The following is a 56,738-nucleotide window of genomic DNA, read 5'->3' as shown; positions in this document are numbered from 1 at the left end:
AGGTTCCACATGCCCCATGGCAGGCTGAACGGCATGCGCTCACCATTACGGTTCAGCGCCACAGCATCTTCAACCGTTGCGCCGACCTCTTTGGTCATATCCACAAAATCGCGGATCGTGCAGAAGTGAATATTCGGCGTATCATACCAGCTGAACGGCAGTTCTTTGGTCACCGGCATTCTGCCGCGAAACAATAGTGAGCCACGCACCCGCCAGTAACCGAAATTCGGAATGGAAACGATCGCACGCTCACCGATGCGTAGTAATTCGCTCAGAACCTTTTTCGGATTGAGCGTGGCCTGCAAAGTCTGCGACAGGATCACATAATCGAAGCTGGAATCGGGGTAATAGACCAGATCACGGTCTGCATCGCCTTGTATCACCGACAATCCGCGCATCAGACACTGGTTCACACCGCTTTGCGACAATTCCACGCCGCGTCCGTCTACATTGCGGCTGTCGCGCAGCAATTGCAGCAATTCACCATCACTGCAGCCCACATCCAGAACCCGTGTTCCGGGGCGCACCAGCGAGGCGATAATATCAAAATCAACGCGGTTATGGATATGCAGGTTTTCGGTATTTTCAGCTGTGAAAAACGTCGCGTCGCCTGAACCGGCTTTGGTATCAGTCATCGGATTACAGACCTTTCGCGCGGGCTGCGGAGCGGATGAAACCGTCAATGGTTGAGAAAAGAACCGGTTCATCCAGCAGGAAAGCATCGTGCCCGCGGTCGGTTTCGATTTCAACGAATGAAACAGACGCCCCTGCCGCATTCAGCGCATGGACAACGAGACGGCTTTCGGATGTCGGGAACAGCCAGTCGCTGGAGAAGGATGCAACGAAAAAGCGGGTTTTGGTGCCGGAAAAAGCCGAAGCCAGCAAGCCGTTATGTTCTGCTGCCATGTCGAAATAATCCATGGCACGGGTCAGATAGAGATAGGAATTGGCGTCAAAACGGTCAACGAAGCTGTTACCCTGATGGCGCAGATAGCTCTCAATCTGGAAATCAGCTTCAAAACCGAAGGTAATATTGGTGCGATCCTGCAGATTGCGCCCGAATTTACGGTGCAGTGCGGCTTCCGACAAATAGGTGATATGCGCTGCCATACGCGCAACCGACAGGCCTTTACGTGGCACTGAGTCCGATTGGGTGAGATATTGACCGTTGAGCCACAGCGGGTCGGCCATGACCGCCTGACGGCCAACCTCGTTAAAAGCGATATTCTGCGCTGACAAACGCGCGCCGCTGGCCAGAACCACAGCCGAGAAAACCTTGTCCGGATAGCTTGATGCCCATTGCAGCACCTGCATACCACCAACGGAGCCGCCGACAACAGCCAGCAGTTGCTCAATACCGAAATGATCGACCAGCATCGCCTGTGCCCGCACCATATCGCCGATCGTTATGATTGGCAGATCAAGTGCGTAAGGTTTGCCGGTTGCCGGATTAATGGATGCAGGGCCGGTTGAGCCCATGCAGCTGCCGATAACATTGGAACAGAGCACAAAATAACGGTCAGTATCAATCGGCTTGCCGGAGCCGACAAGTGAAGTCCACCAGCCGTCTTTACCGGTGAGCGGATTGGTGCTGGCAACATGCTGATCGCCGGTCAGGGCATGGCAGATCAGGATGGCATTGCTCTTATCGGCATTGAGTGTGCCATAGGACTGATAAGCGAGCTGAAACGGGCTCAGAACGGAACCGCTGTCGAGTTGAAGCGGTTTGTCTTCACCAAAATACACCACAGGACTGTTCGGCTGAACAGCTTCCTGATTGCGGTTGTCTGATAGGGCGGCAGTTTCAGCTGATATCGTCATAAAACATGTCTGCGTCAGAGCATTTTCAGGTCTGTTTGCAACAAACCCAATGCCCTAATTCCCTGATTTTACGCATAATCCTCTCCGAAAGCCGATTTGTTTTTCGGGATTCTGCGTTAGAATTTGTCCGGTGACCGGAACTGGATGCGGATATGCAGGCAATTTCTGCCTGTTTTGCGCATTTTTGACTAGCCGGCCGCGTTGGTGATTTCAGATATTTTTATCTGAAACTACTGCGATCTAGGGGCTAGAGGGGTTTAAAGTCAAGGTTTCTCTCGACTTGTTCTGCGATGCGGTTTATGCCGCTAAAGTCATTCGGTTTCAGCGGGAATATTTCGCTGGTCACAGACCGGCAAATGTTTCTGCAATGCTGTTTCCGTACATAATCTCTATCAACAATACAGGCTCTTAATATTGGATAAGAATGATGAACGATTTCGCGAAAGCTCAACGCCCGACACCTAAAGCCGGCGTCATGGATATTGCTGCTTATGTTCCTGGCAAAGCCACCGTTCACGGTGTTGCCAAAGTGCACAAGCTGTCTGCCAATGAAAGCCCGCTGGGTGCAAGCCCGCATGCTGTTGAAGCCTATCGTGCAACCGATCATTATCTGAGCTCTTATCCGGACGGCGAAGTCATTGCGCTGCGTCAGGCCATTGCGGAAACGCAAGGCCTGAATATTGAGAATATTCTCTGCGGCAACGGTTCGGATGAATTGCTCGGCCTGTTGTGCCAGACCTATCTGGCACCGGGCGATGAAGCGATTTTTACCGATCACGGCTTTCTGGTCTATAAAATCCAGACATTGGCGGCTGGTGCAAAACCGGTGATCGTGAAAGAAAATGATACGGTGATTGATGTGGACGCGGTGCTTGCCGCTGTCACAGACAAGACCAAGGTTGTTTTCATCACCAATCCGGGCAATCCGACCGGCACTTATGTCCCGTTTGAGGAAGTGAAGCGCCTGCATGCCGGCCTGCCGCCGCATGTTCTGCTGGTGCTGGATGCGGCCTATGCGGAATATGTGCGCAAGAATGATTATGATGCCGGTGTGGCGCTGGTCTCTGCGAGCGACAATGTGGTGATGACCCGCACATTCTCGAAGATTCACGGCCTGCCTGCGCTGCGTATCGGCTGGATGTATGCACCATTACATGTCACAGACGCGGTGAACCGTGTGCGCGGACCTTTCAACATGAACAGCGCGGCAATTGCTGCCGGTACTGCGGCGATCCGCGACCGCGATCATGTGCAGAAAGCCTGTGCGTTCAATGCGGAATGGGCGCAATGGCTGACAGACGAGTTCACCAAGCTCGGCCTGAAAGTTACGCCATCGGTCACCAATTTCCTGCTGGTGCACTTCCCTGACACACAGAACAAGTCTGCTGCCAAAGCTGACGAATATCTGCAGTCTAAGGGATATATTCTGCGTCGCGTGACATCCTATGGCTTCCCTGAAGCCCTGCGGATGAGCATCGGCTCGGAAGAAGCCAATCGCGGCGTGATTGCCGCTCTCACAGAATTTTTGAAGTCCTGATATGTCTGATATTCATTTTAATAAAATTGCGCTGATCGGTATTGGTCTGATCGGTTCGTCGCTGGCTCGTGTCATCCGCCGTGAAGGTCTGGCCGGTCACATCGCTATTGCTACCCGCAGTGCAGAAACGCTGAAACGCGCGGAAGAACTGGGGCTGGGCGACAGCTACACAACGGATAATGCTGAAGTTGTCCGCGATGCCGATCTGGTGATTGTCTCCGTGCCTGTGGGCTCGTCTGGTCTGGTTGCCAGCCAGATTGCCGGCAGCCTCAAAGCCGGTGCGATTGTCACCGATGTGGGCTCCACTAAAGGCTCGGTGATTGCGCAGATGCAGCCGGAATTGCCGGATCATGTGCATTTCATTCCGGGACACCCGATTGCCGGTACCGAATATTCGGGGCCGGATGCGGGGTTTGCTGATCTGTTTATCAATCGCTGGTGCATTCTCACACCGCTGCCCGATACGGATGCAGACGCGCTGGCAAAGCTCAATGCGTTCTGGGAAGCCTGTGGCTCCAAGACAGATCAGATGGATCCGCAGCATCATGATCTGGTGCTGGCGATTGTTTCGCATCTGCCGCATATCATTGCCTATAATATTGTCGGCACGGCCAATGATCTGGAGAAGGTAACGGAGTCGGAAGTGATTAAATATTCCGCTTCCGGTTTCCGTGACTTTACCCGTCTTGCGGCATCTGATCCGACAATGTGGCGCGATGTTTGCCTGCATAATAAGGATGCTATTCTGGAAATGCTGGGACGTTTCTCGGAAGATCTGGCCTCATTACAGCGGGCAATCCGCTGGAGTGACGGCGATGCCTTGTTTGACCTGTTTACGCGTACCCGCGCAATCCGCCGTGGCATTATTGATGCCGGTCAGGAAGTGGATGCACCGAACTTTGGCCGCGAAGCTGCAAGCAAGCCTAAAGTCTGATCTAAAAGTCGTTATACTTGGCTGCAAATGGCAATTTCTGCGCTTCCGGTGCTCATGTACATTTAAGTACACTGCGCTCCGGTTCTCGAAATCACCATTTTCGCTGTGGTATAACGCTTTTTGCTTCAGACTTTGCGTTGGAGTTTATGAAAATAAAAACCCGCCATTTCGGCGGGTTTTTTATTAAAGCATTTCACAGTCAAGTTGGATCAACTTGACGTCGGGATAATGCGACAGGCTAAGGAATCTAGAGCGAACACTGCGATCCAACATGAACGTAAACCGCTCTAGAGCAGTGGCAACCGTCCCAGCGGGATAAAGCCTGCGCTGATTTTGCCTTCTTTAATAACAACAGGAACAATTGTTGCCCCCGTTTCATCTTTCGGCATGGAGCCGAGAGCAAAAACAACTGTATTTATATTTTTAGCCTGATCGGGAAAGGCGGCCTGCAATGTCTGGCCGATTGCCGGAGCATTTGTCAGGCGGATTTTCAGATCCGCATTGGCCAGCCCTTCGCTGTCGACAGCAAGCGGGCCGCTGATGCTGATGCTGGCGCCGGAAGGCAGCAGAAACAGCATCTGATTAAGCTGCAGGGATTTTCCGCGCAGCAGGCTGCCGCTTTCATCCGGCTCTTTGAAGGCCGCGAGGCTTGCCGGAGAGGTGATGTCGATCAGACCGTCGAGCTCCGGCAGGGCAGCCAGAGATTTGTCGCCGGTAAGGCGCAGATCATCAAAGGTCATTTTAGCCTGAAGCGGCTCTTCAAGACTGTTGAGATCAAATTGCAGGCCGAGGAGGGAAAGCGTTGTCGGTGCAGCCGCATTTTCAGCGGTCACAGTCTGCACGCGCAAATTATCGGCACTGAGGCTGATATTCTGTGGCGAACGACCGTCAATGCGCGCAGATGCTTTGAGATTATCCCAATCTGCTTTCAACGGGTCAGCGCCGGACATGGCAAGTGCTGCAGGGCCGGTGAGCTGTGTCTGCACCGTGCGGAAAGAGAACAGGGAAGCGCCGACATTTACAGTACTGGTTGCTGCATTCAGCGTCTGATCTTTGTCACGGAAGTTAAAGCCGGAACAGCTGATATACATGGAGAAGGGGTAGCCGCGTGCCGAGAGGGACTGACATTCCAGCGTTTCGCCCTGACCGGCAGTATTAGCTAGCTCAGTGCGAACGCGGTCTTTGGCCATGGAAGCGAGATAAAACCAGCCCGCCGTGTATAAAATGACGATGACCAGAGCAAAGAGAATGCCCCATGTCATGCGTTTTGAGCTTTGCGGGTTAGGACGCGATTTAGCTACCATAGCTATGCCTCTCAGATTTCAAAGGGCATTCTGCTGACAGGGCAGAAGAACTCTTCTATAATCTTTTTATTCACAATGCCGCGCTGACAACACATCATGCGGTATTGTTTTGCAGATAAAAGTCATTCGGCGGTACATTTTTCTACACAAAATCATGCCGGAAAAATGTTTGCCTGTTGGGAAATGCGGGACACAGGGTGTAAACTATATGCCTGTGTATTCTATGCATTATATGAATTTAGCGAGACAAGCAAAAGCAAACAAATGACCCCAATGGATAGTTCACACACGGATTTTGTGTTCCAGAATAATGTGGCTGATTCCGGTTCTGACTTCTGGGTCTTCGGTTACGGGTCACTGATGTGGCGGCCGGGTTTTGACAGTGCCGAGAATATTCCGGCGCTGCTGACAGGCTTCAGCCGGTCTTTATGCATCTATTCTCATGTTTATCGCGGTACGCCTGAATTGCCGGGGCTGGTGCTGGGTCTGAACAGCGGCGGTTTCTGCCACGGACAGGCATTTCGCGTGACGGCAGACAACAGACTGCCGGTGATGAACTATCTGCGTGAACGTGAACAGATCAGCGGTGTTTATGTGGAAAAATGGCTGACGGTTGAACTGGCAGACGGCCGTGATGTCGAAGCATTGGTCTATGTGGCCGATCCCTTGCATAAACAATATGCAGGCGGTCTCAGCGCTGAGGATATGGCTTTGCTTGTTCGGCGCGCCAGTGGTCAGGCCGGACCAAACCGCGATTATGTTGCCAATACTGCCCGTCATTTGCAGGCAATGGATATCTGGGATGAGCGGCTGGAAGCTGTTTTAAAGCTGCTGGATAATCATACAGACTGACAGGATTGGCAGTTTTACCCGATCTTTTTCTGGTCTGTGATCTTGTGAATAGCAAGAGCGCTGTTTAAATGTGTCTCAACCTTTGCCCGTGCTGATTGAAGTACCGGTGCAATGAACAGTCCGACTGAGTAGGAGACATTTATGCTCGCAATTTTGCGCACCGTTGATCTGGCGCTGGATATTTATACCTGGATCATCATTGCCAGTGCGGTGTTTTCCTGGCTGTATGCTTTTAACGTGGTCAATTCCCGCAACCGCTTTGTCGCTTCGATCGGCGAGTTTCTCTACAAGGTGACAGAACCGGCACTGCGTCCGATCCGCAAGATTTTGCCGGATCTCGGCGGTATTGATATTTCGCCGATTGTTCTGCTGCTGGCGATCTTCTTTATTCGCCAGTTCATGTGGACGACATTGGCTCCGATGCTCTTAAGCTAATCAATAAAAAACCCGCTTGAAAGCGGGTTTTTTATTATCTGTGATTGAAAATCCGGCCACTTGGGAGACTGGCCAGTTTTGCAATTATTTCGCGTTTTTAGCGCGTTCGATCGCTTCAACGATGAATTTACGTGCGTAATCTTCATCGCCCCAGTCACCGATCTTTACCCATTTGCCTGGCTCCAGATCTTTGTAATGTTCAAAGAAATGAGCAATCTGCTGCAGAGTGATTTCCGGCAGATCGGTGTAGTTATGAACTTTTTCATAACGACGGGTCAGCTTTGGTGACGGTACGGCGATGATTTTTTCATCTTTACCGGCATTGTCTTCCATCACGAGAACGCCGATCGGGCGAACATTGATGACGCAGCCCGGAATCAGCGGACGGGTGTTGCAAACCAGAACGTCAATCGGGTCGCCATCTTCCGACAGAGTGTGCGGAACAAAGCCGTAATTGCCCGGATAGGTCATTGGTGTGTAGAGAAAACGGTCGACGATCAGAGCGCCGGCGCTTTTGTCCATCTCGTATTTGATCGGATGACCACCGACCGGTACTTCGATAATGACGTTAACGTCTTCAGGAGGGTTGGAGCCGATGGAAATGGCATCGATATTCATGGGCGTGTCCTTTCATTTGGCGTTCTGATATCGGTTTTCGTGAAACCGTGCAACAAAAACGCAATTTCAGATAAAGCGGCTTATTGTCATGTTCGTGAAATTCTGAGCGCTGTTATGCCTTTGTTTCAGCCTCATTGCGCTGCGCCTGCAATTCCGCGAGGCGGGCTTTGGCTGTCGGCGGCATAGGCGGCGCATTTTTATCCTGTGAGGCCTGTACCAGAAATTCGTCACAAGCTGTTTCTGTGGCTTCAATCAGGCGCTGCAAAAAGACTTCCTTGTCCAGACCCGCTTCAATCGGCGGCAGAATGCGGCAACGGATGGTGCCGGGATAGCGAAGGAACTTACGGCGCGGCCAGTACAGACCGGCATTATGGGCAATCGGCACGACCGGCAGACCGAGATTGGCATAGAGATGGACGACACCATATTTATAGGCCGGCGGCGCACCGGGTGCGCGGCGTGTGCCCTCCGGATAGATCATGATCTGGCGCCCGTCAGCAATGGCTTCCTGCGTGCCGCCGGAAATGGAATGCAAAGCCTTGATCCCCGTACCGCGATCAACAGGGATCATTTTCATTTTCTTCAGATACCAGCCGAATAGCGGAATACGCATCAGGTCGCGTTTGAGAATATAAACCGGATCGGGCGTGTAAGACAAAAACGCATAAACATCCCAGAAAGACTGGTGTTTTGGTGCGCAAATATAGGCGCCTTCCGGCAGGTTTTCCGCTCCTTCGACCACAAAATCAGTGCCGACAATATATTTTTGCAGAAACAGATTGGAGCGTGCCCAGAATTTAGGGACGATCCATGCTTTTTTGCGCGGCAAAATCAGCGTGAGCGGTAAAAACAGGATCATCTGTATGATCAGACTGATATAGAAAGCCAGATTAAACAGCACTGACCGGATGACTATGATCATATCTTGTATCAGCCTTTTAATACGTGCATGACAGGTAAAATAGCTCGGTATTAAACAGAGCGGTTCTTCAAATAGAAGAAAAATCAGCGCTTATCAATTCCGGACATCATTGCGCATCGATCAGCAACTTGTGTTTTAATCATTTTGGCTGAGACTGATATGCGCAAGAGCGCCAATATATTTGACATATTCGGTAAATAACACGCGCAGCGTATCGCCCTGACGCATCCAGTTATTGTTTTTCAGATCGCTGTTAATGACCGGATAGGGCAGGAGTTCGACATTACCGACCTGCCGTGACAATTCCAGAATTGAGCGCGGAATGTGGTAATTATTGGTTACAATGAATATGCGCTTGTAATTATGCTGTTTAATCCATTTGGCGCTTTCAACCGCATTGCCGATTGTGTTGAGTGCCGTACGATCGAGATCTACGCAGCAGGCAAATAAGGCCGGATCTGTTCTGGTAACACGCTGCAAGGCCTCGCGTTTGGTAGACGGATGAACACCGCTGATCAGCAGCCGTTCGCCGCGTTTCTCTGCCAGCAGTTCCAGTGCGACTTCAATACGGGATTTCCCGCCGGTCAGAACGATAATCGCATCGGCTTTCTGATCGGCAGGTGGTGCCTGCAAATTGCTGACATGCTCGCTGAAAATGACAAATCCGATGCCAAGAGCGACGATCAGCGAGAACAGGACAACGGCGACCGGCGGAATGCGTCTGCGCAGGCGCTTCAGCCAATGGCGAATAAAGCCGTCTTTAGAGACATGCACGGATGCTTCGCGGCCGGTTGCTTCTGCCGGTCGTTCGTCATTCTGCCGGTTTTGTTCCGCAGTGTCTGAAGCATTGTTTTGCACATGCATTGCCGTTTGGCCTGTTCATTTTCTCGTATCAGCGCAGATTGCTGTAACCTGCGCAAATCAGTCTTATAGTATAGAGCAGACAGGACAGCGGAGGAAACTGCTTTGTCCGCTGACTGTCCTAATCTTTGCTGCCGCTGATACTGTCCATATCTTTGAGCTGCCGGATCACGGTCAGACGGCTGGTCAGCATTGTGAGAATGCTGACGATGATGATTGTTGCGGCAATACCGATATAGCCTTCGCGTCCGATGGCAAAACTGCCAAACAAAGCTGCCGCCTGATCGCCTTCCGGCGTTGCCAGATTGCGGCTGGTCCACCAGGAAACAATCAAAAATACCAGCAAGGCCGCCGCGCCGCCGTAACAGGCACCTTTGAGTGCTGTACGGAAGAAATGCCACTCAAATTCACGGGCAACAAAGCGGGCTTCAGCACCGATAAAATGCAGCACTTCAATAATATGGCTGTTTCCGGCCATCGCGCCACGCGTGGCAAAAATCACGGTCAGCACTGTGGCAGACAGCATCAGAAACAAGACGCCCATACCGATCAGTACGGTTGTGTGTGCCATGGAGACCAGACGATCTACCCATGTGCGGTGATCGTCAAAACTGGCACCGGGAATATTTTTCTGCAATTCCGAGCGCAGAGTTTCAAAATCCGGCGGATTTTGCTCGTCAATTGTCACCACCACGAGGCGTGGTACCGGCAATTCGTCAATATCCAGACCTGTACCGAGCCATGGCTCCAGCAGGCGTGCTGTGGCTGCACGGTCAACGATATTGGTGCCTGAAACACCGGCAAAACCGGAAGCGATCTGACTGGCTTGTGCGAGGGCCGCTTCCATATCCTGACCATCAACCGGCCGGATCTGAATTGTTGCTTCCCGTGAAATCTGGCTCTGCCACTGGGCAGCCGATGCGCGCACCAGACTAACCCCGCCAATGGTAAGACAGGCGAGGAAGGTCATAATCGCGATAACGGTAATCAGCGTGGTGCCGGAAACACTGACCGGCGGAACGATCGGCGTTGGTCCGCGTTTTTCCCGTTTGCGCTTGCCAAGCAGTTCGAGAAAAATCCCGTGATAATGATCAATCGTTGCACGCAGGTCAGCCATAAATATCCAGCCTTCCCTGATCGAGAATCATACGGCGTGCATCTACCTGATCCATCAATGTCAGATCATGGGTGGCGATAATCACAGCGGTGCCGGAACGGTTAAGTTCCGCGAATAAGCGCAGCAGGCGGCGCGCCAGCGGCGGGTCCACATTACCGGTCGGCTCATCGGCCAGCAGAATTTCCGGCTGGTCAATCAGCGCTCGGGCAATGGCGGCACGTTGTTTTTCACCACCGGACAGAACCGGCGGCAACACATGCATACGGTCACCGAGACCAACCCACTGCATCAGTTCCTGCACTTCATGGCGGTAGGTTGCTTCTTCCTTGCCGCGAACACGCAATGGCAATGAAACATTCTCATAGGTCGTCATATGGTCGAGCAGGCGAAAATCCTGAAAGACGATGCCGATGCGGCGGCGCAGCAACGGAATTTCACTGCGCTGCATTGTGGAGATGTCTTTGCCGAAAATGGTAATCAGGCCGCGTGTCGGTTTCAGCGCCATGAAAAGCAGGCGCATCAGCGATGTTTTACCGGCACCCGACGGACCGGTCAGAAACTGAAAGGAGCGCGGCGGAATATGAAAGGAGACATCCCGCAGGATTTCCGATCCCATGCCGTACCGTAATCCTACATTTTCAAAGCGAATCACTGATTATTTTCCCGATGTTTTTTGCCGGTTTGCTTATGGTTGCCGAACATTGACCCTTGTGGTTAATCTCGCGTTAATCTGCATGCAAGTTTGGCATTTTGAGGTTGAAAAAAGAATAGAAATTTTACGGCTCTTTGTGCACAGACCTGTTGTGTGTAACCGGATAAAACGCAGATTTGATGCGGAACAGGCGTAAATAATGTAAAACTGCCCTTTCAGCAAAAGGCGTAGTACTGTAACAGCTACTTTTTTCTTGCCGGAGATATTTCGGTTCAAGCAGTTTTAGGAAAAGTGGGAACCGGTTTTCCGTCAGAAACTGCGTAATATAAAATCCTAGTGCGGATTAAGACCGGAGACGTGTTTATGCCTTATGTAGGTGGCAGAAATCTTGAAGTTCTGTTCAGTGCGGAGCAGATTGCAGAACGCAATCGTGAACTGGCACAAAAAATTGCCGAGCGTAAGCTGGAACGGCCGCTGGCAGTTTCTATCCTCAAAGGCTCATTCATTTTTGCGGCAGACCTGATCCGCGCCATGCATGATGCCGGTGTTGAGCCGGATGTGGAATTCATTACTGTCTCCAGCTATGGCGCAGGCACAAAGGGCGGCGAAATCCGTCTGGTGCGCGATATCGACAGCGATGTTGAAGGCCGCGATATTCTGCTGATTGATGATATTCTTGAATCCGGCAAGACACTGAATTTTGTGCGTGAACTGATGATGTCACGCGGTGCACGCAGTGTGAGCATTGCCGTGCTGCTAGACAAGCCGGGTCACCGTAAACTTGATCTTTATGCGGATTTCACAGCTTTTGAATGTCCGGATTATTTCGTTGTCGGCTATGGCATGGATGTGGCGCATTCTTTCCGCCAGCTGCCTTATGTCGGCCGCGTTATGGATGAGCAGGAATAAGTTTCCGACCATTCGCTGAATTTAAAAAGCCGCTCATGATTCTGAGCGGCCTTTTTATGAAATAGAGTAGTTCCAGTTAAGTCTGAATTTTTGGAACCGCTCTATCCTTTTGTTTTGCGCATTATCCAACGCAAAACCGCTTCGCACTTTTTCTGGAAATGCTTTATTGATCGCGTTTCAGCAGACGTTCCAGATAGTCTTTTTCCTGCTGGGGACTGAGTGCATCGCCGAGTTTTTTGCGGATTTCATCAAGAATGCGGCGTGCTTTCTGAATATCAATCTGGTTCGGCAGCTGATTGCCTGTGCCCTCCGAGCTGCCCTGACCGGTTTGACGCCCTAACGGGTCCTGACCTTCGCCGGTCTGCTGCCCCTGACCTTCACCCTGCGCCTGCTGCAATTGCTGCATCATGGAGCGGGCACCGCGGCGCAAGGCATCAAGCGCTTCGGCCTGCTGATCTGTGGCCTGTCCGCTTTCGCCATTGCCCAGCGAGCGGCCTGCACGCCCCATGGAATTCAGCGCCTGATCCATTTCTTTCGAGGATTCCAACCCTTGTTGTTTCAGCTGGTCTGTCAGCGCATTCAGCTCATTTTGCAAGTCGCGCTGCTGCTGCTGTAAATCTTTCAGAGCCTGTTCTGTTTCCTGACGGGACTGGCCGTTTTGCGGGCGCTGCTCTCCTTCGCCGTCATAATTGAAATCATCAGACTGTTCCTGCAATTGCTGATCCAGTTTGAAAGTTTCATTCATCAGCTCCTGCTGACGGCGCATCAGATCACCGAGCTTATTCAGCTGTTGCTGTGCGCCGCTGCCTTGTCCCTGACCTTGGCCTTGACCGCTACCCTGACCTTGCTGAGCACTCTGACCAGGCTGGAGATTGTTGAGCATTTCCTGCAATTGCGACAGCATCTGCTGAGCTTCCGCATGATTGCCGGAACGGGCAAGATCTTCAATCTGCTGCATCATCCGGTCAATATCGCGCTGGCTGAGCACGCGGGTATTGGGATTATTCTGGGCGTTTTTATTCGGATTAGTTTGCTGACGGCGCGCCATTTCGTTTAAGTATCGGTTCATGGCTTCGCGCAATTCTTTCGTCAGACGGGCAATTTCCTCAGGACTGGCATTATTCTGCAATGCCTGACTTAACGCCTCCTGCGCTGCACGCAGGGCTTTTTCCGCATCGGAAAGCTGACCATCTTCAATGCCGCGCGCGACATTCCACATATAGCTGACAATCTCGCGCAGATCCCCATCATTGCGCGCCAGTTTCAGACGTTCTCGCACAGACCGCAGACCCAGAAAATGGCTGACATTGGCAATGGTGGTCTGCGGATGCATGGTCAGCGCATCCAGCATTTGCACAACAGGTGTTTTCTGATTGCTGTCGAGCGCCAGCACCTGACGCTGCTCGGCAACGGCGCGTGCCAGCGGATTGATAAACGGGCGCTGCGGCAGCACAAAACGGATTTCTTTGCTTGTGCCTGTCTGGCCTGCATCATCAATCGCCTGCAATTGCAGGGAAACATATTTGCCAGCCCACGGATGCATAGTCAGATCCTGAAGGGCTGTGGTCTCGTCTGTGCTGTTTTTGCCGCGCTTAGGTATAGTCAGCCGCAGTTCCGGCGCGTCTGTCAGCGATTGCGCGCCTTCTTCAGGTTGTTCCAGCAGTTTGATGACAGGTTGTAATTTAGTCACGCCATAGTCATCGCCAGCTTTATAGTGCAGTTCCAATGTGCCATTCAGCGCATAGGTCGGATTACGGGTAAAATCGACGACGGGCGGCGTATCCGGCGTGATGTTAAACTGCCACGCCTGACGGCGTGAACCGGCCTGCAGACTGGCAGCGACCGTTTTATTCAGAAGCAGTTCAAAATTAGTGCTGTCTTGTGTTTTCGCTGTGCCGGAAACCGGTTTGGCCTCAACTGAATAGGCTTTGCCGTCCTGACCGGTCATGGTCAGCTGATTGCGTGTACTGCCGCTGATCTGAACGCTGAGAATACTGCCCTGAGGCACATCCAGCGGTTTTACATCTGTATTGGCACTCAAAAAGACCGGTGCTTTGCCCGTATAGGCAGGTGGCGTAATCCATGCATCAATGCGCCCTTCCGGCCCTGCAAAGCCTTCTGGCGGGTTCCACAGATCACTGATTTTACCGGAAGACGGGCTGAAAGAATAAGCAGCTGTTGAGGCAAACAGCAGAATGACAAATGTGCGCAGGGCATAAGGATCGCGCTGCGGAATATCGGGATGGGGCAGAAATCCGTGCAGCCTGTCCGTCAGCGCGGCCATACGCTTGCGGTGTTCCTGCCAGAGCGCCTGTGCCAGCGGATCGTTACTCTGTCCGGCAAGCTGGTCGTCGCTCAGTTGCAACGGACTATGTTGCAAGCCGTTTTCACGCTCAATCCGACTATTGACTGTCTGATCATCCGGCAATTGAAAATGCCGGAAACGGAAAAGCGCATAGGCATAGGCAAGTATAAAAGCGGCAGACAGCATGAAATGCAGCCAGCGCGGCATGGCCTGAAACAGGCTGAGCCAGGCCAGACTGGCCAATAATGCGGTTAAAAGCAGAACCGGTAATATCAGCGGCCATAAACGCTCAAAGCACAAGACCAATGCCGCTTTGATCCGCAGACGGTAAAGCCTGCGGTCTGCGTTTTCAAAAGATCTGGTGTCCGGTTCAGGCATTCAATATCCGGTTCTGTATCTTAGCGCAGTTAAATTGACTGAATTTAACCTCAGCGAACATGCGGCTGCTCAAAAAATCTGAAGCGGACGCAGTGGATAGGTTGAAATGCGACCCGCTTTAAATCAGCTTATCCAGAATAAATGGTTTTTCTTCGACAGCTTTTTTATCCGGTTTGCGCCAGTCATCATGCACTGTCGCATTTGGCGGGGCTTCCAGCGCGCCGCGACGGCCGCAGCCGGATACAATGCTGCCAACGGCAACAAGCATAATCACAGAGGTCATGAATACGCGGCTATTCATCAAAAAATATCCTGAAACTGGTGGTTGGCCGCAAAGCCGTGAGTAATTTTCGCTGACAGTTTTAGCTGAATTACGGGACAACGCAAACTGTTCGGAGACAAACACAAATCTTTGAAGGGATGCAGACCGAAGGCATAAACCGCCTCCGGTCTGTTGTATAGCGGGGCGGATCAGGCCTTAATAAGGCGTTTTTTCCAGTATTTGATCTGACGACGCACTTCCTGCGGCGCGGTGCCACCGAAAGACTGGCGGCTTTTTACCGATTTATCCACAGTCAGGAAACCGAACACGGCATCGGTAATCTGCGGATGGATCGACTGCATGTCTTCCAGTGTCAGTTTGGACAGATCGACTTTCTTCGATTCTGCCAGTGCAACGGCACGGCCTGTCACATGATGCGCTTCACGGAATGGCAGGCCGAGTTCACGCACCAGCCAGTCGGCGAGGTCAGTTGCCGTGGAGTAACCGGAACCGGCAGCCTTTTTCATCGAGGCTTCAATCACGGTGAGGTCGGAAACCATGCCGCTCATGGCTGCCAGTGCCAGTTCGATGGATTCGGCAGCATCAAAAACCGCTTCTTTGTCTTCCTGCATATCTTTGGAATAGGCCAGCGGCAGACCTTTCATCACCATCAGCAGGCCGACAAGCGAGCCGGTGATACGGCCGGTCTTGGCACGCACCAGTTCTGCGGCATCCGGATTTTTCTTCTGCGGCATGATGGATGAGCCGGTGGAGAAAGCGTCGGACAGGCGGATGAAATTGAACTGCGAGGTTGACCAGATCACAATTTCTTCGGCCAGACGCGACAGATGGGTTGCGCAGATCGAAGCAATCGACAGGAATTCCAGCGCATAGTCGCGGTCGGAAACGCTGTCGATCGAATTACGGGTCGGTTCGCGGAAGCCAAGCGCTTCGGCAGTCATGTGGCGGTCAATCGGGAAGCCGGTACCGGCCAGTGCTGCGGCACCGAGCGGAGATTCATTCATACGCTCAATCGCATCGCGCACGCGGGAGAGATCACGGCCGAACATTTCCACATAGGCCATGCAATGATGACCGAAAGTCACCGGCTGTGCTGTTTGCAAATGCGTAAAGCCCGGCATCACAGTTGCCGCGTGCTCTTCCGCGCGGATCAGGAAGGCTTCGATCAGGATTTTCAGCGAAGCAGCAGTTTTTTCCAGCTCATTTTTGACCCAGAGACGGAAATCAAGCGCAACCTGATCGTTACGCGAACGGGCAGTGTGCAGACGACCGGCCGGAGCGCCGATCAGATCAGCCAGACGGGCTTCCACATTCATATGAATATCTTCAAGCTTGCGCGAGAAGGTAAATTTGCCATTTTCGATCTCGGCTAATATGGTATTGAGACCATCGGAGATCTGTTTGTGATCATCTGCAGAGATGATGCCGGTCTTGGCAAGCATGGCAGCATGCGCCAGCGATCCGGCAATGTCCTGAGCATAGAGTTTGCGGTCATAACCGATCGAAGCATTAATCTCTTCCATGATGGCAGAGGGTCCTGAGGCGAAACGGCCACCCCACATCTGGTTACTGGATTTTTCTGTCGTCATGCGCTTATGCCCTGAGCCGGAACTGTGAAGTAAAAGAACGATATTATGGCCGAAGATAATAAAGAGACAAAACCGAAAAGCGCAATCAGCCCGAAGATGATTTTGTTCGCCGGTATTGCCGGACTTCTGGCCGGTGCCCTTGCGGTATACGTGATGGAACCGCCTTCTGGCAATGTTGTTCCGACAGAGAATACGGCCAGTAATGCCGCAGCAGGCGGCGCAGAGGATGCAAAATGTGCGTTGAAACAGGAGCAGTTAGCTAAACTTTCCGCTGCTGCAACCGGTGAAGTTGCCGGAATGCAGCCATCGGATAAGCCTGCTTTGCTGACACATCTGCAATTTGATGCCCCAGACGGATCAAAAACCACCATCGACGATATGAAGGGCAAGACCCTGCTGGTTAATCTCTGGGCGAGCTGGTGCGCGCCGTGCCGTGAGGAAATGCCAGCTTTGGATAAATTGCAGGCCGAGCAGGGCAGTGATGATTTCGAGGTCGTAGCGCTGAATATCGATACCGGTGATATTTCCAAGCCTAAGAACTTCCTCAACGAGATCGGCGTTGAGAAGCTCGGTTTTTATCGCGATGCCAGTCTGACTGTTTTTAATGATCTGAAACGCAGAGGTTTGGCTTTTGGCTTGCCTGTAACTTTGCTGATTGATGAAACCGGTTGTCAGATTGCGGCAATGAACGGACCAGCACACTGGGCGGGGCAGGATGCTGTTAAGCTGATTACAACGGCCAAGACTCTACGCAACTGATTGGTCGCTATATCCTGTATAATGTGATTTTACAGGATTTGGATTTTCTGCTCTGCTGATTATCTTAAGGGAGATTTTCTATGGGGCTGGATGTCTGGCTTGCCTTCACGGCTGCATCAATTGTTTTGCTGGTGATACCGGGGCCAACAATTTTATTGGTGGTTTCCTATGCCTTGGGGCAGGGCTGGCGCACTGCCATGCCGATGGCGGCCGGTGTAGCGCTTGGTGACTTTACGGCTATGACATTGTCGATGCTCGGCATCGGTGCGTTGCTTGCGGCCTCTGCCACAATATTTACAATCGTGAAATGGCTTGGTGCTGCCTATCTGATCTGGCTTGGTATCAAATTATTCCGCTCCGGTGCCTCAATGCAGGCAGAAGCGCGGGATGCCGATGTATCACCTGTGAAAATGCTGGCGCATGCATGGCTGGTGACATCTCTCAACCCGAAAAGCATCACGTTTTTCGTGGCTTTCCTGCCGCAGTTTCTCGACCGGCATGGCGATTTCTGGACGCAGATGCTGATTTTTGAAGCCACATTTCTGGTGCTGTCTTTCAGCAATGCGTTTCTCTACGCTTTTGCAGCGCATCGTGCGCGCACACTGTTTAAAAGTCCGCGGATTTTGCGCGCTTTCAACCGTACCGGCGGCACATTGCTGATCGGTGCCGGTGTGGCAACGGCAACAATGCGTTCTTCGTAATTTTTTTGTTATGCGGTGAAACCGTCACGCTTCAACCGCACAATTGCGAGATCAAGTGCCGAGAGAAATGCGGAGCGGTCGCGGGCTGAAAACGGCTTTGAACCGCCGAATTGGCCTGATGAAACCGGATTGGCGGAGCGCAGCTCATCCATCAGATTGCGGGTGGCAAGAATATTGCCGATATTGGCCGCACTGAACAGGCGGCCATCCGGTGCAAGCGCAACAGCTCCGGCAGTGACAGCACGATGCGCCAGCGGAATATCCGCCGTGATAACAATCGCACCGGCACGCGACCGCTCGGCAATCCAATCATCAGCGACATCAAGACCGGCAGGGACGATCACACGTTCAATCAGTGGTTCATCGCGCGGAATAGCGATGAAGCTGTTGGCGACCACAAAGGTTCTGATGCGGTGGCGCTCAGCAACTTTATAAGTCTCGTTTTTAACCGGACAGGCATCGGCATCGACATAAATGCAGATGGTTTTGTTTTCATCGGAGTGTGTCATTCATGCTTCATGACAAAGCCAAATGTGAATGGCAAGCGTTTATCGCTTGGCGAGGCAGGGCGGCAGGGATAAGCCGGTTGTATAGTTCGTGGAACAGATCATGCCAGTCAAATATTTCCCTGCTTTATTCGTCTTTCTCTGGGCAACCGGTTTTATAGGTGCGGGGCTTGCTATGCCCTATGCCGAGCCGTTCTGGTTTATGACCGCACGGTTTTTCATTGCTGCGATTATTCTGGCGGTCTGGGCACTGGTAACCGGTGCCCGCTGGCCGGACAAACGCGGGCTTGTGAACGCCGCGATTGTCGGCTGTCTCATTCACGGGATTTATCTCTCCGGTGTATTCTGGGCAGTGCGTCATGGTTTGCCTGCGGGGATGACGGCGCTGGTTTCCGGCTTGCAGCCGCTGATTACTACGCTGATTGCCGCACTCTTCCTGCGAGAGACTGTGTTGCCACGGCAATGGTTAGGCCTGCTGATCGGCTTCTGTGGTGTGGCGCTGGTGGTTGCGCCGAAATTTTCACTCAGTTCCGGTGGGATTAATCCGGCAACATTAAGTGCGGCACTGGCAGCGGTTATGGCGATCAGTATCGGTACAGTCTGGCAAAAACGCTTTGCGGTGAAAATTGATCTGAAAACCGGCACGACCGTGCAATATATCGCTGCAGGTATTCTGACCGGCCTGTTGTCGCTGACTTTTGAAACGAAGACGGTGATCTGGTCGCCGGAATTGCTGTTTGCAATGCTCTGGCTGGTGCTGGTTCTGTCAATCGGTGCGATCTTGCTGCTGCTGATCCTGATCGGGCAGGGTGAAGTATCAAAGGTCGCGTCGTTCTTCTATCTGGTGCCGGGAACCGCCGCGATTATGGCCTATTTGCTGTTTGGAGAAACGCTGACGCTGGTGCAGATTGCCGGTATGGTGCTGACCACATTCGGTGTGGCGCTGGCAACTTTACAAAAGAAAAAACCGGCAACTTAAAGCCGCCGGTCTGATCATTATTCTGATGTGATTAGCGGCGTGGCAGCAGCTTTTTCACTTCATCGGCCGCATCGGCAAGGGCTTCTTCCGGCGTGGCTTTCTGCTCAACAACGCGGGACAGATTATCAACGATAGTCTGGGTTACTTTCACGCCGTTCGAACCGGGGAAAGCATACCAAGGGATCATGATATTCATCTGGCTGAGACCGGCTTTGAACAGCGGGTTTTCGTCATAGAATTTACCGAGATATTCGTCAGATTTTGCGGCCAGCTCATTGTTAGGCACATAGCCGGTACCCGGTACGACGACCGATGCGCCGTAAGGACCGGCAGCAAATTTGGCAAATTTCCATGCGGCTTCAATTTTCGCGTCGTCCGATGTCAGGATAACAACCGCATTGCCACCTGTTGGCAGGCGGCCTTTTTCCGGATTAAGCAGCGGGATTTTAGCGGTGCGCATGTCGAATTTGTCGCCGACATTTTTGATTGTATTGCGCAGGCCGCCGGTGGTCTGGAAAGCAAAGCCGACATTGCCTGCAGCAAAGGCCTGTTCACCGGCTTCTTTGGTAAAGACCGGCAGGCCGCCTTCTTTCACCATGCGGTCGAGCAGTTTGAAAGCCGCTTCACCTTCAGCACCGCTGAATGCGACCTGTTTTTCATCCTCTGAAAGCATCCGGCCACCGGCACCGAACAACAGGGCTGAGAACATCCAGTCATCACCCTGCCAGCGGAAATCGATACCCTGAACGCCGTTGCCGAGCGCTTTGATTTTACCGCCGATGCGGATGACATCATCCCATGTTGCCGGAGGCGTATCCGGGTTTTCGCCGACTTTTTTAAACAGATCCGCATTGTAATACATGATCGGATTGGAGGTTGCGAAAGCCAGACCAACCTGACGGTCACCGATTTTGGCAAGATTCAGAATGGTCGGAGTGAAACCCTGCGCTTCAAAATCAGTTTCTTTCTCGACCAGCGGTTTCAGATCAAGGCCGATATTGCGTTCACTTAAAATGCGCAGGCGGTTCAGGCCGGTAAAGGTGATGTCCGGCAGCTCAGCGGTGCCGTTCTGGCGCATAATCAGCTGAATGCCGTCTTCATAGGTCGCGGAAGGATTGACGAAATGGATTTTGATATCCGGATTTTCTTCCGTGAATTTCTTGGAAATATTGGCCATCACGTCCTGAAAAAAGCCCGGCATAGGATAATGCACATTGAGCGTGGTTTCAGCCAGAGCTGTGCTGCACAGACCGGAAAAGAGGGCAGCAGCAGTCAGAGTACGGGAGAAGAATGTCATTACAGGCTCCGTAAATGTTTGGGAGGAAGAGCGTTACAGACGTGAGGTTGCGATCAGCCTTTGAGGCCGGTCATGGTAATGCCCTCAATGAAGCGGCGTTGCGCTGCAAGAAAAGCAAGAACGAGGGGAAGGGTGATAATCAGCGTGGCAGCCATCAGCGCGCCATAGTCATCACCGGCTTCGGCAGCGCGGAAATACAGCAGCCCCAGAGGCGGTGTGGCCATGTCCATATTGGTGACAACGATCAGCGGCCAGAACAAATCATTCCAGTGTGCAACCACGGAAAAGATCGAAAAAGCAGTAATCGCAGGCCATGCATTCGGCACAATAACACGGGCGACAATGCCGGTTTCCGACATGCCGTCAAGGCGGGCGGCATTAATCAGATCATCCGGCATCGAGCGGAAAAACTGCAGAAACAGGAAGATGCCGAATACCGAGATGAAGAATGGTGCGCTGATGGCAAAATAGGTGTTCAGCAGGCCTGTGCGCTCAAAACCTAAGTAGAACGGCAAAGCCGTAGCGTGGATCGGCACCAGCAGGCCGAGCATCACCGCGCTCATCATCACCTGTGCTGCACGAAAGCGCAGCTTGGCCATGGCATAGGCGCAAGGGATAGCGATAATGACCTGCACGACCAGAATGAGTGCGCAGACCAGAACGCCGTTGAGCAGCAATTGCCCCATCGGTACACGGGAAAAGGCCTTGGTGATATTTTCGATCAGCGCCCAGTTTTGCGGAATGAGGCTGAGCGATGAGGAGAAAATATCCGATTGCGATTTAGCGGCCGTGGAGAGCATCCAGATATAGGGTGCAAGGAACAGCAGCGCACCGAGAGACAAAATCCCGAGGCGGGTAAAACGTAAGACTGACATGATTTCCGCCTCTTAATAATGCACGCGGCGGTCAAGCACGCGATATTGCAACAACATCATCACGATCAGCACCATGAGGAAAATCACGGTCATAGCGGAGGCATAGCCGACGCGCAGGAACACGAAACCCTCCTGATAGATCGTATGCAGCAGCACTTCCGAGGCTTTGTTTGGCCCGCCCTGTGTGAGGGTTTTGACCGATTCAAAGACTTTGACGGAGTTGATGACGCTGATGGTAAGGACAAAGAGTGTAGTGGGGCCGAGCAGTGGCCATGTCACCAGCCGGAAACGCTCCCATGCGCTTTTAGCGCCATCCATTTCGGCAGCAGCATATAGTTCGCGCGGAATGGCGGTAAGACCAGCCAGAAACAGCACCATATTGAAGCCGACAGATTGCCAGATGCCGATCATGGCAAGACTTGGCAGCACGGTTGAAGAACTGCCGAGCCAGTTCGGCCCGTCGATCCCTAACAGGCCGAGCATGGCATTAACCGGCCCCATTGTCGGGTGCAGAAGATATTGCCAGACGGTGGCCATAGCCACGAGTAGCGAGGCAACGGGCAGGAAATAGACGGTGCGGAAAAAGGCTTTGCCGCGTGTTTCACTCTCAATCAGCAGAGCTGCACCTAATCCGAGAAAAACGGAAAGCGGGGTGACGATCAGCGTATAGAGTGCGGTATTTTGCAGGGAAATGCGGAAGGTGCGGTCTTTGAAAAGTTCAATATAATTTTCTAAGCCGACGAACTGATAATCCGTATATCCCAGTTCAAAATTGGTGAAACTGAGATAAAACACCGCCAAGGTCGGCAGTAAAATGAACAGAAGTACCAGCGACACAGCCGGTGCCATCAGCTTCCATGCCAGACGCTCTTCACGCTTGCGTGCGGCATTGGCAGCCTCACGCGCCGTCATCACCGGAGAGAAGGTTTGTGCAATATCAGACATGGCTGTCTGCCTTGATGCGGCTTGAAACTGTATGAGAAAGTTTGCGCAGGCGTTGGCCTTCTGTATCAAACAGCAGTGCTTTATGCGGATCAAAAGTCAGAAAAACCGGCATATCCGGTTGCAGATCCGCTGCCATGGCCGGACTGCATCGTGCAGTCAGCAATTCCTGAGCACCCGGAGCATTGAGATAGACCAGAGCTTCAGAGCCAAGAAATTCAATACGCGCTACTGCGGCTGAGATCGTCCTGTCCGCAGGTTTTTCATGGGCACGGCGGATTTGCAGGTCTTCAGGCCGGATTGCTACACTGAGTGCAGAGCCGGCATGAATGTCAATTTCGCTTAAAATTGCTTTGCCGGCAAAGTGAATAATACCCTGATCGCTGGCGCGGGCGCTCAGCACATTGATTTTCGGGCTGCCGATGAAGCGGGCAACTTCGATATGGCGCGGATTGTTATAAATCTCGGACGGTGTATCGATTTGCAGCAGGTGACCACCGATCATCACGGCAACGCGGTCGGCCATGCTGAGCGCTTCGGACTGGTCATGGGTCACATAGAGGCTTGGCACACCGGCACGGCGATGCAGATCGACAATTTCAGCACGGGTATGCACACGCAAATTGGCATCGAGATTGGAGAGCGGCTCATCCATCAGGAATACTTGCGGCTGGCGCACCATGGCACGGGCAAGCGCGACACGCTGGCGCTGACCGCCGGACATTTGCGCAGGTTTTCGATCCAGCAGATGGTCGATTTTCAGGCTCTGTGCAGTTGCCTGCACCTGTTGCTGAATGGCGGCACGTTTCGCCGCCTGACCCGGCATCCAGTTGCCGATCAGCGGCAGACGTTCTGTCATGGTCAGATCGCGCATGGCGAGCGGTACGGCAATATTCTCCCGCGTGGTCAAATGCGGATAGAGCGCATAGGACTGGAACACCATTGCGATATTACGGTCTGAAGGATGAGCGGCGGTAATATTGCGCCCGCCCAGCCAGATATTGCCGTCATCGGCATGTTCCAGACCGGCGGCAATCCGCAGGATGGTGCTTTTTCCGCAACCGGAAGGCCCGACCAGTGCAATGAATTCACTGTCTTCGGCTTCAATCGTTACATCTTTGAGAATGTGCTGATCGCCGAAAGATTTGGAGATATTTTTCAGTGCGAAATGCGCCATTATGCCCGCTCCGTTGCATCGGCGCTGGTAATGGCGGCAGTGTGGCTCGACGGGTAAACTTCATGCACCACATCATCAAGCAGATAAGGACGCAGCTGTGTGAGTTCAGTGATTTCGCTATGCACATTATCGGTCAGAGTGTGAATAACAGCGCCGACAATACGCTCGCCCGGCAAATCCCGTTCCATTGGTCCGACGATAAAGCCTGATGAAGGCCCCCAGATCAGCGAAATACCCTGATGATGACCGGCCCATGCGCGGTGCAGATGGCCGCTGGCATAAAGACGAACATCATGTGCGCTGAATAAATCCATCAGACGTTTGCGGTCTTCCGGCGAAGCGCCCCAGTAGCCACTGTCGCCCTCATCAGGGCTATCGACGAAAAGCGGTTTATGGGCAAAAATCGCAACGGGCTTGCCTTCGGCACCTTTTAACGCTTCTTCCAACCACAGATATTGCTGTTCTTCTTCCTTATGGCCGCTGCCGATCAGCAGACTGTTGAGGCCGATCAAACGCCAGCCGGACTGGTCATGCACCCAACGATCAGGGCCGACCAGATCGCGCCAGCGCTCAAGGCGCTCATCATTCACCGGTTGCAGGGAGGAAGGCAGATGGCCGACATCGTGATTACCCGGAACGCAAAGCACCGGCAGGTTCAGCTCACTGAAAAGATCGACGCAATAAGTGAGATCGTCATCATAGTCCGCACCATCCACGGCCAGATCGCCGGTATGGATAACGAGATCAGGCTGAACCTCTTCCAGCCATTCGGCGAGAGGCTGCCAGTTTTTAGTAAAATGTGTTTTGGACGGGCTGAAATGGGTGTCGGTAATCTGAACAATCCGCATGGATCTGCTCCCTCATTAAGATTTGAAAAACGCGGATGTGTATTTCAAATCGGGGAACACAGGCCGCTAATGCGCGTTTCTTACACTGTGTTGGTGACAGGCAGACCTCAGAGCAATGACAAAATTGTAACATCGGTCGCTGCCTATATTTTCTTCAGGCTCACCAGAATGTCGATTTTGGTAATCGCATAACCGGCCGGTGCTTGCGGTGGCGGTGAGAGCGTAAGCTGTGCTCCGCCGATATCAATCATGCGATCTTTATCTTCCAGATAAAAATGCTGATGATTATGCGCATTGGTATCAAAAAATGTGCGCTGGCCGCTGACAGAGATTTTGCGGATCAGACCAGCCTCAGCAAATTGATTGAGCGTATTATAGACGGTCGCCAGTGACATGCTGAAGCCACACTGTATGGTGAGCAGATGCAGCTCATCGGCCGAAATATGCTGATGCTGGCCGCTGAGCAGGAATTGCCCGAGTATCAGGCGCTGACGGGTAGGGCGCAGACCAGCCTTTTGCAGAATTGGCCGGATAAGAGACGTATCCTGCATTTGCATCAGGCGTTGCATACGCATTTGCGCACGTAATTTTTCAGGCACTTCCAGCATGACATGACCTATTCTTCTGTTGCGAATGATTTTCACTTGCAAAACTATTACAGACTCATTACGAAGAGTGCAATTGACAATCATTTGCAAGTAGGATTTTCTATTTGCAATAAACAAAATTGGTAGGGATTGAGGAGTTGAGAATGTTCAGCAAAATGAGGCGCGTGCTGCTGGCCGGTATTATTGGTACAGCTTTTTCTGCCGCGCTGGTGGTGGTGCCTGCTGCGGCACAAGAAAAATTCAAAGCAGTGACGACGTTTACGGTTATTGCGGATATTGCCCGTAATGTGGCCGGTGATGCTGCGATTGTTGAATCCATTACCAAGCCGAATGCCGAAATTCATGATTATCAGCCGACGCCGGGCGATATTATGAAGGCGCAAGGTGCACAGCTGATTTTCTGGAATGGCCTTAATCTGGAGCGCTGGTTTGAAAAATTCTTCCAGCATCTGAAAGATGTGCCAAGCGTTGTTGTCTCGGATGGTGTTGAGCCGATGGGTATTGCCGAAGGCCCGTATAGCGGCAAGCCTAATCCGCATGCCTGGATGTCTCCGTCTGCAGGTATGATTTATGTCGATAATATTCGCGATGCTTTCGTGAAACATGATCCGAAAAACGCCGAAACCTATAAGGCCAATGCTGAAGCCTATAAGGCCAAGCTCAAGGCGCTGATTGATCCGATCAAGGATGAGCTGAAGGATATTCCGGATGACAAGCGCTGGCTGGTGACGAGTGAAGGTGCTTTCAGCTATCTGGCACGCGATCTTAATCTGAAAGAGCTGTATCTGTGGCCGATTAATGCCGATCAGCAAGGCACGCCGCAGCAGGTTCGTAAAGTGATTGATGCCGTTCGCAAGAACAATATCAATGTGGTTTTCTCTGAAAGCACGATTTCTCCTGCTCCTGCTCAGCAGGTGGCTTCTGAAACCGGCGCGAATTATGGCGGTGTTCTGTATGTGGACTCGCTTTCAGTGCCGGACGGTGCCGTGCCGACCTATCTCGACCTGCTTCGTGTGACAACTGACACGATTGCGAAGGGTCTTAAATCCGGAGATGCAAAATAATGAATGCCCCGCTTAATGTCCTCCCAAAGGCATCTCTGTCTCCCGCATCATCCGATGCGGGAGCAGGTCTTATGGTCAGTGGGGCGACAGTAACCTATCGCAATGGCCATACGGCTCTGCGTGATGCGAGTTTTGAAATTCCGACCGGTACAATCACCGCGCTGGTGGGTGTGAATGGTTCCGGTAAATCCACCTTGTTTAAGGCCCTGATGGGCTTTGTACGGCTGGCAAAAGGCGATATCCGCATTCTCGGCCTTCCGGTGAAGCAGGCACTTAAGAGCAATCTCGTTGCCTATGTTCCGCAGTCGGAAGATGTGGACTGGAATTTTCCGGTTCTCGTTGAAGATGTGGTGATGATGGGGCGCTACGGCCATATGGGTATGATGCGCCGTGCTAAGCCTGCCGATTATCAGGCGGTGACGGATGCACTGGCACGTGTTGGCATGAGTGACTTCCGCAAGCGCCAGATTGGTGAATTATCCGGTGGTCAAAAGAAGCGCGTATTCTTGGCGCGTGCACTGGCACAGGATGGCAAAGTCATTCTGCTGGATGAGCCTTTTACCGGTGTGGATGTTAAAACCGAAGAAGCCATTATCAAGCTGTTGCGTGATCTGCGTGATGAAGGGCGGGTGATGTTTGTCTCGACCCATAATCTCGGCAGTGTGCCGGAATTCTGTGATCGTACAGTGCTGCTGAACCGCACGGTTCTGGCCTATGGCGCTACGGAAACAATCTTCACGCAGGCCAATCTTGAGAAAACTTTCGGCGGTGTTCTGCGCCATTTCGTGCTCAATGATACCGATAAAGGCAAAGCGCATCCGGTGAATATTTTGACCGATGATGAGCGGCCTCTGGTCTTGTATCAGGATGGTCACGTTGAGGGAGCAGAGTAATGGAACTGCTGCTTGAGCCGTTCTCCTATCAATATATGATCAATGCCATGTGGGTTTCGGCGCTGGTTGGCGGTGTGTGCGCATTCCTGTCCGGCTATCTGATGCTCAAAGGCTGGTCGCTGATCGGCGATGCTCTGTCTCACTCTATCGTTCCGGGTGTGGCGGGTGCTTATATGCTCGGACTGCCTTTTGCGATCGGTGCTTTCTTCTCCGGTGGCTTGGCTGCGGCAGCGATGCTGTTTCTCAATGAACGTACCAAGCTAAAAGAAGATGCGATTATCGGTCTGATTTTCACATCTTTCTTTGGTCTCGGACTGTTTATGGTATCGCTGAAGCCAACGGCAGTCAGCATTCAGACCATTGTGCTCGGCAATATTCTTGCGATTACACCGGCGGATACGCTGCAACTGGCGATTATCGGTTTTGTATCGCTGGCCGTGCTGCTGTTTATCTGGAAAGACCTGATGGTGACTTTCTTTGATGAAAGTCATGCCCGTTCGATCGGCCTGAACCCGACCGTGCTGAAAGTGATTTTCTTCACGCTGTTGTCGGCCTGTACTGTTGCGGCAATGCAGACCGTGGGTGCGTTTCTGGTGATCTCCATGGTGGTGACGCCGGGGGCTACAGCCTATCTTTTGACAGATCGCTTTCCGCGCTTGCTGATGATTGCTGTGATCATCGGAACGCTCACCAGTTTTACCGGCGCTTATATCAGCTATTTTCTCGATGGTGCGACCGGCGGGATTATTGTTGTGATGCAGACGCTGATCTTTTTGGCAGCATTTTTCTTCGCGCCAAAGCACGGCATGCTGGCGGCAAGACGCCGTGCAGCTGAAGCAATCAGAGCGGAGGTGCAGTCATGAGCCTGTTTGAAACTCTGATGATGCCGTTTCGCTTTGAATTTATGGTCAATGCTATGGTTATTGCCATGCTGATCGCGATACCGGCTGCGTTATTGTCATGTTTTCTGGTGCTTAAAGGCTGGTCGCTGATGGGGGATGCCGTTTCCCATGCAGTGCTGCCGGGCGTGGTGCTGGCCTATATCATCAATATTCCGCTGGCGATCGGCGCTTTCGTTGCAGGGATGTTCTGTGCGCTGGCAACCGGTTTTCTGAAAGAAAACAGCCGGATCAAACAAGATACCATTATGGGCGTTGTCTTCTCCGGTATGTTCGGCCTCGGACTGGTGATGTATGTGAAGGTGCAGTCTGATGTGCATCTGGATCATATTCTGTTCGGTGACATTCTTGGTATCGGCAAGCAGGATATGATTGAAACAGCAATCATTGCTGTCATTGTTACCGGTCTGCTGGTGCTGAAATGGCGGGATCTGTTGCTGCATGCTTTTGATCCGGCGCAGGCACAGGCTGTGGGGCTGCCGGTCAGGCTGCTGCATTATGGTCTGCTGGCTATTCTCTCGCTGACTATTGTCGGTGCTTTGAAAGCGGTGGGTATCATTCTGGCCATTGCGATTTTGATTGCACCGGGGGCAATTGCCTTCCTGCTGACGCGCAATTTCAGTTCCATGCTGGTTGTTGCGGTTGTTGTGGCAGTCGCTGCGTCTGGGCTTGGTGTTTATGCCAGCTTCTTTGTCGACAGCGCACCGGCACCGACAATCGTTCTGCTGATGATGTTGATGTTCATTGCGGCGTTTATTATTGCGCGTCGCCGTGTTGCCCGTGCGGAGAGACAGGTTTTCTCTTCTTAACTTCATGCAAGAAAACGATTCTCTGCAGGCAAGGCGTCGCATGTGAGTGCGGCGCCATATTTTTTGAGCTGAAAATTATATTGCAGCGGAAATCTGAAAAGCAAAAAGCCGCGCTGTTGCGCGGCTTTTGGAGGCTTAACCAAACTGGAGCGGGCGAAGGGATTCGAACCCTCGACCCCAACCTTGGCAAGGTTGTGCTCTACCCCTGAGCTACACCCGCTCGCGCCAGTTTGTTGGTTAGGCCTGCGCTATATGGCAAAAGCCTGAGTGATTTGCAACAGGAAAAATGCAAAAATCTGTAATTTTTTTAAAGGATTTAAGACGAAACGGAGAGGCGGCTTTGTCTTGGCAATAATGCGGGGAAATTGAACCAGAAAAGCAAAAAGCCGCGCTGTTGCGCGGCTTTTGAAGTCTAACCAAACTGGAGCGGGCGAAGGGATTCGAACCCTCGACCCCAACCTTGGCAAGGTTGTGCTCTACCCCTGAGCTACACCCGCTCGCGCCAGTTTGTTGGTTAGGCCTGCGCTATATGGCAAAAGCCTGAGTGATTTGCAACAGGAAATCTGCAAAAACTTCAAACAGTTTTGTGTATAATTCAGGAAGCCCTGAATACAGGCAGTTTTCGCATAGCTGGATGGTCTGATATATCGGGAAGCACCGTTTTAAGGTGCATAAATCCTTGTAATGATTCGATCTTGAGCCCTGCGAGCAGGATATTTTGAGCGCAAATAAATGAGTCGAAGCATGGTGCAGTCATTAATTTGAGGCTGTTGTCGCGAAAGCGGCGGCATTTTTGTTTCAAACGCATATCATTGTCGTTTTCTTGCAGCTTTTTATGCTTGTCTTGTAAGAGATATGCAGCCTGCTTTGGAGGAGAAGACAAAAATGCCTAAAACCGCTGCTGATTTGCATGATTATCTCGATACGCTCGGGATCAAGGTGCAAACCGTTACGCACCCGCCTCTGTTTACAGTTGCCGATTCTCAGAATTTGCGCGGAGAAATTGCCGGTGGCCATACCAAAAATCTTTTTCTGAAAGACAAGAAAGACAATTTTTTCCTTGTGACTGTTGAAGAAGATGCGGTTGTTGATCTCAAAACCATTCATGCGCTGATCGGTGCAGCCAGTAAGGTCTCTTTCGGCAAACCGGAAAAACTGATGGAATATCTGGGGCTTATACCGGGTGCCGTATCTGCATTCGGTGCGATTAATGATACGCACCATCAGGTCAGCATCATTCTGGACGAAGCCTTGATGCGTCATGAAATTATTAATGCGCATCCGTTGACCAATGAGGCGACGACCTCGATTCACCGTGATGATTTGCTGAAGTTTCTGGAAGCCACCGGACATGAAGCGCGTATAGTGTCTGTCAGCACGGCAGAAACAGCTCCGGCTTAAAACGGGGCTTGAAAGCGCCGCTGAAAATGCCGAATTAACATGGCAGAGATATTATATTCTGCCATAATTACAGCATGGCTCGCAGTCAGCTGAATTTATGATGTAATATGGCTCGGGAAGAACGGATTAAGGGACGACAATGAACAGCGCTAATAATCCTTATGGCGGTAACCCTTACGGGGCAACTTATGGCCAAGCCTCCGGTCAGGGTAATACCAGCGTGACCTATAATACGTCCGCTGAAACTGCAGCCCCGGCAGAGGCTGAAGACAGTGCCGGTGCGCTGTCATCGCTGGCGGGTTTTGGCAGTTCTGATTCCGCTGCCGGCTTGATTAGAGATACAACGACTGCGGGCTTTGCAGCGGATGTTCTCAGTGAGTCCCGCAATCAGCCGGTGCTGGTGGATTTTTGGGCGCCGTGGTGCGGCCCGTGCCGTCAGCTGACACCGCTGATTGAAAGCGCTGTCAATGCTGCGCAGGGCACTGTCAAACTGGTGAAAATGAATATTGATGACCATCCGGTCATTGCCGGACAGTTGGGTATTCAGTCGATTCCGGCCGTAATTGCTTTCGTCAATGGGCAGCCGGTTGACGGTTTCATGGGTGCTTTGCCGGAAAGCAAAATCAAAGAATTTATCGATAAGGTTGCCAAAAGCGCCGGTGCAAAAAGCGGCCCTCAGGCTGCGATTGAAGAGGCACTGGCTGCTGCACAGGAAATGCAGGAGCATGGCGAACCGGATCAGGCCGCACAGATTTATGCAGCGGTTTTGCAAAATGTGCCGGATAATGTGACTGCTCTTGCCGGTCTGGCCGAGTGCTTGTTTGATCTGGGCGAACTTGATAAAGCACGCGAAGTGCTTGCTCAGGTGCCGGATAAGCAGAAAGACGATGCGAAAATCCGCGCCGTTGAGGCGCGTCTCGCTTTGGCAGATCAGGTTGCACATCTCGGCAATCCTGCTGAGTTGCAGGCACGACTGGCTGCCAATCCGGACGACCATCAGGCCCGTTTTGATCTGGCGATGATTGCCAATGCGCTGGATAAACGTGAGGAAGCCGCTGACGGTCTTCTCGCGATTATGAAAGCGGATCGTACATGGAATGATGATGGTGCGCGCAAGCAATTGCTGCAATTCTTTGAAGCATGGGGCTTTAAAGATCCGGCAACTTTGAACGGTCGCCGTAAATTGTCGTCGCTGCTATTTTCCTGAGCAGCGGGCACTATTGTTAAATTATGATACAATACCGGAACAGTAATCCGGTATTGAGATGTGAGGTGAATTTATGCAGGCGGGCAATGTCCATTACCGAAAAGCGTCAGACTTACCGGAAGTGATTCCTGTATTTCCGCTGGTAGCCGGTCTGCTTTTACCCCGCGGGCAAATGCCTCTGAATATTTTTGAACCGCGTTATCTGGTGATGGTTGATGAGGCTTTGGCCGGTGACCGTGTGATCGGGATTATCCAGCCGCAAATCGTCAATGGTGTTGCGGTGCAAGATAAAGAAGGCGCCGCCAAAGGTACGGACAGGCCGGAACTGAGTGCGGTTGGCTGTCTCGGACGGATCACATCCTATACCGAAACCGGTGATGGCCGAGTGCTGATTACATTGCAGGGTATTTGCCGCTTCCGGCTGGAGGAAGAACTGCCGGTACCGCATCCGTTCCGTATGGCGCGGATCAAACCTTATCTGCAGGATCTCGAAGAAGAGCAGGGCGAAAAAGAGGTTGATCGTGAAGCGCTGTTGCAGGCTTTTCGCGATTATCTTGAAGCCAATGGTCTTGAGGCGGATTGGGAAAGCATTGCCAAGGCAGGCAATGAAACACTGGTCAATGCGCTGTCAATGATGTCGCCTTTTGGTGAGGCGGAAAAACAGGCATTGCTGGAAGCGCCTGATCTGAAAACCCGTGCGGAAACGCTGGTTGCGATTACCGAAATTGCTCTGGTACGCAACGGCGATGATTATGGTTCAGGCTTGCAATAGCCTGAGAATATGTAGGTCTGACAAGTATGCATGATGAGGATAGTATAAAGCAGATCGATCCGAAAATGCTTGAATTGCTGGTTTGCCCTCTGACCAAGGGCGTGCTGGATTATGACCGCGAGCACAGCGAGCTGATTTCTAAAAAGGCAAAACTGGCCTATCCGGTGCGGGAAGGCATACCGATTCTGCTGGCATCGGAAGCCCGTTCTTTAGATTAGAGCATTTCACAGTCAAGTTGGATCAACTTGACGTCTGTGATAATGCGACCAAATAAAGAATCTAGAGCGAGCGCTATGATCCAATCTGGAAGTAATCTGCTCTAGAGTGCGTCTCCTCAAAGCGATAAGCGTCTAAGCGGTAAAGCAGACGGAAGTATTTTCATCCATGGCTGCATGCCGTTTAGGATTATTGCGAGAATCGCAAAAATATGAGTCAAATCTTGCGTTTGACACTTCCCCCTCTCTGAGATTCTGGGCTATGAATAACGCGAATTTTTCGCGTGAGCGCTTTGCCTTTGAGATTAATTGCGGGGGGAGGGTGCTCTGAATTTAAAGAAGATCGCTGGCGGGAACAGACCGTCCGTCGATCTGAAAAAAGGCATGGCATTATGGCGACCAGAAAACTGTTTCTTCTGCCCGGCGACGGCATCGGCCCTGAGTCAATGGCGGAAGTCCGCAAAATCATCACTTATCTGAATGAAGAAAAAGGCCTCGGCTTCGAGACAGACGAAGGTCTTGTCGGCGGTTCCGCCTATGATGCCCATGGTCAGGCGATTTCAGAAGGCGATATGGAAAAGGCGCTCGCCGCTGATGCCGTATTGTTTGGTGCTGTTGGTGGCCCGAAATGGGACAGCGTGCCTTATGAAGTGCGTCCGGAAGCTGGTCTGCTGCGTCTGCGTAAAGATCTGGCGCTGTTTGCCAATCTGCGCCCTGCAATCTGCTATCCGGCACTGGCTGATGCCTCGTCGCTGCGTCCGGAAGTCGTTGAAGGTCTGGACATTCTGATCGTTCGCGAACTGACCGGCGGTGTGTATTTCGGTGAGCCTAAAGAAATCATTGATCTGGGCAATGGTCAGAAGCGCGGTATCGATACACAGGTTTATGAAACCTATGAAATCGAGCGCATTGCCGGTGTGGCTTTTGAACTGGCGCGGACACGCGGCAACAAAGTCACCTCGATGGAAAAACGTAATGTGATGAAATCCGGCGTGTTGTGGAACGAAGTTGTCACCGCAACCCATAAAGCAAAATATGCTGATGTGCAGCTTGAGCATATGCTGGCCGATGCCGGTGGTATGCAGCTGGTACGCTGGCCGAAACAGTTCGACGTGATCGTAACCGACAATCTGTTCGGTGATATGCTGTCTGATGTTGCTGCTATGCTGACCGGTTCGCTCGGCATGTTGCCATCCGCTTCGCTCGGTGCACCGGATGCAACAACAGGCAAACGCAAAGCACTGTATGAGCCGGTACATGGTTCGGCACCGGATATTGCTGGCAAAGGCATTGCCAATCCGATTGCAATGATTGCTTCTTTCGCAATGTGCCTGCGTTATTCTTTCAACCTGATTGAAGAAGCAGATCGTCTGGAAGCGGCCATTGCTGCTGTTCTGGATGATGGTATCCGTACCGGTGATATCTGGTCGGAAGGCTCGAAGAAAGTCGGCACTGTTGAAATGGGCGACGCAATTCTCGCCAAGTTCAAAGCATTGTCTGCTTGACATCTATAATAACCGATTGATCATAAAAAACCGCCGGAACATTGCTGCTCCGGCGGTTTTATTTTGCAGCAGAGTTTTTACTCTACGTGATTGAGGTCACGGTCTTTGGTTTCACGTACAAAGATCAGACCGATAATTAAAGTCATCAGAGCGATAATGATCGGATACCAGAGGCCATAATAAATATCACCTTTGGCAGCGCTCATCGCAAACACAGTTGCCGGAAGAAGACCCCCGAACCAGCCGTTACCAATATGGTAAGGCAGTGACATACCGGTATAACGGATGCGGGTCGGGAACATTTCCACCAGAATAGCGGCAATCGGGCCATAAACCATTGTCACATAGATCACCAGAATGGTGAGGATCAGAATGGTCAGCGGCCAGTTTACTTCATCCGGATCGGCAACCATTTTGAAGGTGCCTGCATCAGGAATGCTATAAACCTTCTGCTCACCGATTGTTGCGGCATCAGCTGCCGGAATCAGCTTGGCAGCAACCATCTGATCGGCTGTCATGCTGACGGATTCACCGGCGCGGATTGTATCTGCATTCAGCGACAGTTCCGGATTGGCGGCAACAAATGCATCCAGCTTGGCATCCGGTACTTTGGCAGCATTACGCACCAGAGGGAAGCCGGCTTTTTGCAGAGCCAGATTCACATCATGCACAAAAGCCGGTGCACGGGTTGCGGCATCGGCACCGGTCGCATCATAGGATGTGATGGTGCTTTCACCGATTTTCACACTTGCTGGTGTGCCTGCTGCGCCGGTTTCAACCGTATAAGGAACGGAAGAGCGGGACAGGAAAGCGGTTGCCACGTCACAGGATGTGGTGAATTTGGCTGTACCAACCGGATTGAACTGGAAAGTACAATCGCCCGGTGCTGCGGTGATGGTTGCGCTGATGGTTGCTTCTGCACGGGCAAGCGCCGGATTGGCGGCTGCTGTGAGGGCTTTAAACAGCGGGAAATATGTGAAGATTGCCAGTGCCAGACCTGCCATGATGATCGGCTTGCGGCCGACTTTATCCGACAGCCAGCCCCAGAACAGGAAGAACGGGGTTGCGATCAGAAGGGCAATAGCAATCATGATATTGGCCGAGATGCTTTCAACCTTCAGCACGTTTTGCAGGAAGAACAGCGTATAGAACTGACCGGAATACCAGACCACAGCCTGACCGGCGGTGAGGCCGAACAGGGCAATCAGAGCAATCTTGGCGTTTTTCCAGTGACCAAAAGCTTCTTTCAGCGGAGCCTTGGACTGTTTGCCTTCTTCTTTCATTTTCTTGAAAGCAGGGGATTCACTCATCTGCATACGGATCCAGACGGAAATACCGAGCAGAACGACGGAAATCAGGAACGGAATACGCCAGCCCCATGCTGCGAATTCTTCGGCTGTCATGGAATTCTGGATCAGCAGAATGACCACCAGAGACAGGAAGAGACCGAAAGTCGCGGTGGTTTGAATCCATGAAGTATAGAAACCGCGGCGTCCGTTTGGTGCATGTTCAGCCACGTAAGTGGCCGCACCGCCATATTCACCGCCAAGTGCGAGACCCTGCAGCATACGCAGACCAATCAGAATGATCGGTGCGATAATGCCGATAGATGCCGAGCCCGGCAACAGACCGACGAGGAAGGTGGAAAGCCCCATCACCACAATGGTGACAAGGAACGTATATTTACGGCCTACCAGATCGCCGATACGGCCAAAGAACAACGCGCCGAACGGGCGTACAAGAAAGCCCGCCGCAAAAGCCAGCAGCGCGAAAATATTACGGGTTGTTTCAGGATATTCACTGAAGAAGGCAGCACCGATATAAATTGCCAGTGAGCCGTAGAGATAAAAATCGTACCATTCAAATACTGTACCAAGCGATGAGGCAAAAATAACTTTGCGCTCCTCCTTGGTCATCTTAGGGGCGCGTTCACGCGCACCATCAATTGCTGCCATAATTTGTCCTCCCGGATAAACCCTGCGGCAGTTCCCTTATTGCCACCGGGTGTTGATTATTCTCAGCCTTTCAATATGCGGAATTCGTCTCGTGGCCGGTGTGGCCGGAGGTGCCTGCAGTCGCGCGGTTTCTATTGCCGCCTGGCAAAGCAGTCGCAGACAGAATGAACTGAAAACGGGATTTGCGTCAGTATTCTTTAGTATAATAATGGTGAAATATTTTTCTGCGCGGCGCGGATGCAAACGCAGCTTATTGGAAATTTGGTATTTTCTTAAACATTTGGCGGCTTTGGCGACATAAACGGCAATTGACTCTTGGCAAAATCGCGTTAAAAGCAGCAGTGAATTAGGAGACACCGCGTGGAATCCCTCGCTTTGCCATCAGTTTTGCCAGCATTTTCCGGAGATTTCTCCGGCGGCGGAGCTATGGGTGTAGCTTCTCCTGCATTCGGTATTACCAAAACGGCCATGATTGCCCTGAAGACAATCACCTCGAAAACGACCACCAAAACGGTCTGATCCCTTGGCCTGCTCACCCTCTCCCGGGTTAGGCCCGGGGCGGAGAACCTGCGTGGCCACGGGTTTTCTGGTGTGAAAGCGGAGAGGGACAGGAGATTTTTCACATGGGTTTCAAAGTTGCTGTTGTCGGCGCCACAGGTAATGTGGGTCGCGAAATGCTCAATATTCTCGAAGAGCGTGGTTTTCCGGCTTCTGAGGTGGTGGCACTTGCTTCCCGCCGCAGTCAGGGTTCGGAAGTGTCTTACGGCGATAAGACACTGAAAGTTAAAGCGCTCGACACCTATGATTTTTCCGATACTGACATTTGTCTGATGTCGGCCGGTGGTAATATTTCCAAGGAATGGTCACCAAAAATCGGCGCGCAGGGTTGCGTGGTTATCGATAATTCTTCCGCATGGCGCTATGATGCCGATGTGCCGCTGATCGTGCCGGAAGTCAATCCGGATGCGATTGACGGTTTCCGCAAGCGCAATATCATTGCCAATCCGAATTGCTCGACTGCCCAGCTCGTTGTTGCACTCAAGCCTTTGCATGATGCGGCCACCATCAAGCGTATTGTTGTTGCAACCTATCAGTCGGTTTCCGGTGCCGGTAAAGAAGGTATGGACGAGCTGTTCCAGCAGTCCCGCGCGGTTTTTGTTGCTGATCCTGTCACAGCACAGAAATTCACCAAGCGCATTGCTTTCAACGTTATCCCGCATATTGATTCCTTCATGGAAGACGGCTCCACCAAAGAAGAGTGGAAAGTCATGGCTGAAACCAAGAAAATGCTGGATCCGAAGATCAAAGTTTCCTGCACTGCCGTGCGGGTACCGGTCTTTATCGGTCACTCTGAAGCTGTGAATATTGAATTCGACAAGCCGATCAGCGCTGATGAAGCCCGTGATATCCTGCGTGATGCACCGGGTTGTCAGGTTGTTGATAAGCATGAAGACGGTGGTTACATCACCCCTTATGAAAGCGCCGGCGAAGACGCAACATTCATTTCGCGTATCCGTGAAGACATCACACTGGAAAACGGTCTTTCCATGTGGATCGTTGCGGACAATCTGCGCAAAGGTGCAGCACTCAACACGATCCAGATCGCTGAATTGTTGCTGGAGCGTAATCTGATCAAGCCGAAATCAGCTGCCTGATTTTGAGAAAATAATAAAGAAAAAGGCGCGGTCTCCGCGCCTTTTTTGTATCCTTATTGCTGTTCGCGATTGCGGTATTGCATGATAGCGGCGTTGATTTCCGCGCCAATGATGAAAATCGCGGCAATAATATAGAGAAACACAATCGCCACCATGATCGATGCCAGACCGGCATAGGTGGTGACATAGCTGGCAAAGCTTTCAAGATAACGGGCAAAAGCAGTTGCTCCGGCCAGCCATGCAATCAGTGTCAGCGCAATACCGGGCAGAATATCCAGCAATGATCTTTGTCCGGCCGGTAGCCAGATATGTACGACAAATAGTCCGAAAACTAACACTGAAAGCGCAATTGCATAGCGCCAGAAACCGAATGAAATCGACATGGTTTCCAGTGCGGGAACCCATTGTTCTGCAAGACGGATCGCCAGCGGCGCAAGCACCAGCAGGAAGCTGATGGCCATAATGCTGAGCGTGGCGATAATCACAAAGCCAAGGCTTTGCGCACGGCAAAACAGAATAGAACGGGTATCTGTCACGCGATAGGCGCGGTTGAGTGCTACACGCAAAGCTTCCACGCCGTTGGAAGCAAAATAGGCAGCGGCAATCACACTGAGGGTCAGGAGGTCGCCGCGCGGAATCGTCAGAACATTTTGCACTTCGCGGGCGATCGGAGCGGCAATGGCAGGAGGCCAGGTATCAAAAATCACATGGACTGCTGTCTCGGCAAAAGCATCCGCACCAAGAAAACTGGCAAGTGCTGTTGCAAAAATCAGAAACGGAAACAGCGCCATCAGGCCGGAGAGGGCGATATGGGATGCAAATGCCCAGCCATCATCGGATATAAAATGGCCGATTGCATCGGTAAGGGTCTGTCTGAGGAAACGGATTATTTTTCGCATAGACAGAAAATTCCTTTATTTCGGCTCATTCGTTTTCGTCTGTGGCAGAGCTGATTACAAGTTTGTGTGGTATAACCGACCACAAGTCAAAAATTCAACGTGTATAAAAACTCTGCGGACAGGAATTGCAATGATATCAGCCCGCAAACCAACGGATAAAGATCAGCATATGGCCAAAAATGTGCAAATTCCATCTGCGCAGCAAAGAACCATTTTAATCACCGGTTGTTCCAGCGGTATTGGTGCCTATTGTGCGCAGGCTCTCAAAGAGCGCGGCTGGCGGGTTTTTGCCACTGCCCGTAAAGACCAGGATCTGGCCTATTTGCGGGAACAGGGTTTTGAAGCTTTTTATCTGGATTATTGCGAGCCGGAGTCGATTGCCGCTGTGGCTGAGAGTGTGCTGAAGCTGTGTAATCATCAGCTTGATGCGCTGTTTAACAATGGCGCTTATGCACAGCCGGGTGCGGTGGAAGACTTACCGATGGAGGCACTGCGTTTGCAGTTCGAGGCCAATTTCTTCGGTTGGCAGGATCTGACACAGCGGCTGATCCCTGCAATGCGGGCGCGTAAACAGGGGCGTCTGGTGCATTGTTCGTCTATTCTCGGTCTGGTGCCGATGAAATGGCGCGGAGCTTATGTCTCCTCCAAATTTGCATTGGAAGGGTTGATGCTGGTGCAGCGTATGGAACTCGAAGGTTCCGGCATCTCTGTTTCCATGATCGAGCCGGGGCCGATTACCAGTAAATTTGCAGCCAATGCCGCGGCCTATGCGCAAAGATATATCGACATGGACAACTCCGTTCATGCAGAAGATTACCGGCGGCAATTCGCCAAGTTACAAAGTGGCGGTACGAAATCCTCTGTGAAGCTGGGCCCGGATGCTGTTTATGAGGTTCTTTTGCATGCGCTGGAAAGTGATCGTCCGCGTCCGCATTATCCGGTTACCCGTCCGGCAAAACTCGGCATACTTGCCAAACGCCTGCTGCCTGCACGCTGGCTTTATAAAATGCTGGCCGATCAGTCGTAAAAGAACGCAAGTACACTGCATTATCCTTGCGTAAAACCGCTTCGCACTTTTACGGGAAATGCTGGTTTGTTTAGCCGCATTATCCTAACGCAAAACCGCTTCGCACTTTTGCGGGAAATGCTGGTTTGTTTAGTCGCATTGTCCTTACGCAAAACCGCTTCGCACTTTTGCGGGAAATGCTGGTTTGTTTAGCCGCATTGTCCTTACGCAAAACCGCTTCGCACTTTTGCGGGAAATGCTGGTTTGTTTAGCCGCATTATCCTAACACAAAACCGCTGCACACTTTTGCGGGAAATGCTGGTTTGTTTAACCGCATTGTCCTAACGCAAAACCGCTACACACTTTTGCGGGAAATGCTCTATCTGCCGCAAAAAGCTTCTGTTACACATTGAGCGGGAAAGACGGAGGATTGCTGAAAAGCAATCGGGAGGAAAGAATGGACAGCGGTTTTAAATTTGCAGCGATTATTGCCATGATTGCCGTGGCGATTGTTCTGTTGCTGGGCTTGCGCAATATGATGCGCAACGGCGATGGTAATACATCCAACAAGCTGATGCGTCTGCGTATTATGTTTCAGTTCATTGCCGTGGTGCTGATGGTTGGTGCATTATATTTTGCCCGCCGCTAATTGCACTTGTATGAGCAGTAACCGGTGAGGCATTTTTGGTTAAGCTGAATAAAATTTACACGCGTACCGGTGATGACGGTACAACAGGTCTGGCCTGCGGCCCGAGACGCAGAAAAGATGATCTGCGCATCGTGACCTGTGGTGATATTGATGAGCTGAATGCATCTATCGGTATGACACGGCTTTATACCGCGCTGATCCTGCCGGATGTTGATGCTATGCTGACAAGGGCGCAAAATGATCTTTTTGACCTCGGTGCTGACATTGCCACCCCCGCTGCTGTTTCAGATCCTGCCTCCGGCACTGCTGCAGATCTCGGCTATGAGCCTTTGAGGATTGTGGACAAGCAGGTTGACCGGCTGGAACAGGAAATTGATGTGCTGAATGCACAACTGGAACCGCTCCGCTCCTTTATTTTGCCCGGCGGTTCACCGGCCGCCGCGCATCTGCACATGGCCAGAACGATTGCACGACGTGCAGAGCGCGCCATGGTGGCACTGGCGGCGCAGACTGATGAACAGGTTTCAGATGCTGCCCTGCGTTATATCAATCGTTTGTCTGATCTGCTTTTTGTGGCTGCCCGCATTGCGAATAATCAGGGGCGGGATGATATTTTATGGATACCGGCGCTGACACGCTAAAAGCGTGTCGCGGAAAAGTGGGCACCGGTTTTCTGATAACGACATGCGTAAAAACAAAGGATAGAGCGAGCGCAGTGGGTGGAATTAAATGCGATATGCTCTAAGTGCACATTCAGGAAAGTGTATACGCCTTCGCGGGGAAATCAGTCCACCGGATTGATTTCTTATCCCGCTACGATCAGATCAAAATGCGCGTTAATCTTTGTATATTTGCGACATCATCCGTCATGTTTCGAAGATAGTTATGATGATATTTCATAGCCCTTCTGCCGGTTATGATTGACCTCTCTATGGTTCAGAATTACGGTCTTATGAAATTTCTGAAATCTCCGTCAAAAATTGACGGTGCATCAGGCGTGTTTGCGATAGAGTTTTAGTATGTCGGCTTCAGGCAAGTTGTTTATGAGGCCATGCTTTAAAACTGTATCTGACTGAGAGGCAGGCGGACACAGGCAAGAAAAGGGCTTATGTCCGGTCGAAGAGAGCAGCAAATGCTGCTCAAGTGGAGAGGATCTTAACCGAATGAAAGTTCTGGTCACAGTTAAGCGGGTTGTTGATTACAACGTCAAAATCCGGGTGAAAAGTGACGGTTCAGGCGTTGAGCTGACCAATGTCAAAATGTCGATGAACCCGTTTGATGAAATCGCGGTTGAAGAAGCGCTGAAACTTAAAGAAGCCGGTAAAGTTTCTGAAGTTGTGGTTGTGTCTATCGGACCTGCGCAGGCGCAGGAAACCCTGCGTACCGCTCTGGCTATGGGCGCAGACCGCGCTATCCTCGTGAAAACCGATGATGCTGTCGAGCCGCTTGCCGTTGCAAAGATTCTGAAAGGCGTTGTTGCCGCAGAAGAGCCGAAGCTGGTTATTCTCGGCAAACAGGCGATTGATGATGATGCGAACCAGACCGGTCAGATGCTTTCTGCATTGCTTGGCTGGGCACAGGCAACTTTTGCCTCGGAAGTACAGCTCTCAGACGCTTCTGCCAATGTGACACGTGAAGTTGACGGTGGTTTGCAGACGATTGAAGTGAAACTGCCTGCGATTGTCACGACCGACCTGCGTCTGAACCAGCCGCGCTATGCTTCTCTGCCGAATATTATGAAGGCGAAGAAGAAGCCGCTGGATGAGAAGGCACCGGCTGATTACGGTGTTGATACTGCGCCGCGTCTGAAAATCCTTAAAACCGAAGAGCCTTCCGGCCGTAAAGCCGGTGTGAAAGTGGCTTCCGTTGCTGAGCTTGTTGACAAGCTCAAAAACGAAGCAGGCGTATTGTAAGCGGTCAGGACAGGAAAACGATTATGGCTATTCTTCTTTTTGCAGAACACGATAATGCAAGCCTCTCTGACCAGACTGCAAAGGCTCTGACTGCTGCGCTCGCTATCGGCGGTGATGTGGATGTTCTGGTTGCGGGTAAAGGCGCCAAAGCTGCTGCTGATGCTGCGGCTAAGCTGAAAGGCGTGCGCAAAGTTCTGCTCGCTGAGAGCGATGCACTGGAAAACCGTCTGGCAGAACCAACCGCAGCATTGCTGGTTGCTCTTGCTGATTCCTATGACACTGTAATTGCTCCGGCGACCACTTCGGGTAAAAACGTACTGCCACGCGTTGCAGCACTTCTCGATGTGGCACAGGTTTCGGAAATTACCGAAGTTGTGTCTCCGACAGTCTTCAAGCGCCCGATCTATGCGGGTAATGCGATTCAGACTGTTGAAACCACAGATGCCAAGAAGGTTATCACTGTGCGTACCGCTTCTTTTGCGGCTGCCGGTGAAGGCGGTTCAGCTGCAGTTGAGAGCGTGGATGCAGGCAATGATCCGGCTGTGTCGAAATTTGTTGAGGCAAAAATCTCCGGCGGTGATCGTCCTGAGCTGACTTCAGCGAAAATCATCATCTCCGGTGGCCGTGCACTTGGATCTGCTGAGAAATTCAACGAAGTGATCACACCGGTTGCTGACAAGCTCGGTGCTGCAATCGGCGCGAGCCGTGCGGCTGTTGATGCGGGTTATGCACCGAATGACTGGCAGGTTGGTCAGACCGGTAAAGTGGTTGCGCCACAACTGTATATCGCTTGCGGTATCTCCGGTGCGATCCAGCATCTGGCCGGTATGAAGGATTCCAAAGTGATCGTTGCGATCAACAAGGATGAAGAAGCACCGATTTTCCAGGTTGCTGATTACGGTCTGGTTGGTGATCTGTTCACTATTCTGCCGGAGCTTGAAAAAGCACTTTAATCAGGATCATGACAATCAGGCATGATTGTCTTTGATAATATGACGCGTCCGGATATTTAATCCGGGCGCGTTTTGCTTTAATCAGGGATAGACTTATCTGCATGAGACTGCTCATGTAGGCGGAGAAAAATTGGCGTTATTGCTGTAAATTTATTGATACGAAGGGATCGGAGCGGATCATGAGTTTTACAATCAAAACAGTGGGTATCATCGGTGCAGGGCAGATGGGCAATGGTATTGCTCATGTTTGCGCGCTGGCAGGTTACGATGTGCTCCTGCATGATGCTTCGCTTGAGCGACTGGAAAACGGTATTGCCACCATCAGCGGTAACATGGCGCGTCAGGTTGCTTCGGGCAAACTGGCTGAGGAAGCACGCATTGCCAGCCTTGCGCTGATTAAGCCGGCCAAAACCATGGCTGATCTGGCACCTTGCGATCTGGTGATCGAAGCTGCTACGGAAAATGAAGCCATTAAGAAGCAGATTTTTGCGCAGGTCTGCCCGCATCTGCACAGCAATGCTATTCTGGCAACCAACACATCTTCGATTTCAATTACCCGTCTGGCTGCTACCACTGATCGTCCTGAACGCTTTATCGGTATTCATTTTATGAATCCGGTGCCGGTGATGAAACTGGTTGAACTGATCCGCGGTATCGCCACAGAAGAACCGACTTTCGCCGTTGCACAGGATTTCGTGCAGAAGCTGGGCAAGACCATCACGGTTTCTGCTGACTTCCCTGCTTTTATCGTCAATCGTATTTTGCTGCCGATGATTAATGAAGCGATTTATACGCTTTATGAAGGTGTTGGCACTGTGGATGCCATTGATACAGCTATGAAGCTTGGTGCTAATCATCCGATGGGACCGTTGCAGCTGGCTGATTTCATCGGACTGGATACTTGTCTGTCGATTATGCAGGTACTTTATGAAGGACTGTCGGATTCGAAATATCGTCCGTGTCCGCTGTTGGTGAAATATGTTGAAGCCGGTTGGCTCGGACGTAAAACCGGGCGCGGTTTCTATGACTATCGCGGTGACGAACCGGTGCCGACCCGTTAATATTTTGAGTGCATAAATTGCTGAAAACCCTGCATTTGGTCAAGAAATGCAGGGTTTTTTGTCGGGTTAATAAATAAAAGGTTATTTTTAATCGCTCATTAAGTATGTGAATTCACTTCGTGTTCACCTTTCTTCGCTAATATTTACCTTAAATTCACTGTTGTGATTTGTGCTTCAGCAAAAATAATAATGTTAAATTAATCAGGGTGTAGTGTGATGGGTCTGATCGTTCAGTTTCGTCAAATTTTTAAAATTATTCGCGAGTTTCTGGCACCAAGCTACCGTCCGGAACGCCATTATATGCGTGGCCCGGGTCCGGCCTGTGCTGCCCGTCATTCACACTAAAGCGATCTCTGTGCGCCCGCTGGGCGTATAGCGCATTAGCTTTACTGTTTTCCGGATAGCTCCCAGATCCGGTCAACTGAAAATGAAAAAAGCCGGCTCATGAGCCGGCTTTTGTATTTCAGAATTGTTTGCCGATCAGACGATCCAGCGACAGGCGTCCGCTGCCGGCCACGCTCAGATACATGAAGACACCGAACCAGACGGTAGAAAGCTGGAAACCGCTGCCGCGCGGGATCATCACCATCACCAGAATAACAATCATCTGTATGAATAGCATGAAGGCGAGGGGGCGGGTGAACAGGCCGATTGCTATGGCTATGCCCCCTATAAATTCCAGAATACTGGTGAAATAGGCCAGAGGGATTGCCGGTTCCAGCCCCAGTTGCCGGAACAATTCGATATCGCGTGGCATGTCGCCGTTGAACAGCTTCTCCCAGCCGAAGAAAGCCATGATGCCGCCGCTGGCCGCACGCATCACTGCATAGGCAATATCATGAAAACGGGCATAAACAGGCGCCAGAAATGGCAGCATTAAAGATGGTTCAGAAAGTTTGTCTGTCATAGATCAGTTGCTCTGCGCTTGGATTGTTTGCGTTTCACGTGAAATCTTTTTTGTATTTTCCTGAGATAGACGAACTGAAACATAGGTTAAGTGTATTAAACCGTACGGTTCGATTCTTGTATCCATTTAACAGAACCGGATATTTTTCTGATATGAATTTTGCGTGATGAAAGAGACTGCACCTGAGAGATCAGTGTCCGATGTGCTGAATCGGGCATGGGTGACAAAGTATTCGTTTATATTCGCTTTATATTTACGGAAGCGATTCAGTACCGGACACCAAAGAGTGACATAAAAAAACCGGCACGATTGCGCCGGTTTTATCGCTGATGGTTTTAAGCAGGCAGATCAGGCATCAAGCCCGTCGAACAGAGCGGTTGAGAGATAACGCTCGGCAAAGGACGGAATAATTACGACAATGTTTTTGCCTTTATTTTCCGGACGTTTGCCGACTTCCACAGCAGCTTTCAGTGCCGCACCGGAAGAGATGCCGACCGGAATACCTTCAACTTTGGCGATCTGGCGTGCAAAAGCGAATGCATCTTCATTGGCGACCTGAATGATCTCATCATAAACACCGGTATCTAGTGTTTTCGGTGCAAAGCCTGCGCCGATTCCCTGAATTTTATGCGGACCCGGATTGCCACCGGAAAGCACCGGCGAATCCTTTGGTTCAACCGCGACGACCTTGAATGACGGTTTGCGGGCTTTCAGCACCTGACCAACACCGGTGATCGTGCCGCCGGTGCCGATACCGGAAACCAGAATATCCGCTTCACCATTGGTATCATTCCAGATTTCTTCCGCTGTTGTTTTGCGATGAATTTCCGGATTCGCGGCATTTTCAAACTGCTGCGGAATAATTGCGTTCGGATTGCCTGCAGCCAGTTCTTCTGCTTTGGCAATCGCACCCTTCATGCCTTTTGCGCCTTCGGTCAGCACCAGTTCCGCACCCAGCAATTTGAGCAATTTACGGCGCTCAATCGACATGGTTTCAGGCATGGTGAGAATCAGGCTGTAGCCTTTGGCAGCCGCCGCAAAAGCCAGTGCGATACCGGTATTACCGGATGTCGGCTCGATAAATACGGTTTTACCCGGAACAGCTTTGCCTTCGGTTTCAAGGCTTTCAATCATTGCCAGACCAATACGGTCTTTGACACTGGCCAGCGGGTTAAAGAATTCGAGTTTAACGAGAAGATTGGCGACCACGCCGTTTTCGCGGGCAAATTTATCCGCACGGACAAGCGGTGTGTTGCCGATTGTATCAATAATAGAAGAATAAATACGGCCGCGGCCTGGTTTGTTAGAATCGCTCATACCAAATCTCCTGATCTTTTCGCAAAGCATAGAGCCTGACCGTTCAGGATTATAGAAGCAGGCTTCCAGAATGCAGGGGTAACTTAGAATATTATTCTATCAATGTGAAATATTAGAATTATTTTATAGCATGAGGGCGGAGCGGGAGCCGCAGTTCAGCAAATTCCATATAGTTTTCAGGCTTTTTCCGATGCGGGAAATCACAATCATTTTGATCCTGATCAATGTAATTTGGCCTGTTCATTCCTAGATTTATATTATGATGTGTTTCACAGGAGTCTATTCTGAATATTGCGTGTTTATGGTGATGCTGATTGAAAAACCGGAACAGAAACACACATATAATAGACAGGGTGCATTCCGGCGGATGCTGTAAAAGGGAAAGACGAGAACATGTATAAACATATTTTAGTGGCGACTGATGGTTCGGAGCTTGCCAATAAAGGGCTGGAACAGGCAATTGGTCTGGCCAAAGAACTGTCCGCTAAAATTACAGTGCTGACTGTAACGGATCTGTTTCCGAGCTACGGCATTGTTGTAGCGCCGGGCTTAAGCACTTCGCCTGAAATTTTTGAAGAATACCGTACCTCCATGGCAGAGCAGGCCAAAGCCATTGTGCAGCAGGCGATCGCCAAAGCGCGCGATGCAGGTGTGACTGTTGAAGGCTTGCATATTGAAAATCAGTCACCGGCCGTGGGTATTGTTGAAGCTGCCGAGACCCATCAGGCTGAACTGATTGTGGTTGCATCGCATGGCCGCCGTGGCATGAACAAGCTTTTGCTGGGCAGTCAGGCAGCAGAAGTCCTGTCGCTGAGCAAAATACCGGTTCTGGTTGTTAAATAACCGGCCTTGAGTTCTTCAGGGAATAAAAAAACGGCGCTTTAAGCGCCGTTTTCTTTTTAAGCATAATTACATGCCTTTGGACTTCGAGAAACGCTTGCGTTCATTCGGATCCAGATAAAGCTTACGCAGACGGATGGATTTTGGTGTTACTTCCATCAGTTCGTCATCCTGAATCCAGGACAGAGCGCGTTCCAGAGTCATGCGGATCGGCGGGGTCAGCTTAACAGCTTCATCCTTACCGGATGCACGCATGTTGGTCAGCTTCTTGCCTTTCAGCACGTTGACTTCCAGATCGTTGTCGCGGGTATGAATACCAACGATCATGCCCTGATAAACTTTGGTACCGGCATCGATAATCATCGGGCCGCGGTCTTCAAGGTTGAACATTGCATAGGCAACCGATTCGCCCTGATCATTGGAGATCAGCACGCCGTTGTTACGTCCGCCGATTTCGCCTTTGTGCTGCTGATATTCGTGGAACAGACGGTTCATGATCGCTGTACCGCGTGTGTCAGTCATCAGTTCAGACTGGTAACCGATCAGACCGCGGGTTGGTGCAAAGAATACCAGACGAACGCGGTTGCCGCCGGATGGACGCAGCTCAACCATTTCCGCTTTGCGTTCAGACATTTTCTGAACAACAGTACCGGAATATTCTTCGTCAACGTCGATAACGACTTCTTCTACCGGTTCCAGCAGATTGCCGTCTTCGTCTTTGTGCATCACAACACGCGGACGGGAAATGCTCAGCTCGAAGCCTTCACGACGCATGTTTTCGATGAGAACAGCAAGCTGCAATTCACCGCGGCCGGAAACATAGAACGAATCTTTGTCTTCGGATTCTTCGATGCGCAGAGCAACTGAACCTTCAGCTTCTTTCAGCAGACGGTCGCGGATAACACGGCTGGTAACTTTGTCACCTTCGGTGCCGGCCAGCGGGCTGTCATTCACGATGAAGGACATGGTAACGGTCGGCGGATCAATCGGCTGAGCCTTCATGGCTTCGTTGATTGAAGGATCGCAGAATGTGTCAGCCACAGTACCTTTGGAAAGACCGGCAATAGCAACGATATCGCCTGCCACACCTTCTTCAATGGCAGTACGTTCCAGGCCACGGAAAGCGAGGATCTTGGAAATACGACCGTTTTCCAGTAGCTTACCGTCCTGACCGAGCACTTTAACCGACTGGTTCGGCTTCAAAGTACCGGAGTGAATACGACCGGTAATGATGCGGCCTAGGAACGGATCAGATTCCAGAATGGTACCGATCATCGAGAACGGGCCTTCAGCAACCTTTGGTGCAGGAACGTGCTTGACGATCAGATCGTAAAGCGGAGCCAGACCCTGATCGCTTGGACCTTCCGGATTTTCTGCCATCCAGCCGTTACGGCCTGAACCGTAAAGGATCGGGAAGTCGAGCTGTTCGTCAGTCGCATCGAGCGCTGCGAACATGTCGAAAACTTCGTTGATGACTTCTTCATGACGGCCATCCGGACGGTCGATCTTGTTGATCGCAACGATAGGACGCAGGCCGAGCTTGAGGGCTTTACCGACCACGAATTTGGTCTGAGGCATCGGGCCTTCAGCGGAGTCAACGAGAACAACAACACCGTCAACCATCGAAAGGATACGCTCAACCTCACCGCCGAAGTCGGCGTGGCCCGGAGTATCAACGATATTGATGCGTGTATCTTTCCAGACAGCGGAAGTTGCCTTGGCAAGAATGGTGATGCCGCGCTCGCGCTCGATATCACCGGAGTCCATCATGCGTTCGGTAACGCGTTGATTGTCGCGGAATACACCGGACTGTTTCAGAAGTTCGTCAACCAGGGTCGTTTTGCCGTGGTCAACGTGTGCGATGATCGCGATGTTGCGCAATTGCATTGAGTTATCACTCTGAATAGGGGGTTGGGACGCTTAAGGATATCCCTCGTGAACGCCGCAGATAATGGGGCGCTCTTACAGGTTTTTCGCCAATTTTAAAAGGGGGCGGGCTGATTTTAGCATATTGCATATCTCATTGCTGCTGTGCACTGACTGCATAAAAAGCCTGACGGACATTTTCAGCATAAGAAAAAGGCCGGAAAATTCCGGCCTGTTCCGAGCTTAAAGCAGTGTTCCGGTGAGGAAAATTACCGCAACACTGAAATAGATGACCAAGCCCATCACATCGACAAGAGTGGCCACAAAAGGTGCAGAGGCGCTGGCCGGATCAAGGCCGAGACGCTGCAGAACAAATGGCAGCATCGAACCGGAGAGAGAGCCGAACAGCACAATACCGATCAGTGCCACAGCAATTGTGATGCCGATCAGCAGCCAATGCTCGCCGTAATCATAGAGACCGGTTTTCTGCCAGATTGCGATACGGACAAAGCCGATCAGGCCCAGCATGGAACCCAGCGCCAGACCTGTTGGTATTTCGCGTAGTGCCACACGCCACCAGTCACCGAGTTTGAGATCCTGCAATGCTAAGGCACGGATCAGCAGGGATGTGGCCTGCGAGCCGGAATTACCACCCGAACTCATAATCAGCGGAATGAACAGTGCCAGAACGATGGCTTTTTCCAGTTCCACTTCAAAATGCTGCATGGCACTGGCCGTCAGCATTTCACTTAAGAAAAGAATGCAAAGCCAACCGCCGCGTTTACGCAGCATTTCAAAGAAGCTGATCTGCATATAAGGCTTGGTGAAAGCCTCCATACCACCGAATTTATAGGCATCTTCCGAAGTTTCTTCGGTCATGGCGTCCAGCACATCGTCCACGGTGACAATTCCGATCAGATGGTGCTGTTCGTCCACAACAGGAATTGCCAGAAGATCGTGCTTGCGGAACAGACGTGCAACTTCTTCCTGATCCATCATTGGCGGAATTGTCAGCGGTTCCTGATCACGGCCGACTTCTGCAATACCGGCTTGCGGATTGGCGGTGATGAGACGGCGCAGTGATACTACATGTTGTAAAATGCGGGTTTCCGGATTTTCAACATAGATGGCATAGACCGTTTCACGGGAGCGCTCGACCTGCCGGATATGAGCTAAAGTCTGTTCGACTGTCCATGTGGATGGCACAGCGATAAATTCCGTTGTCATCAGACCACCGGCGGTATCGGCCGGATAGCCCATCAGTTTTTTCAGTGCGGTTTTGGTTTCCGGTGAAAGAACTGAAAACAGACGGTTGCGGGACGGCCAGTCCAGATCATGGAAAATGTCTGTTGCACGGTCTGCAGACATGCCGTTCAGGATCTCTGCGGCGCGTCCGTTATCCAGACTGTCAATGATTTGGTCTGCATAATGCAGTTCCGGCTGATCCAGAAAAAGAACAGCCTGTTCGGTTGAAATGCTGCGGAATAAAGTGACCTGATCGTCGAGATCAAGCTCGTTAATCAGTTCAACAGCATCACCAGTACGCAATTGACCGATCTGCTCAAGCAGGGCGGAGATTGCAAGATTCGTTGTATCGAGAGCAGCACGGAAGGTGCCGTTATTGTTGTTCATTGGTTTGCCTCTCTGTCGATCCGCCGTCATGGCAGATCGTGACAAACCAATCGCTCCTGCGATCAGGTCAGATCTGCCATTGACGGCATAAACAATCGACTGTGACTGTCGCTGGGCATAAGAGTAAAACTCCGGTTAAAATCAGACCTGATGGTCTGGGCGTGTTTTGTGCTCTCGGGCCGCGCTTGTCAACCCTGCTGTTTTGCCTGACAATTCTATGAGAGTCTGACTTTACCGGTCTGCAGATTTTTCAGGGGTGATCGGATGCTCCAAGGTAGGGGCCAGAGGCAGTTTGAACCTGTTCCACATGATATAGCTGATTAATGACAGTAATCCCATCAGCGGCAATAATGTTGCCATGGCGATAACCGGATCGCACATAGAGGCTGAAATGATGCCGCCGACCAGACCACCGCCCATCTGGAAGAAGCCCATCAAAGCGGAAGCCGAACCGGCAATTTTCGGAAAAGGTGCCATGGCTGCCGTTGTCATCTGCGGCGTGAGAAAGGCAATGCCCATCACGTAAAGCCCCATCGGTAACATCACCAGCAGATAGCCCGGTTCATAAATGCGCAGCAACACAGCGAGCAGGATACTGGCGGAGCCGGTGCAGAGCAGCCCGATGCAGGACATCTGGAAAACGGTCACGCGCTGCATCAGGAGGCGGTAAATAATGCCGCCTGAAATATAGAATGCAGTTTGCAGCAACATGCCCATGCCGAAAGTGCTCGGTGACAGCCCCACACGCGTCATAAGAATGAAGGGCATGATGGTGGCTGATGTATAAAGCGCACCAGTAGCGCCGGTAAGCACCAGACTGGCAAACAGGAAGTGCGGGGTTTTGAGCAGGCTGAAATAGGATTGCACGAGTGCCCGCGGCCGGACACGGGATGGATCGGGCTTACCGGTTTCCTGCACAAAAAGCAGCATCATGAGTATGACTGCCGCTCCTTGCAGGATCATCACCAGAAAGATCGCATGCCAGCCGAGGAATTCCAGTGTCAGTCCGCCAAGTGTCGGGCCGATGGCAGGGCCGACGGACAGCACGATGCCGATCAGGTTCATCACCCGCGCCGAGCGGTCGCTGGTAAACAGATCGCGGACAATTGCGCGGGACATGGTAACGCCGACCGCAGCCCCTACACCCTGTAACAGGCGTGCCAGCACCATGATCTCAATAGTCGGAGCAAACAATGCCAGCACACTGGCTGCCAGATAGACCGACATGAAAAGAATAGTGATGGGTTTGCGGCCATAGCCGTCTGATAGGGGGCCGCAGATCAGCTGGGCAAAACAAAAGCCGCCGAAATAGGCGGTCAGGGTCAGTTTAACTGCAGCCTCAGTGGTGCCGAAATCCGAGACAATTTCCGGCATGGCAGGTGTATAAAGCGACATAGCCAGCGGGCCGATGGCGGCAAGAAAGCCGCCGATAATGCCGACGCGGCGCTCGGACATAATGACAAGCGGGGATGGTTTTTCGCGGGGTGATGAATCGGGCATAGCGGCATGCTTTATGGCTGGGAGCTAAATTGCGGATAATCGGATCAGCTTTTCCGGTTTTCCTGATTGAGTTGTCTTAAGTGCGCGCGGACGGTCAGCAGATTATTCAAAAATCTCTGCCATTCTTCCGGCGGCAGCGCCTGTGAAGCATCGGCGATGGTCTCTTTCACAATGCGTTTCAACTCATCCAGAACCGGTACAGCTGTATCATTGAGAAAAATCAGTTTGGCGCGGCGGTCATCGGGATCAGGCTCACGGCGCAGCAAGCCACGATTTTCCAGCCTGTCGAGATAGCCGGACAGGGTCATAGCTTCAATATTCATACTCTCGGCGAGGACAGACTGGCGGGCTGGCTGATAACGCGCCACATGAACCAGTGTCCGTGACTCGAAAGCGGTGAGTTCAAGACCTGCGGCAACGATCTTACGCTCCCGCTCAAGGCTGAAAAGCCGGCTGATATCATAGACAACGAAGCCGAAACTATCGGGATCGTAGGATTTTCCTGTAAACATTGTAAGGCATCCTTATAATAAGGTTTCCTTACTATTTATTTTCAAACCGGTCAATTATCCGTATAAATCACTTGTGGCGGATAAGCGGGCTGCTTAAATGTTTGAAATGTAATTCTGCAAACCGGAGACCGTGAGATATGCCGCAGGACAATCAGATGACGCCCGCCTATTCAGCACTCAGCCAGTGGAGCGGCCCGCTTGGTCTGCCGGATTTCAGTAAATTCAGTGATGCGGATTTTAAAGCGGCTTTTGATATTGCTCTGGAGAAAGACTGGGCGGATGTGGAAACTGTTCTGCAGAACCCTGATGCGCCGACAATTGAGAATACGCTGAAAGCATTGCAGCTTTCCGGCCGTGATCTTTCCCATATTGCTGCGATTTTCTGGATGCGCGCGGGTGCCCATACCAATGAGGATATTCAGGCACTGGAGCGCGAAGTCGCGCCGAAAATGTCCCGTCACCATTCGCGTGTCATGATGAATGAAGCGCTGTTTGCCAGAATTGATGCGCTTTATCAGAACCGTGCCGATCTCGGACTGGATACAGAAACGCTGCGTGTGCTGGAAAAGAGCTGGAAAGGCTTTGTGCGTAACGGTGCCAAGCTGAATGCACAGGACAAGGCACGGCTGGCTGATATTAATGAAAAGCTTGCCGGTCTTGGTGCCGGTTTCGGCCAGAATGTGCTGAAAGACGAAGCATCATGGGCTCTGTTCATTACTGATGAGGCCGAGCTTGCCGGTCTGCCGGAGCAGTTGCGGGCTGCGATGAAAGCGGCAGCTGAAGAGCGCGGTCGTGAGGATGCATGGGCAGTTACGCTTTCCCGTGCGATTGTTGAACCGTTTCTGACTTTCTCCTCTGTTCGCCATTTGCGTGAAAAAGCCTATGAAGCATGGGCAAAGCGCGGTGAAAACGGTGGTGAGACTGATAACCGGTCTTTGGTGACAGAGATTGTTGCCTTACGTGATGAAAAGGCAAAGCTGCTGGGCTATGCAAATTTCGCTGCGTTCAAGCTCGATGACACAATGGCCAAAACACCCGATGCGGTGATGGATTTGCTGATGCCGGTTTGGGATAAAGCCAAACAACGCGCATCGGAAGAACAGGCTGATCTGGAAAAGCTGATTGCCGGTGAGGGGCTTAATCATCCGGTAGCCGGTTGGGACTGGCGCTATTATGCCGAAAAACTGCGTGCCGAGCGCTTCGCTTTTGATGAAGGTGATCTCAAACCTTATCTGCAGCTCAATAAAATTATTGAAGCAGCTTTTGATGTTGCAACACGTTTGTTCGGCCTGACATTCAAAGAACATCAGGGTATTCAGACATGGCATCCGGATGTGCGTGTGTGGGAAGTGTTCAATGCAGATGGTTCACGACGCGGCCTGTTCTTGGGTGACTATTTTGCCCGTCAGAGCAAACGCTCCGGTGCATGGATGAGCGCTTTGCAGTCGTCTCATCGTCTGGATGATGGTCAGCCACCGATCATTTATAATGTGATGAATTTCGCCAAGCCGCCGAAAGGTGAGGTGGCTCTGTTGTCGCTGGATGATGCACATACACTGTTCCACGAATTCGGCCATGCCCTGCATGGACTGCTGAGCGATGTGACATGGCCTGCAATTTCCGGCACCGCAGTGTCGCGTGATTTTGTCGAACTGCCGTCTCAGCTCTATGAGCACTGGTTGACCGAACGTCCGGTGCTGGAGAAATTCGCCACACATTATAAAACCGGTGAGACAATCCCGCAGGATCTGATTGATAAAGTGCTGAAAGCGGCGACTTTCAATGCCGGTTTCAACACGGTGGAATTCACCTCATCGGCGCTGGTCGATATGGCATTCCATACCAGTGACAAGCCTGTGACTGACCCGCTGGCTTTTGAAGCGGAAGTTCTGAAAAAGCTGGATATGCCGGAAGCGATTATCATGCGCCATCGCACACCGCATTTCCTGCATGTGTTCAGCGGTGACGGATATTCGGCCGGATACTATTCTTATATGTGGTCGGAAGTGCTGGACGCCGATGCTTTTGCGGCTTTTGAAGAAAGCGGCGATGTCTTCAATGCCGATCTGGCAGAAAAGCTGAAGACCCATATTTATGCGGCGGGTGGTTCCAAAGATCCGGAAGAATTGTACAAAACATTCCGTGGTCGGATGCCAAGCCCGCAGGCGATGATCGAAAAACGCGGTCTTTGACACGAATACAAAAAGCCCCTGCAAGTTTTCTTACAGGGGCTTTCATTTTTAGAAACTACCGAGTTTGATATCCGGCGAATATTCATGACCTTCAACGGCCTTGGTTACAGCCTGACCGCAATACATCTTCTTTTCTTCGGCATTATAGCTGTGGCTTGGTGAGCCATAGAGCATCCAGCCTTTGTTCAGGGCTTCAGTAACGCGATGACAAAAGGAAGAATCATCCGGACCTGTAAGAAAACGATAAAGCTGCATAGGAAACTCCTGTAGTTTGCAGAAAGAAGAATCAGCGCGCACGCGCAAGGACGCGTTCTGCCTGACGAATATGTAATTGCTCGACCATAGAGCCATTCAGAGAGATGGCACCTTTGGCAGCATTTTCCGGCAGATTAAAAGCAGCAATTACCTGATTTGCCCATGCGGCTTCTTCGGCAGTTGAGGAATAGCTGTTCAAAGCGGTTTCAATCTGGGAAGGGTGAATCAGAGTTTTCCCGTCAAAACCCAGCATAGCACCCTGTTCGCACTCGGCTTTGAAGCCTTCCTGATCCTGAAAATTATTATAAACACCGTCCAGTACATCAATACCACCCGCACGGGCTGCGAGAATAATCTGCATCATCCATGGCAGTAATGCACTGCGATGGTTGGTGGTTTTAACGCCTGTGCTCAGGGCAATATCATTGGTGCCGACGATGAAACATTTGAGACGTGCAGCGGATTTCTGCGCCAGCCGTGCAATTTCATCCGCATTGAGAATACCGCGCGGTGTTTCAATCATCGCCCAGATACCGAGGGTCTCCGGTGCATCATAATCATCAAGCTTGCGGGCAGCATCTATCACCTGTTGCGGCGTTTCTGTTTTCGGCAGAACAATAGCCTCAGTTTTGAGTTCTGCTGCCAGTTTCAGATCATCCTCACCCCATTGCGTGGCAAGACTGTTGATACGGATAGCTTTTAGCGGGCTTTGTTCTGTTTGGTGTTGTTCCTGAAAATGTGCGCGCAGATTATCACGCGCTTCATGCTTCATTTGCTCGGCAACAGAGTCTTCAAGGTCATATATAATGGCATCGGGCTGTAGTTGTGTGCTTTTGGCGAGGGCTTTCTGATGGCTGGCCGGAACATAAAGCACGGCACGGCGCGGCTGATAAAGTGTCACTCAGAATTTCTCCCTGACAAAGATGTTCGTGTTATTTTTGATCTGAAAACCAGTCAAAAATGACAGGATATTGTTTGAATTGAATATCATAGGCAATCAATGAAAAGGTAGTTGCCTTTGGGGTTGAGGGGCGCATTATTATCATGGTGCGGCACTTCGCTTGGATTTCAGGCCTTTGACTCTGCAAAAAGCTGGTGTAAAGCACAATGAGAAAAGCATTTTGACTTACAGGTTACGAGACCGATGGAAAAATTTACCAAGCTTACCGGCGTTGCCGCTCCGTTGCCGATCATCAATATCGATACGGATATGATTATCCCTAAGGATTATCTGAAGACAATCAAGCGTACAGGTCTTGGTAAAGGTCTATTCGCGGAAATGCGCTTTAATGAAGACGGTTCCGAAAATCCGGATTTCGTTCTGAACAAACCTGCTTATCGCAATGCGCAGATTCTGGTGGCCGGTGACAATTTCGGTTGCGGTTCATCCCGCGAACACGCGCCTTGGGCTTTGCTGGATTTCGGTATCCGCTGCGTGATCTCCACTTCTTTTGCGGATATCTTCTATAATAACTGCTTTAAGAATGGCATCCTGCCGATCAAGGTTTCTCAGGAAGATCTTGATAAGTTGATGGATGATGCTTCGCGCGGTGCCAATGCCACGCTGACGGTTGATCTTGAGGCGATGGCAATTTCCGGTCCGGATGGCGGCTCGATTGCTTTTGAGCTGGATGAGTTCAAACGCCATTGTA

General features: G+C 51.4%; 57 protein-coding genes and 2 tRNA genes (2 of these 59 cut by a window edge). 28 read left to right on the top strand and 31 right to left on the bottom strand.

From position 1 onward, the window contains the following. Positions 1 to 635, bottom strand: the 5' portion of a protein-coding gene (gene metW / locus K1X45_RS09650; RefSeq protein WP_220158698.1) for a methionine biosynthesis protein MetW. Its footprint begins 37 nt before the window's first position; the window shows 635 of its 672 coding nt (coding positions 1-635); it begins with the start codon at positions 633 to 635; the stop codon falls past the left edge of the window. 4 nt (positions 636 to 639) lie between these two features. Further along, positions 640 to 1,821, bottom strand: coding sequence for a homoserine O-acetyltransferase (locus K1X45_RS09645; RefSeq protein WP_151158883.1), 1,182 nt, complete (start codon positions 1,819 to 1,821; stop codon positions 640 to 642). A 427-nt stretch (positions 1,822 to 2,248) separates the two neighbouring features. Here K1X45_RS09645 and K1X45_RS09640 point away from each other — a divergent pair, with 427 nt between their 5' ends. Together K1X45_RS09640 and K1X45_RS09635 are read left to right on the top strand one after the other, a co-directional pair. Continuing rightward, positions 2,249 to 3,358 carry a histidinol-phosphate transaminase gene (locus K1X45_RS09640; RefSeq protein WP_116088752.1) on the top strand — a complete coding sequence of 370 codons (1,110 nt, stop codon included), beginning with the start codon at positions 2,249 to 2,251 and terminating at the stop codon, positions 3,356 to 3,358. A gap of 1 nt (position 3,359) precedes the next feature. After that, on the top strand, positions 3,360 to 4,292 hold the full coding sequence (locus K1X45_RS09635; protein ID WP_220158697.1) for a prephenate/arogenate dehydrogenase family protein: 933 nt from the start codon (positions 3,360 to 3,362) through the stop codon (positions 4,290 to 4,292). 287 nt (positions 4,293 to 4,579) lie between these two features. On the opposite strand, the gene K1X45_RS09630 is transcribed toward K1X45_RS09635, so the two are convergent. Beyond that, the gene (locus K1X45_RS09630; protein ID WP_220158696.1) at positions 4,580 to 5,596 is read right to left on the bottom strand and encodes a DUF2125 domain-containing protein; all 1,017 of its coding nucleotides are present in this window, start codon (positions 5,594 to 5,596) and stop codon (positions 4,580 to 4,582) included. Positions 5,597 to 5,908: 312 nt separating this feature from the next. Between K1X45_RS09630 and K1X45_RS09625 the strand changes: the two genes are divergently transcribed. Both K1X45_RS09625 and K1X45_RS09620 read left to right on the top strand, forming a co-directional pair. Next, complete coding sequence (locus K1X45_RS09625) at positions 5,909 to 6,448, top strand: gamma-glutamylcyclotransferase (protein ID WP_028233312.1); 540 nt, start codon at positions 5,909 to 5,911, stop codon at positions 6,446 to 6,448. A gap of 141 nt (positions 6,449 to 6,589) precedes the next feature. After that, entirely contained in the window at positions 6,590 to 6,883 is a 294-nt protein-coding gene (locus K1X45_RS09620; RefSeq protein ID WP_022709656.1) for a YggT family protein, read from the top strand. Between the two features lie 84 nt (positions 6,884 to 6,967). Here K1X45_RS09620 and ppa read toward each other — a convergent pair whose 3' ends face one another. From ppa to ftsE, 5 genes are all read right to left on the bottom strand, one after another. Beyond that, positions 6,968 to 7,501, bottom strand: a complete 534-nt coding sequence (gene ppa / locus K1X45_RS09615) for an inorganic diphosphatase (protein ID WP_022709655.1) — start codon at positions 7,499 to 7,501, stop codon at positions 6,968 to 6,970. A 112-nt stretch (positions 7,502 to 7,613) separates the two neighbouring features. Next, positions 7,614 to 8,423 carry a 1-acyl-sn-glycerol-3-phosphate acyltransferase gene (locus K1X45_RS09610; protein ID WP_022709654.1) on the bottom strand — a complete coding sequence of 270 codons (810 nt, stop codon included), beginning with the start codon at positions 8,421 to 8,423 and terminating at the stop codon, positions 7,614 to 7,616. Positions 8,424 to 8,558: 135 nt separating this feature from the next. Then, entirely contained in the window at positions 8,559 to 9,281 is a 723-nt protein-coding gene (locus K1X45_RS09605; RefSeq protein ID WP_255560380.1) for a YdcF family protein, read from the bottom strand. A 124-nt stretch (positions 9,282 to 9,405) separates the two neighbouring features. After that, positions 9,406 to 10,401, bottom strand: coding sequence for an ABC transporter permease (locus K1X45_RS09600; RefSeq protein WP_220158694.1), 996 nt, complete (start codon positions 10,399 to 10,401; stop codon positions 9,406 to 9,408). Further along, positions 10,394 to 11,053: a cell division ATP-binding protein FtsE gene (ftsE, locus tag K1X45_RS09595; protein WP_033315839.1), complete on the bottom strand. Its 660-nt coding sequence runs from the start codon at positions 11,051 to 11,053 to the stop codon at positions 10,394 to 10,396. The genes K1X45_RS09600 and ftsE overlap by 8 nt, the downstream gene beginning before the upstream one ends. Positions 11,054 to 11,416: 363 nt before the next feature. On the opposite strand from ftsE, the gene hpt reads away from it, so the two are divergent. Further along, complete coding sequence (gene hpt, locus K1X45_RS09590) at positions 11,417 to 11,962, top strand: hypoxanthine phosphoribosyltransferase (protein WP_022709650.1); 546 nt, start codon at positions 11,417 to 11,419, stop codon at positions 11,960 to 11,962. A gap of 163 nt (positions 11,963 to 12,125) precedes the next feature. Here hpt and K1X45_RS09585 read toward each other — a convergent pair whose 3' ends face one another. From K1X45_RS09585 to argH, 3 genes are all read right to left on the bottom strand, one after another. Then, positions 12,126 to 14,645 carry a TIGR02302 family protein gene (locus K1X45_RS09585; protein WP_220158693.1) on the bottom strand — a complete coding sequence of 840 codons (2,520 nt, stop codon included), beginning with the start codon at positions 14,643 to 14,645 and terminating at the stop codon, positions 12,126 to 12,128. 118 nt (positions 14,646 to 14,763) lie between these two features. Continuing rightward, positions 14,764 to 14,946 carry a lipoprotein gene (locus K1X45_RS09580; RefSeq protein ID WP_022709648.1) on the bottom strand — a complete coding sequence of 61 codons (183 nt, stop codon included), beginning with the start codon at positions 14,944 to 14,946 and terminating at the stop codon, positions 14,764 to 14,766. Positions 14,947 to 15,116: 170 nt separating this feature from the next. Next, the gene (argH, locus tag K1X45_RS09575) at positions 15,117 to 16,517 is read right to left on the bottom strand and encodes an argininosuccinate lyase (RefSeq protein ID WP_116088577.1); all 1,401 of its coding nucleotides are present in this window, start codon (positions 16,515 to 16,517) and stop codon (positions 15,117 to 15,119) included. A 45-nt stretch (positions 16,518 to 16,562) separates the two neighbouring features. On the opposite strand from argH, the gene K1X45_RS09570 reads away from it, so the two are divergent. Both K1X45_RS09570 and K1X45_RS09565 read left to right on the top strand, forming a co-directional pair. Next, positions 16,563 to 17,276 carry a TlpA disulfide reductase family protein gene (locus tag K1X45_RS09570; protein WP_220158692.1) on the top strand — a complete coding sequence of 238 codons (714 nt, stop codon included), beginning with the start codon at positions 16,563 to 16,565 and terminating at the stop codon, positions 17,274 to 17,276. 80 nt (positions 17,277 to 17,356) lie between these two features. Continuing rightward, on the top strand, positions 17,357 to 17,977 hold the full coding sequence (locus K1X45_RS09565) for a LysE family translocator (protein WP_220158691.1): 621 nt from the start codon (positions 17,357 to 17,359) through the stop codon (positions 17,975 to 17,977). Positions 17,978 to 17,985: 8 nt separating this feature from the next. Here the strand turns inward: K1X45_RS09565 and K1X45_RS09560 are convergent, their stop codons facing one another. Continuing rightward, positions 17,986 to 18,486 carry a YaiI/YqxD family protein gene (locus K1X45_RS09560; RefSeq protein ID WP_151158892.1) on the bottom strand — a complete coding sequence of 167 codons (501 nt, stop codon included), beginning with the start codon at positions 18,484 to 18,486 and terminating at the stop codon, positions 17,986 to 17,988. 100 nt (positions 18,487 to 18,586) lie between these two features. On the opposite strand from K1X45_RS09560, the gene K1X45_RS09555 reads away from it, so the two are divergent. Further along, the gene (locus K1X45_RS09555) at positions 18,587 to 19,462 is read left to right on the top strand and encodes a DMT family transporter (RefSeq protein WP_220158690.1); all 876 of its coding nucleotides are present in this window, start codon (positions 18,587 to 18,589) and stop codon (positions 19,460 to 19,462) included. A 31-nt stretch (positions 19,463 to 19,493) separates the two neighbouring features. Here the strand turns inward: K1X45_RS09555 and K1X45_RS09550 are convergent, their stop codons facing one another. The 6 genes from K1X45_RS09550 to irrA all read right to left on the bottom strand — a co-directional run bounded on the left by K1X45_RS09550 (position 19,494) and on the right by irrA (position 25,209). After that, positions 19,494 to 20,759, bottom strand: coding sequence for an ABC transporter substrate-binding protein (locus tag K1X45_RS09550; RefSeq protein WP_075653832.1), 1,266 nt, complete (start codon positions 20,757 to 20,759; stop codon positions 19,494 to 19,496). Between the two features lie 53 nt (positions 20,760 to 20,812). Further along, positions 20,813 to 21,634, bottom strand: a complete 822-nt coding sequence (locus tag K1X45_RS09545) for a carbohydrate ABC transporter permease (RefSeq protein ID WP_122093056.1) — start codon at positions 21,632 to 21,634, stop codon at positions 20,813 to 20,815. A gap of 12 nt (positions 21,635 to 21,646) precedes the next feature. Further along, positions 21,647 to 22,579 (bottom strand): carbohydrate ABC transporter permease, encoded by a 933-nt coding sequence (locus K1X45_RS09540; protein ID WP_220158689.1) that lies wholly within the window; start codon positions 22,577 to 22,579, stop codon positions 21,647 to 21,649. Next, positions 22,572 to 23,753, bottom strand: a complete 1,182-nt coding sequence (locus K1X45_RS09535) for an ABC transporter ATP-binding protein (protein WP_220158688.1) — start codon at positions 23,751 to 23,753, stop codon at positions 22,572 to 22,574. The genes K1X45_RS09540 and K1X45_RS09535 overlap by 8 nt, the downstream gene beginning before the upstream one ends. Further along, positions 23,753 to 24,601, bottom strand: a complete 849-nt coding sequence (locus tag K1X45_RS09530) for a metallophosphoesterase (protein ID WP_220158687.1) — start codon at positions 24,599 to 24,601, stop codon at positions 23,753 to 23,755. Before K1X45_RS09530 ends, K1X45_RS09535 begins: the two co-directional genes overlap by 1 nt. Before the next feature lie 143 nt (positions 24,602 to 24,744). Then, positions 24,745 to 25,209: an iron response transcriptional regulator IrrA gene (irrA, locus tag K1X45_RS09525; RefSeq protein WP_255560379.1), complete on the bottom strand. Its 465-nt coding sequence runs from the start codon at positions 25,207 to 25,209 to the stop codon at positions 24,745 to 24,747. Positions 25,210 to 25,352: 143 nt separating this feature from the next. Between irrA and K1X45_RS09520 the strand changes: the two genes are divergently transcribed. Genes K1X45_RS09520 through K1X45_RS09505 form a run of 4 tightly spaced genes read left to right on the top strand, consistent with a single transcriptional unit; the run spans position 25,353 to position 28,874 of the window. Next, positions 25,353 to 26,273: a metal ABC transporter substrate-binding protein gene (locus K1X45_RS09520; protein ID WP_304650872.1), complete on the top strand. Its 921-nt coding sequence runs from the start codon at positions 25,353 to 25,355 to the stop codon at positions 26,271 to 26,273. After that, positions 26,273 to 27,166 (top strand): manganese/iron ABC transporter ATP-binding protein, encoded by an 894-nt coding sequence (locus K1X45_RS09515; protein ID WP_220158686.1) that lies wholly within the window; start codon positions 26,273 to 26,275, stop codon positions 27,164 to 27,166. The genes K1X45_RS09520 and K1X45_RS09515 overlap by 1 nt, the downstream gene beginning before the upstream one ends. After that, positions 27,166 to 28,029 (top strand): metal ABC transporter permease, encoded by an 864-nt coding sequence (locus K1X45_RS09510; protein ID WP_220158685.1) that lies wholly within the window; start codon positions 27,166 to 27,168, stop codon positions 28,027 to 28,029. Before K1X45_RS09515 ends, K1X45_RS09510 begins: the two co-directional genes overlap by 1 nt. After that, a complete protein-coding gene (locus tag K1X45_RS09505) occupies positions 28,026 to 28,874 on the top strand; it encodes a metal ABC transporter permease (RefSeq protein WP_220158684.1) in 849 nt (282 codons plus the stop codon). The genes K1X45_RS09510 and K1X45_RS09505 overlap by 4 nt, the downstream gene beginning before the upstream one ends. Positions 28,875 to 29,019: 145 nt before the next feature. On the opposite strand, the gene K1X45_RS09500 is transcribed toward K1X45_RS09505, so the two are convergent. The 3 genes from K1X45_RS09500 to K1X45_RS09490 form a co-directional block, all read right to left on the bottom strand. After that, a tRNA-Gly gene (locus tag K1X45_RS09500) sits at positions 29,020 to 29,094 on the bottom strand. A 202-nt stretch (positions 29,095 to 29,296) separates the two neighbouring features. Further along, a tRNA-Gly gene (locus K1X45_RS09495) sits at positions 29,297 to 29,371 on the bottom strand. A gap of 98 nt (positions 29,372 to 29,469) precedes the next feature. Continuing rightward, on the bottom strand, positions 29,470 to 29,757 hold the full coding sequence (locus K1X45_RS09490; RefSeq protein WP_220158683.1) for a hypothetical protein: 288 nt from the start codon (positions 29,755 to 29,757) through the stop codon (positions 29,470 to 29,472). A gap of 2 nt (positions 29,758 to 29,759) precedes the next feature. Here K1X45_RS09490 and K1X45_RS09485 point away from each other — a divergent pair, with 2 nt between their 5' ends. From K1X45_RS09485 to leuB, 5 genes are all read left to right on the top strand, one after another. After that, positions 29,760 to 30,275, top strand: a complete 516-nt coding sequence (locus K1X45_RS09485) for a prolyl-tRNA synthetase associated domain-containing protein (protein ID WP_220158682.1) — start codon at positions 29,760 to 29,762, stop codon at positions 30,273 to 30,275. A gap of 139 nt (positions 30,276 to 30,414) precedes the next feature. After that, positions 30,415 to 31,482, top strand: a complete 1,068-nt coding sequence (trxA, locus tag K1X45_RS09480) for a thioredoxin (protein WP_220158681.1) — start codon at positions 30,415 to 30,417, stop codon at positions 31,480 to 31,482. A gap of 73 nt (positions 31,483 to 31,555) precedes the next feature. Then, the gene (locus K1X45_RS09475; RefSeq protein ID WP_220158680.1) at positions 31,556 to 32,254 is read left to right on the top strand and encodes an LON peptidase substrate-binding domain-containing protein; all 699 of its coding nucleotides are present in this window, start codon (positions 31,556 to 31,558) and stop codon (positions 32,252 to 32,254) included. Between the two features lie 26 nt (positions 32,255 to 32,280). Beyond that, the gene (locus K1X45_RS09470; protein WP_220158679.1) at positions 32,281 to 32,472 is read left to right on the top strand and encodes a Trm112 family protein; all 192 of its coding nucleotides are present in this window, start codon (positions 32,281 to 32,283) and stop codon (positions 32,470 to 32,472) included. 389 nt (positions 32,473 to 32,861) lie between these two features. Further along, positions 32,862 to 33,974, top strand: coding sequence for a 3-isopropylmalate dehydrogenase (gene leuB, locus K1X45_RS09465; RefSeq protein ID WP_151158904.1), 1,113 nt, complete (start codon positions 32,862 to 32,864; stop codon positions 33,972 to 33,974). Positions 33,975 to 34,051: 77 nt separating this feature from the next. Here the strand turns inward: leuB and K1X45_RS09460 are convergent, their stop codons facing one another. Then, on the bottom strand, positions 34,052 to 35,929 hold the full coding sequence (locus K1X45_RS09460) for an MFS transporter (protein ID WP_220158678.1): 1,878 nt from the start codon (positions 35,927 to 35,929) through the stop codon (positions 34,052 to 34,054). Positions 35,930 to 36,289: 360 nt separating this feature from the next. Here K1X45_RS09460 and K1X45_RS09455 point away from each other — a divergent pair, with 360 nt between their 5' ends. Beyond that, positions 36,290 to 36,448, top strand: a complete 159-nt coding sequence (locus K1X45_RS09455; protein WP_210215493.1) for a hypothetical protein — start codon at positions 36,290 to 36,292, stop codon at positions 36,446 to 36,448. A 104-nt stretch (positions 36,449 to 36,552) separates the two neighbouring features. After that, positions 36,553 to 37,584, top strand: a complete 1,032-nt coding sequence (locus K1X45_RS09450; RefSeq protein WP_022709801.1) for an aspartate-semialdehyde dehydrogenase — start codon at positions 36,553 to 36,555, stop codon at positions 37,582 to 37,584. A 53-nt stretch (positions 37,585 to 37,637) separates the two neighbouring features. On the opposite strand, the gene K1X45_RS09445 is transcribed toward K1X45_RS09450, so the two are convergent. Then, positions 37,638 to 38,483: a YihY/virulence factor BrkB family protein gene (locus K1X45_RS09445; RefSeq protein WP_022709357.1), complete on the bottom strand. Its 846-nt coding sequence runs from the start codon at positions 38,481 to 38,483 to the stop codon at positions 37,638 to 37,640. A 169-nt stretch (positions 38,484 to 38,652) separates the two neighbouring features. Between K1X45_RS09445 and K1X45_RS09440 the strand changes: the two genes are divergently transcribed. The 6 genes from K1X45_RS09440 (at position 38,653) to K1X45_RS09415 (ending at position 44,065) form a co-directional block, all read left to right on the top strand. Beyond that, a complete protein-coding gene (locus K1X45_RS09440) occupies positions 38,653 to 39,510 on the top strand; it encodes an SDR family oxidoreductase (RefSeq protein ID WP_370627116.1) in 858 nt (285 codons plus the stop codon). Positions 39,511 to 39,946: 436 nt separating this feature from the next. After that, complete coding sequence (locus K1X45_RS09435; protein WP_022709359.1) at positions 39,947 to 40,138, top strand: twin transmembrane helix small protein; 192 nt, start codon at positions 39,947 to 39,949, stop codon at positions 40,136 to 40,138. Positions 40,139 to 40,173: 35 nt separating this feature from the next. Beyond that, entirely contained in the window at positions 40,174 to 40,779 is a 606-nt protein-coding gene (locus K1X45_RS09430; protein WP_220158677.1) for a cob(I)yrinic acid a,c-diamide adenosyltransferase, read from the top strand. 522 nt (positions 40,780 to 41,301) lie between these two features. Next, entirely contained in the window at positions 41,302 to 42,051 is a 750-nt protein-coding gene (locus tag K1X45_RS09425; RefSeq protein ID WP_220158676.1) for an electron transfer flavoprotein subunit beta/FixA family protein, read from the top strand. Positions 42,052 to 42,074: 23 nt separating this feature from the next. Further along, the gene (locus K1X45_RS09420; protein WP_022709363.1) at positions 42,075 to 43,004 is read left to right on the top strand and encodes an electron transfer flavoprotein subunit alpha/FixB family protein; all 930 of its coding nucleotides are present in this window, start codon (positions 42,075 to 42,077) and stop codon (positions 43,002 to 43,004) included. A gap of 179 nt (positions 43,005 to 43,183) precedes the next feature. Beyond that, positions 43,184 to 44,065 (top strand): 3-hydroxybutyryl-CoA dehydrogenase, encoded by an 882-nt coding sequence (locus K1X45_RS09415; protein WP_022709364.1) that lies wholly within the window; start codon positions 43,184 to 43,186, stop codon positions 44,063 to 44,065. 463 nt (positions 44,066 to 44,528) lie between these two features. Here the strand turns inward: K1X45_RS09415 and K1X45_RS09410 are convergent, their stop codons facing one another. Together K1X45_RS09410 and cysK are read right to left on the bottom strand one after the other, a co-directional pair. Then, positions 44,529 to 44,972: a DoxX family protein gene (locus K1X45_RS09410; protein ID WP_116088558.1), complete on the bottom strand. Its 444-nt coding sequence runs from the start codon at positions 44,970 to 44,972 to the stop codon at positions 44,529 to 44,531. 348 nt (positions 44,973 to 45,320) lie between these two features. Next, the gene (gene cysK, locus K1X45_RS09405; RefSeq protein WP_220158675.1) at positions 45,321 to 46,289 is read right to left on the bottom strand and encodes a cysteine synthase A; all 969 of its coding nucleotides are present in this window, start codon (positions 46,287 to 46,289) and stop codon (positions 45,321 to 45,323) included. A 393-nt stretch (positions 46,290 to 46,682) separates the two neighbouring features. Here cysK and K1X45_RS09400 point away from each other — a divergent pair, with 393 nt between their 5' ends. Next, complete coding sequence (locus tag K1X45_RS09400; protein ID WP_022709763.1) at positions 46,683 to 47,132, top strand: universal stress protein; 450 nt, start codon at positions 46,683 to 46,685, stop codon at positions 47,130 to 47,132. Positions 47,133 to 47,198: 66 nt separating this feature from the next. On the opposite strand, the gene typA is transcribed toward K1X45_RS09400, so the two are convergent. The 4 genes from typA to K1X45_RS09380 form a co-directional block, all read right to left on the bottom strand. Next, the gene (gene typA / locus K1X45_RS09395; RefSeq protein WP_022709449.1) at positions 47,199 to 49,016 is read right to left on the bottom strand and encodes a translational GTPase TypA; all 1,818 of its coding nucleotides are present in this window, start codon (positions 49,014 to 49,016) and stop codon (positions 47,199 to 47,201) included. Positions 49,017 to 49,238: 222 nt separating this feature from the next. After that, positions 49,239 to 50,627: a magnesium transporter gene (gene mgtE / locus K1X45_RS09390; RefSeq protein WP_220158674.1), complete on the bottom strand. Its 1,389-nt coding sequence runs from the start codon at positions 50,625 to 50,627 to the stop codon at positions 49,239 to 49,241. Positions 50,628 to 50,858: 231 nt separating this feature from the next. Beyond that, a complete protein-coding gene (locus tag K1X45_RS09385) occupies positions 50,859 to 52,127 on the bottom strand; it encodes a multidrug effflux MFS transporter (protein WP_220158673.1) in 1,269 nt (422 codons plus the stop codon). A gap of 44 nt (positions 52,128 to 52,171) precedes the next feature. Then, positions 52,172 to 52,639 carry a MarR family winged helix-turn-helix transcriptional regulator gene (locus K1X45_RS09380; RefSeq protein WP_220158672.1) on the bottom strand — a complete coding sequence of 156 codons (468 nt, stop codon included), beginning with the start codon at positions 52,637 to 52,639 and terminating at the stop codon, positions 52,172 to 52,174. Between the two features lie 155 nt (positions 52,640 to 52,794). Here K1X45_RS09380 and K1X45_RS09375 point away from each other — a divergent pair, with 155 nt between their 5' ends. Continuing rightward, positions 52,795 to 54,831, top strand: a complete 2,037-nt coding sequence (locus tag K1X45_RS09375; protein ID WP_255560953.1) for a M3 family metallopeptidase — start codon at positions 52,795 to 52,797, stop codon at positions 54,829 to 54,831. 48 nt (positions 54,832 to 54,879) lie between these two features. Here K1X45_RS09375 and K1X45_RS09370 read toward each other — a convergent pair whose 3' ends face one another. Next, positions 54,880 to 55,086: a DUF1737 domain-containing protein gene (locus K1X45_RS09370; RefSeq protein ID WP_220158670.1), complete on the bottom strand. Its 207-nt coding sequence runs from the start codon at positions 55,084 to 55,086 to the stop codon at positions 54,880 to 54,882. Positions 55,087 to 55,117: 31 nt separating this feature from the next. Further along, complete coding sequence (locus K1X45_RS09365; RefSeq protein ID WP_220158669.1) at positions 55,118 to 55,987, bottom strand: CoA ester lyase; 870 nt, start codon at positions 55,985 to 55,987, stop codon at positions 55,118 to 55,120. A gap of 243 nt (positions 55,988 to 56,230) precedes the next feature. On the opposite strand from K1X45_RS09365, the gene leuD reads away from it, so the two are divergent. Then, positions 56,231 to 56,738: the 5' portion of a 3-isopropylmalate dehydratase small subunit gene (leuD, locus tag K1X45_RS09360; RefSeq protein WP_220158668.1), read on the top strand. The gene runs 98 nt beyond the window's last position; only the first 508 of its 606 coding nucleotides appear in the window; it begins with the start codon at positions 56,231 to 56,233; the stop codon falls past the right edge of the window.

The sequence above is a fragment of the Pseudochrobactrum sp. Wa41.01b-1 genome (assembly GCF_019464455.1).
Taxonomy (GTDB): Bacteria; Pseudomonadota; Alphaproteobacteria; order Rhizobiales; family Rhizobiaceae; genus Pseudochrobactrum; species Pseudochrobactrum saccharolyticum.
Note: the sequence above shows the minus strand (reverse complement) of the source record. Positions and strands in the feature narration are given on the sequence as shown.

Coding starts and splice junctions, on each gene's coding strand:
- K1X45_RS09645 (WP_151158883.1), bottom strand. CDS start 1,821: ATGACGATATCAGCTGAAACTGCCGCCCTATCAGACAACCGCAATCAG.
- K1X45_RS09640 (WP_116088752.1), top strand. CDS start 2,249: ATGAACGATTTCGCGAAAGCTCAACGCCCGACACCTAAAGCCGGCGTC.
- K1X45_RS09635 (WP_220158697.1), top strand. CDS start 3,360: ATGTCTGATATTCATTTTAATAAAATTGCGCTGATCGGTATTGGTCTG.
- K1X45_RS09630 (WP_220158696.1), bottom strand. CDS start 5,596: ATGGTAGCTAAATCGCGTCCTAACCCGCAAAGCTCAAAACGCATGACA.
- K1X45_RS09620 (WP_022709656.1), top strand. CDS start 6,590: ATGCTCGCAATTTTGCGCACCGTTGATCTGGCGCTGGATATTTATACC.
- ppa (WP_022709655.1), bottom strand. CDS start 7,501: ATGAATATCGATGCCATTTCCATCGGCTCCAACCCTCCTGAAGACGTT.
- K1X45_RS09610 (WP_022709654.1), bottom strand. CDS start 8,423: ATGATCATAGTCATCCGGTCAGTGCTGTTTAATCTGGCTTTCTATATC.
- K1X45_RS09600 (WP_220158694.1), bottom strand. CDS start 10,401: ATGGCTGACCTGCGTGCAACGATTGATCATTATCACGGGATTTTTCTC.
- hpt (WP_022709650.1), top strand. CDS start 11,417: ATGCCTTATGTAGGTGGCAGAAATCTTGAAGTTCTGTTCAGTGCGGAG.
- K1X45_RS09585 (WP_220158693.1), bottom strand. CDS start 14,645: ATGCCTGAACCGGACACCAGATCTTTTGAAAACGCAGACCGCAGGCTT.
- K1X45_RS09580 (WP_022709648.1), bottom strand. CDS start 14,946: ATGAATAGCCGCGTATTCATGACCTCTGTGATTATGCTTGTTGCCGTT.
- argH (WP_116088577.1), bottom strand. CDS start 16,517: ATGACGACAGAAAAATCCAGTAACCAGATGTGGGGTGGCCGTTTCGCC.
- K1X45_RS09570 (WP_220158692.1), top strand. CDS start 16,563: ATGGCCGAAGATAATAAAGAGACAAAACCGAAAAGCGCAATCAGCCCG.
- K1X45_RS09565 (WP_220158691.1), top strand. CDS start 17,357: ATGGGGCTGGATGTCTGGCTTGCCTTCACGGCTGCATCAATTGTTTTG.
- K1X45_RS09560 (WP_151158892.1), bottom strand. CDS start 18,486: ATGACACACTCCGATGAAAACAAAACCATCTGCATTTATGTCGATGCC.
- K1X45_RS09555 (WP_220158690.1), top strand. CDS start 18,587: ATGCCAGTCAAATATTTCCCTGCTTTATTCGTCTTTCTCTGGGCAACC.
- K1X45_RS09550 (WP_075653832.1), bottom strand. CDS start 20,759: ATGACATTCTTCTCCCGTACTCTGACTGCTGCTGCCCTCTTTTCCGGT.
- K1X45_RS09545 (WP_122093056.1), bottom strand. CDS start 21,634: ATGTCAGTCTTACGTTTTACCCGCCTCGGGATTTTGTCTCTCGGTGCG.
- K1X45_RS09540 (WP_220158689.1), bottom strand. CDS start 22,579: ATGTCTGATATTGCACAAACCTTCTCTCCGGTGATGACGGCGCGTGAG.
- K1X45_RS09535 (WP_220158688.1), bottom strand. CDS start 23,753: ATGGCGCATTTCGCACTGAAAAATATCTCCAAATCTTTCGGCGATCAG.
- K1X45_RS09530 (WP_220158687.1), bottom strand. CDS start 24,601: ATGCGGATTGTTCAGATTACCGACACCCATTTCAGCCCGTCCAAAACA.
- irrA (WP_255560379.1), bottom strand. CDS start 25,209: ATGCTGGAAGTGCCTGAAAAATTACGTGCGCAAATGCGTATGCAACGC.
- K1X45_RS09520 (WP_304650872.1), top strand. CDS start 25,353: ATGTTCAGCAAAATGAGGCGCGTGCTGCTGGCCGGTATTATTGGTACA.
- K1X45_RS09515 (WP_220158686.1), top strand. CDS start 26,273: ATGAATGCCCCGCTTAATGTCCTCCCAAAGGCATCTCTGTCTCCCGCA.
- K1X45_RS09510 (WP_220158685.1), top strand. CDS start 27,166: ATGGAACTGCTGCTTGAGCCGTTCTCCTATCAATATATGATCAATGCC.
- K1X45_RS09505 (WP_220158684.1), top strand. CDS start 28,026: ATGAGCCTGTTTGAAACTCTGATGATGCCGTTTCGCTTTGAATTTATG.
- K1X45_RS09485 (WP_220158682.1), top strand. CDS start 29,760: ATGCCTAAAACCGCTGCTGATTTGCATGATTATCTCGATACGCTCGGG.
- trxA (WP_220158681.1), top strand. CDS start 30,415: ATGAACAGCGCTAATAATCCTTATGGCGGTAACCCTTACGGGGCAACT.
- K1X45_RS09475 (WP_220158680.1), top strand. CDS start 31,556: ATGCAGGCGGGCAATGTCCATTACCGAAAAGCGTCAGACTTACCGGAA.
- K1X45_RS09470 (WP_220158679.1), top strand. CDS start 32,281: ATGCATGATGAGGATAGTATAAAGCAGATCGATCCGAAAATGCTTGAA.
- leuB (WP_151158904.1), top strand. CDS start 32,862: ATGGCGACCAGAAAACTGTTTCTTCTGCCCGGCGACGGCATCGGCCCT.
- K1X45_RS09460 (WP_220158678.1), bottom strand. CDS start 35,929: ATGGCAGCAATTGATGGTGCGCGTGAACGCGCCCCTAAGATGACCAAG.
- K1X45_RS09450 (WP_022709801.1), top strand. CDS start 36,553: ATGGGTTTCAAAGTTGCTGTTGTCGGCGCCACAGGTAATGTGGGTCGC.
- K1X45_RS09445 (WP_022709357.1), bottom strand. CDS start 38,483: ATGCGAAAAATAATCCGTTTCCTCAGACAGACCCTTACCGATGCAATC.
- K1X45_RS09440 (WP_370627116.1), top strand. CDS start 38,653: ATGGCCAAAAATGTGCAAATTCCATCTGCGCAGCAAAGAACCATTTTA.
- K1X45_RS09435 (WP_022709359.1), top strand. CDS start 39,947: ATGGACAGCGGTTTTAAATTTGCAGCGATTATTGCCATGATTGCCGTG.
- K1X45_RS09425 (WP_220158676.1), top strand. CDS start 41,302: ATGAAAGTTCTGGTCACAGTTAAGCGGGTTGTTGATTACAACGTCAAA.
- K1X45_RS09420 (WP_022709363.1), top strand. CDS start 42,075: ATGGCTATTCTTCTTTTTGCAGAACACGATAATGCAAGCCTCTCTGAC.
- K1X45_RS09415 (WP_022709364.1), top strand. CDS start 43,184: ATGAGTTTTACAATCAAAACAGTGGGTATCATCGGTGCAGGGCAGATG.
- K1X45_RS09410 (WP_116088558.1), bottom strand. CDS start 44,972: ATGACAGACAAACTTTCTGAACCATCTTTAATGCTGCCATTTCTGGCG.
- cysK (WP_220158675.1), bottom strand. CDS start 46,289: ATGAGCGATTCTAACAAACCAGGCCGCGGCCGTATTTATTCTTCTATT.
- K1X45_RS09400 (WP_022709763.1), top strand. CDS start 46,683: ATGTATAAACATATTTTAGTGGCGACTGATGGTTCGGAGCTTGCCAAT.
- typA (WP_022709449.1), bottom strand. CDS start 49,016: ATGCAATTGCGCAACATCGCGATCATCGCACACGTTGACCACGGCAAA.
- mgtE (WP_220158674.1), bottom strand. CDS start 50,627: ATGAACAACAATAACGGCACCTTCCGTGCTGCTCTCGATACAACGAAT.
- K1X45_RS09385 (WP_220158673.1), bottom strand. CDS start 52,127: ATGCCCGATTCATCACCCCGCGAAAAACCATCCCCGCTTGTCATTATG.
- K1X45_RS09380 (WP_220158672.1), bottom strand. CDS start 52,639: ATGTTTACAGGAAAATCCTACGATCCCGATAGTTTCGGCTTCGTTGTC.
- K1X45_RS09375 (WP_255560953.1), top strand. CDS start 52,795: ATGACGCCCGCCTATTCAGCACTCAGCCAGTGGAGCGGCCCGCTTGGT.
- K1X45_RS09370 (WP_220158670.1), bottom strand. CDS start 55,086: ATGCAGCTTTATCGTTTTCTTACAGGTCCGGATGATTCTTCCTTTTGT.